This window comes from Caballeronia sp. GAWG2-1, assembly GCF_023631405.1.
Classification (GTDB): Bacteria; Pseudomonadota; Gammaproteobacteria; order Burkholderiales; family Burkholderiaceae; genus Caballeronia.
In genome coordinates this window covers 1-56,256 of sequence record NZ_JALQDD010000022.1, presented here as the reverse complement: position 1 = coordinate 56,256, position 56,256 = coordinate 1, and the positions used below count along the sequence as shown (strand labels likewise).

Sequence of the window (56,256 nt, the reverse complement as noted above, 5' to 3'; positions counted from 1 at the left end):
AAGAAGCGCTGGGCGACATCGTGTTCGTCGAACTGCCCGCGGCGGGCAAGGCAGTCGCGGCGGGCGACGCCATCGCGGTGATCGAATCCGTGAAAGCGGCATCCGATATTTACGCGCCGGTGTCGGGCGAAGTCGTCGCCGCGAACGACGCGTTGACTTCGTCGCCGGATTCGGTGAATGGCGCACCGTACGAAAGCTGGCTCTTCAAGATCAAGCCGGCCGCCGACGCCAGTCTCGACAAGCTGCTCGACGCCGAAGGCTACGGCAAGTCGATCGGCGAATAACTCATCTCAATGACGAAAGCGGTTGCGTTTCCAACCGGCCGCTTTGCAGGAATTCACATGAAGCTCGAACATCCGGATCACCTGATGAACCGCACCTCCCTGTCCCTCGCCGCGCTCGAATGCCATGACGCATTCGCGGCACGGCACATCGGTCCCGGCGATGCCGACCAGCGCGCCATGCTCGAAGCGCTCGGGTTCGCATCGCGCGCGGCGTTCATCGACGCGGTGATTCCGGAATCGATCCGCCGTCAGGAAACGCTGCCGCTCGGCGCGTTCACGCAGCCGAAAAGCGAAGCGGAAGCGCTCGCGTCGCTGCGCAAGCTGGCGAACGAGAATCTCGTGTTTCGCACGTATATCGGCCAGGGTTATTACGGCACGCACACGCCGGGCGTGATCCTGCGCAACGTGCTGGAAAATCCGGCGTGGTACACGGCTTATACGCCGTATCAGCCCGAGATTTCGCAAGGGCGTTTGGAAGCGCTTCTGAACTTTCAGCAGATGGTGATGGATCTCACGGGCCTTGCCATCTCGAACGCGTCGCTGCTCGACGAAGCCACTGCCGCCGCCGAAGCCATGACGCTTCTGCAACGCGTCGGCAAGCCGAAATCGAACCTGTTCTATGTGGCCGACGACGTGCTGCCGCAGACCATCGAAGTGGTAAAGACGCGCGCTAAGCCGGCGGGCATCGACGTGCAGGTGGGACCGGCCGCGGATGCCGCGAGCGCGAACGCATTCGGCGTGCTGCTGCAATATCCCGGCGCGAATGGCGACGTTCGCGACTACCGCGCGCTCGCCGAAGCGGTGCATGCGGCGGGCGGTTACGTGATCGCCGCAGCCGACTTGCTGGCGCTCACGCTCATCACGCCGCCGGGCGAATGGGGCGCGGACGTGGCTATCGGCAATACGCAGCGTTTCGGCGTGCCGGTCGGCTTCGGCGGTCCGCACGCGGCGTACATGGCCGTGCGCGACGAATTCAAGCGTCAGATGCCGGGCCGTCTCGTCGGCGTGACTATCGACGCGCAAGGCAATTCCGCGCTGCGTCTCGCGCTGCAAACGCGCGAACAGCATATCCGTCGCGAGAAGGCGACGTCGAATGTCTGCACGGCGCAGGCGCTGCTCGCGATCATGGCGAGCATGTACGCGGTCTATCACGGCCCGCAGGGCCTCAAGACCATTGCGCTGCGCGTGAATCGCGTCGCGTCGGTGTTCGCGGCGGGCGTGCGAAAGCTCGGCTACGCGCTCACCAACGACACGTTCTTCGATACCGTGACCATCGAAAGCGGCGCGAGCACCAACGCGCTGCATCAGGCCGCTTACGCCGCGCATGTGAATCTGCGTCATGTGAGCGCGAATCGCGTCGGTGTGTCGCTCGATGAAACCACGACGCGCGACGATCTCACGAAGCTCTTCGCGCTGTTCGCCGAAGTCGCGGGCAAGAACGAGACGTTCGATATCGACGCGCTCGATGCATCGCTTGCCGATCCATTGCCCGCACATCTCAAGCGCACGAGCGAATACCTCACGCATCCGGTTTTCAATCGCCATCATTCCGAGCACGAAATGCTGCGCTATCTGCGCAGTCTCGCGGACAAGGACCTCGCGCTCGACCGCACGATGATCCCGCTCGGCTCCTGCACGATGAAGCTCAATGCGACCTCCGAAATGCTGCCGGTGACGTGGCCCGAGTTCGCGCAGATTCATCCATTCGCGCCTGCGGAACAGACGGTCGGCTATCGCACTATGATCGATCAGCTCGAACAGATGCTCGTCGCGTGCACCGGCTATGCGGCGGTGTCGTTGCAGCCGAACGCCGGTTCGCAGGGCGAATACGCCGGCTTGCTCATCATTCACGCGTATCACGAGTCGCGCGGCGAAGGGCATCGCAACGTGTGTCTGATTCCGGCGTCCGCGCACGGCACGAATCCGGCTTCGGCGCAGATGGCGGGCATGCAGGTCGTCGTCGTTGCATGCGATACGAACGGCAATGTCGATATCGAAGACCTGAAGGCGAAGGCCGAAAAGCATTCGGCGAATCTCGCGGCGATCATGATCACGTATCCGTCGACGCATGGCGTGTTCGAGCGCAACGTCCGCGAAATCTGCGAGATCGTGCACGCGCACGGCGGCCAGGTGTATGTCGACGGCGCGAACATGAATGCGATGGTCGGCCTCACCGCGCCCGGCCAGTTCGGCGGCGATGTCTCGCATCTGAACTTGCACAAGACGTTCTGCATTCCGCACGGCGGCGGCGGACCGGGCGTGGGTCCGGTAGCGGTTGGCGCGCATCTGGCCAAGTTTCTGCCGAATCAGGCTTCGACCGGTTACAAGCGCGATGACGCGGGCATCGGCGCGGTATCGTCGGCGCCCTACGGCTCGGCCGCGATCTTGCCGATCTCGTGGATGTATATCGCGATGATGGGCGCGGAAGGTCTCACCGCCGCGACGGCAAGCGCGATTCTCGCGGCCAACTACGTCGCGAAGCGCCTCGCGCCGCATTATCCGGTGCTGTATAGCGGGCCGGGCGGGCTCGTCGCGCACGAATGCATTCTCGATGTCCGGCCGATCAAGGAATCGAGCGGCATCTCGGTGGAAGACGTGGCCAAGCGTCTGATCGACTACGGCTTCCACGCGCCGACGATGAGCTTTCCGGTGCCCGGCACGCTGATGGTGGAACCGACCGAATCGGAGTCGAAGGAAGAGCTGGATCGCTTCATCGACGCGATGATCGCCATTCGCAACGAGATTCGCGCGGTGGAAGAAGGCAGCGCGGATCGCGAAGACAACGTGCTGAAGAACGCGCCGCACACGGCGGCGGTCGTTACCTCGGATACGTGGGACCACAAGTACACGCGTGAAGCGGCGGCGTATCCGCTGAAGTCGCTCGTGACGCGCAAGTATTGGTCGCCGGTTGGCCGCGCGGATAACGCGTATGGCGACCGCAATCTGATGTGCTCGTGCGTGCCGATCTCGGAGTACACGGACGAGTAATCGATCAAAACCGCGCAACCGCCCGGAAACGTCAAGCATTGTCTGGCGGTTTTGCAGCGCGAGTCAGAAGGGCTAACATCTCACCCCGGACCAAAAGCCAAAACAGGGAGTTCATATGGCGACAAGGGTGCGAGAGGTGAACGAGACGAAGCGCTTCCATGCCGCGCGATTCATGCTGTGGGCGTTGGCTTGCGCCGCGCCGTCCGCGCATGCGGCGATGAATTTCTGTGCCGCGCCCGCCATGCAGACGAGCGAGCGCACCAATGCCGATCCCGGCGTGAAGGCGCTCGTGCAGATGGTGCAATCGCACGTCAACGACCAGCCGAAGCCACTCGCGAAACTGCATACCGAAGGCACGCTGCCGCACGAAGGCATACGCGACGAGAGCATCGAAGCCGAAAAGGATCTCGGCTTGATGCGCGATGCCGCGCTCGCCTGGCGCGCGACCGGCGACGAGCGTTATCTGCGTCTCGTCGACCGCTTTCTGTTCGCGTGGACGACAACGTATCAGCCGAGTTTCAATCCGATCGACGAGACCAACTTCGAGTCGCTGATCCTCGCCTACGATCTGACCGCGAGCGCGTTGCCGGTGAAGACGCGCAACGCGGCGAACGCGTTCATCACGAAGATGGTGACGGGCTACGTCGCCGACATGGACAAGCAGAAGCGCCCGCTCACGGGCACGTATCGGAACAACTGGCAGAGTCATCGCGTGAAGCTGGTGGCGATGGGCGCATTCACCATCGACGACCGCAAGCTCATCAACGCGGCGCAGCGGCTGTTCGTCGAGCATATCGGCGACAACATCGCGCCGGATGGGTCGACCGTCGATTTCGCCGAACGCGATGCCTTGCGCTACGTCACCTACGATCTTCAGCCGCTCGTGACGGCGGCGCTGGCCGCGCGACGGCATAACCGCAACTGGCTGCCGGAGCGCGCGCAGTCGGGCGCAACGCTCGCGCAAGCGCTCAACTGGCTTACCCCGTATGCGCTCGGCACCCGCACGCATGACGAATTCGTGCATTCGACCGTGTCTTTCGATGCCAAGCGTCGCGAAGCCGGATTGCCGGGATTCTCGGGTCAGTGGGACCCGAAAAACTCGGCGGAACTCTTTCATCTCGCGGCGCGTCTCGACGGCCGTTATGCGCCGGTGGCGTTGCGGCTCGCGCCGACGCCGCCTGCGTGGCTCGCGGTGTGTCTGCCGTTGCCGGCGCGATGATCCCGTCTCAAGCAGCTCAAGCAAGGAGCATTCATGGCAGTCAGCGTATTCGACCTCTTCAAGATCGGCATCGGACCTTCGAGCTCACATACCGTGGGCCCGATGCGCGCCGCGCTGATGTTCGCGCAAGGGCTCGAACGCGATGGGCTGCTGGACGCGGTGGCATCGGTGAAATGCGAGCTGTACGGATCGCTCGGTGCGACGGGTAAAGGCCACGGCACGGACCGCGGCGTCATGCTCGGCTTGATGGGCGATGCCCCCGACACGGTCGATGCGGGCACCATCGCGCCGCGCCTCGAAACCGTACGCACGTCCAGGACGCTCGCGCTGCTCGGCACGCACGAGATTCCGTTCACGCTGAAGGAGAACATTGCGTTCTATCGGCAGGCGTTGCCGGAGCATCCGAACGGCATGAAGCTGCACGCATTCGACGCGAGCGGCGAGCCGTTGCGCGAGGCGACGTATCTGTCAGTGGGCGGCGGCTTCGTGGTGACGGCGGGCGCGGCGAACACGGCGGTGCTTACGGCCATCGAACACTTGCCCTACGCCTTCAAGACGGGCGATGAGTTGATGAAGATGTGCGCCGATTCGGGCAAGTCCATCGCGCAACTGATGTGGGAAAACGAGCGCGTGTGGCGCAGCGAGGACGAGATTCGCGCGGGCTTGTTACGAATCTGGGACGTGATGCAGGATTGCGTCGCGCGCGGCTGCGGCATCGGCAATCCGGATGCGGATGGGCATCTGCCGGGTCCGTTCCAGGTGAAGCGGCGTGCGCCGGTGTTGTATCGGGCGCTCGCCGGCAAACCCGAGCAGGCGCTGCGCGATCCGCTATCGATGATGGACTGGATCAACCTCTACGCCATCGCCGTGAATGAAGAGAACGCGGTCGGCGGTCGCGTGGTGACAGCGCCGACGAACGGCGCGGCGGGCATCATTCCAGCGGTACTGCATTACTACGATCGGTTTTTGCCGGGATCGAATGCGCAGGGCGTGATCGATTTTCTGCTGACGGCGGCGGCCATTGGCATCCTCTACAAGATGAACGCGTCGATTTCTGGCGCGGAAGTGGGATGTCAGGGCGAAGTGGGCGTTGCGTGCTCGATGGCCGCCGGGGGACTTGCGGCGGTGATGGGCGGCACGCCCGCGCAGGTGGAGAACGCGGCGGAAATCGGCATGGAGCACAACCTTGGGCTCACGTGCGACCCGGTGGGCGGCATGGTGCAGATTCCGTGCATCGAACGTAACGCGATGGGATCGGTGAAGGCCGTCAACGCGGCGCGCATGGCGATGCGTGGCGATGGATCGCATTATGTATCGCTGGATTCGGTCATTAAAACCATGCGCGAGACAGGGGCGGATATGAAGACGAAGTATAAGGAGACTTCGCGGGGTGGGTTGGCGGTGAATATCGTGGAGTGTTGAGGCTCCAAGCAGAAATTGTCAGGGCGATTCAAAAATTCGGTGGACGAAGCAGTTTCCATCACGCTAGGCGGTTAGCATCAATAGAACTAAAACGAATCTATCGACTGCTCCTTCGGTGCGACGCGGTCGGTTCAAATACTTGAGAGACCGCCTTGCTTCCACAGGATCTTGCTGCTCATAAGCAAGTGCGCAAAACGCTGACCGGCTCGCCAAAGTTCAAGCAGATGGTCAAGAACAAGTGGCCGAAGCCATTTAATCGGATGGCGAGGCCGCGCGTTCACGCCACCGAACTCATTCGCGTGTCGGACGACCACTTCGTATTGTTCGTTTGGCGCGACGGAGAACAACTCGAAGACCGCGCGTTCTACGCGCATCTGCTTTGCTCGCTGCCGAAGGGCGATCTCTATCCCTTGCTCGAGTTTCACTACCATCCAAGCCATAAGGGTTTGCACTGCAAGGTGCCGTGTCGGACGACAAGCGATTATCGGAACCGCTTGCTGCCGGGCGCGCCGGAGCTTAACCTTAAGTCGTCGAAACGTTTCGATCCACGTGCGGAAAATGATCGTGGCGCTTTGATCGTGTTGTTCTGCAAGGCGACGGGCATCACGATCTCAAACGAGCAAGACGGCCAGGGCGACTTATTGTGCTAGCAGACACACTTAAACAAACAATCTGCGCGCTATTCGAAGTTCACGCTGACTCGAACGGCGTGTATCGCGTCATTACGCCGCTCGAATATCCGGGAACAGGCGATCGCGTGGTGGTGCGTATTCGTTCTCGCGACGACGGTTTTGTTATCGATGAAAACGGAGAAGCCTGCTTTCAGGCAAGTATGGCGGGTGGCGATGTCGAGTCGGGCGCCGTCGAGCGCTGGTCGGAAGCGTTTGCTCAAGATAGTCCGGCGCGCCTCTGCGATGACGAAGTAATCCGAGCTACGACGATCGACGAACGTCTTCTTGCGCCCTATGTGTTCCGCGTCGCTGAGGCAGCGCAACAGCTTTATGGCGTAGCTACGTCTCGCGCCGAACGCCAGGGAAGCAATGAGTTCACGGTCCGCTTGAAATGCGCGATTGACGAGATTGCAAGCGATTTGGGCCTCGCGCATGTGTCGGACGTTGAGTTGCCGATATCCGGTGGCTTGATCGCCGACCATGTCATCGATACGCCCACGCCTTCCATCGTGATTGCCGCGACAAGCGCGAAGCGTCTTCTAGAAGGGGAGATCATTCATTTGCAGTACCGCGCCCAAAAGATGCCGGGCGCGGTCTTGGCAATTGCGGAGTCGCAACAAGCGGTCGGCAAGATTCAGTTCGAACGCGCGAATTACTACACGTGGAAAACCGTTGTGTTCGATGCGCGCAATCTTCGAAGTCTGATCAGCGCAACGCTTAATTGATTATCGAATCAAGGCCCGCACCTCAAGCCCCAATCAAATTAACCACTTTCACATTCCGCGTATCCGGCACTTCCGCATAAGAAAGCACCTTCAACTGCGGCAGACTCCGGCGCAGGAACCGCGCAAGCATCGCGCGTAGCGAATGCTGCACGAGCAGCACCGGCGGCAAGCCCAAGTTCTGCTGACGCAGCATCGCGTTCTGCGTCGAGTTCATCAGCGTCTGCGCAAGCCCCGGCTCCAGTCCAGGGTTCGCGCCCGTCGAAAGCGCCTGCGACAACACACGCTCCAGCATTGGATCGAGGCCCATCACCTGAAGGTCGTCGGTGCCCGGGAACCACTGCTGCGAAATCGCGCGGCCGAGCGCAAGGCGCACCGCGGCCGTAAGCTCGTACGGATCGGCGAGTCGCGGCGCGTGCTCCTGCACCGCGTCGAGAATGGTGCGCATGTCGCGAATCGGCACGCTTTCGTCGAGCAAATTCTGCAGCACCTTCTGCAACAGCGTGAGCGAAATGGTCTTCGGCACGAGATCCTCGGTGAGCGACGGCGTGTCCTTGCCAATACGATCCAGCAACGCCTGCACTTCCTGACGCCCAAGCAATTCCGCCGCGTGCGTCACGACGAGATGATTCAAATGCGTCGCGACCACCGTGCTGGCATCGACGACCGTGTAGCCATAAACCTGCGCCTGTTCGCGCATATTCGTGTCGATCCACACTGCCGGCAAGCCGAACGCCGGGTCCTGCGTCTGCGGGCCCGGCAAAGTCACCGACACCTGCCCCGGATTGATCGCGAGCCATTGTCCCGGAAACACTTCGCCAACGCCCACTTCCACGCCCTTCAGCGCAATGCGATACCCATTCGGCCGCAATTCCAGGTTGTCGCGAATATGAATGACAGGCGGCAAAAACCCGATTTCCTGCGCGAACTTCTTGCGAATGCCCTTGATACGCTTGAGCAATTCTCCATCCGTATTGCGATCGACGAGCGGAATCAGCCGGTAGCCCACTTCAAGGCCGAGCGGATCGATCAGCGCGACATCGTCCCAGCTCGCTTCGGCATTCTCCACCGGCGCGGCCGCGACCGGCGTGATGTCCGTAACGTTGCCGGCTTTCTTCTTCGCTTCGGCGCGCTTGTTCATCGAACGCGCGGCGTAGATCAAGCCGCCACCGAGCAGCATGAACGCAAAGTGCGGCATGCCCGGAATCAACCCCATCACGCCGATGATCACGCCCGTGATCATCAACACGCGCGGGTTCTGGAACAACTGGCCGGTCAACTGCGTACCGATGTCTTCCTCGGTCGCGACGCGCGACACGATCACGCCCGCCGCCGTCGAAATGATGAGCGAAGGAATCTGCGCGACGAGGCCATCGCCGATGGTCAGGAGCGTGTAGTTCGTCGCCGCGTGGCCGAAGTCCATGTCGTGCTGAAGCATGCCGACGATCAGCCCGCCCACGATGTTGATCACCATGATCAGCAAGCCCGCGATCGCGTCGCCGCGCACGAACTTGCTCGCACCGTCCATCGAACCGTAGAACTCGGCTTCTTGCGCCACCGCCGTGCGGCGCTTCTTCGCGGTTTCTTCGTTGATGAGACCGGCGTTCAGGTCGGCGTCGATGGCCATTTGCTTGCCGGGCATCGCGTCGAGTGTGAAGCGCGCGCCGACTTCCGCGATACGTCCCGCGCCCTTCGTGATCACCATGAAGTTGATGATCATCAGAATCACGAAGACGACGATACCCACGGCGAAATTGCCGCCAACGAGAAAGTGGCCGAACGATTCGATCACCTGACCGGCAGCGTCCGGGCCGGTATGACCTTCGAGCAGCACGATCCGCGTGGACGCCACGTTCAGCGACAGGCGCAGCAGCGTCGAGAACAGCAGCACGGCGGGGAAGGCCGCGAAGTCGAGCGGCTTCTGTGTGTACATGCTGACGAGCAGCACCATCACCGAAAGCGCGATGTTGAAGGTGAACAGCAGATCCAGCAGGAACGCCGGCAACGGCAAGATCATCATGCCGAGGATCATGCAGATCAGGATCGGACCGGCGAGCGCGCGCAAATTCTGCGTGCCGAGCGCGTCGGGCCGTTTGGCGAAAAATCCAGCGCGCGCGTTCATGCTGCGGCTCCATTCGAGGTGTCATCGGCGCCGAGTACGTCGGCGGCTTCTTGTTCGGCATCGGCGTCGGAGACGCTGCCCTTGTCGAGTTCTTTCGGTACTTCGAGATCGGACGGATCGTCCGGCTTGGCGCCGCCGTCTTCGCGATACCGGCGCAGCTGATAAACCCACGCCAGCACCTGCGCGACAGCGCCGTACAGCGCCCCCGGAATCTCGCGGTTGATTTCCACGTTGTGATAGAGCGCACGCGCAAGCGGCGGCGCTTCGAGCAGCGGCACGTTATGCTCGCGGCCCAATTCGCGGATACGCGCGGCCACCAGATCCACACCCTTGGCGACGACCTTCGGCGCGCGCATTTCGCCATCGGCGTATTTGAGCGCGACGGCGAAGTGCGTCGGGTTGGTGACGATGACATCGGCGGTCGGAATTGCCTGCATCATGCGGCGCCGGGCGGCGGCGCGTTGTTGCGCACGGATGCGGCCCTTCACGTGCGGGTCGCCTTCGCTTTCCTTGTGTTCGCGCTTCACTTCTTCCTTGCTCATGCGCAGCTTCTTCGCGTGCGAATAAAGCTGATACGGCACATCGACGGCGGCGACGAGAAAGAGGCCGCCGATGGCCATGCCGCAGCACACGAACAGCAGATGCATGGCGTCGGCGAGCGCGAGGTCGAGCGGCTTGGTCAAAAGACCGAGCACTTCGGCCTTGCGGCTCCACATGGCCGAGCCCGCCATGCCGCCGACGACCACGGTTTTCAGCATCGACATGCCGAGCTGGATCGGACCGTTCGACGAGAACATCTTGCCGAGGCCGCTGATCGGATTGAGCCGGCCGAAGTTCGGGGCAAGCGGCTTCGTGGTGATGAGCCAGCCGCCGAGCGCCATGGGTGCGGCGAGCGCGGCGGCGGCGGTGAGCGCGAGCACCGGCAGCATGGCGAGCATGCCTTCCTTGCTGGCGTTGGCAGCGCCGATCATCATCTGGTGGGTATCGAGCACGTTCTCGTGATTGAAGGTGAACGCGCCGCGCAGAATGCCTTGCAGATGACCGTAGATCGGACCCGACAAACCCCATACCCCGAAAAATCCCGCCGCGAGGAGCGCGAACGATGCGAGTTCCCGCGAGCGCGCAACCTGACCTTCCTCCCGCGCCTTTTCGAGGCGCCTGGGAGTGGCTGATTCGGTTTTTTCGAGATCGCTTTCTTCTGCCACCGCGCTTCGACTCCGGTTCGACTGCGTTAATCGCCATGCACGCGGCGCGAAGCCGCTTCTTGATGAAAGCGATTATTGCGGAGGACGTCGAGCCACCATCGGCGGATAAGGCCGGGGAAAGGGGGTTTATTCGGGTGATGAGAGGCGTTGGAACGGACGCGCCGCGCGGCGGAAGCGTTGATCCGGCGATGTGCCGCGCCGACTGCATGTAAGCGTTGGCATTCGCCGAAAGTCGGACGCCAGCGGACTGAAGCAAGCTCCGACGCTACAAGAAGTGCGAGGCTTATCGGTGAAAGGAAGCGTCGACGCTTGCCGCTGCGACCATCGGCACACTCGGCGGAATCACGTGCCGACGGTTCGAAAGGCGCGGATCGTTCACCGCGCCCGCCCGGCTAGAGGCTGCGCGGAGCTTCGAACGACTGCAAAACAGCGGGCTTTCGCAAGAGCCAGAGGCGTCAGCAAGCCGGCGATCGAATCAGGCGCGACCGCGTCGAAAAACCAACCCGCCGACAGATAACCAGCCTCGGCCGCCAACCAGGAGCGCCAAGCGACGTGCGCCCCGATCGAGACAAGAAGCCCGGGAAAGCGTTGAAAAGAACGGCTGTCGTTTACCGAGTGCCAGCGGAGCAAGCCGCGCCGGCCCGAAAGCGCACCCGTCAAATGCAACCCTCCAACAAATCCTCAAGCTCCCGGCAACCGCCCATCCGGCCCATAAAAGCCCGCCTTCGACGGCGCAACCTGCAACGCGGCGAGCGCCTTGCGGTTGTATTCCATGCGCGTGCGGATCAGCACGCCGTTGTTGTTGTTGCCTTGACGCGCACGGCGAGCGGCCGCGCACAACAATGCCCATTGCTCGGCGATGCGCGCATCGCCCTGAGCGGCGACTTCCATGCCGGCGAAACCGCCCGGCAGGTCGAGCGCGTGCAAATGCGCGTCGCGATCTTTCTCGAGCGCGGCGATACGCTCGGTCAACTCGGTCTTGTTCTCGATGATTCCAGGCAGCGCTTCGAGCGGCTGCGCGGCGATCAGCGCTTTTTCCTCGTGGGCGAGGAGGGCTTCGAACGCCAGAACGGCGGCGACTTCTTCGGTAACGGTGGACAGCAGGGCGTCTCTCATTGCAGCTCGCTAAAAAAACGCGGGTTTCACAATGCGCCTGCCGCCGTCGAATTCCGGTTCCGTTGCGCGTCTGCTTTCGAAGCGAAAGCGGGCGCGGCGGAGAAAGAACTCAGGCGCCAGCGGGCGCGGTTCTGGTTTGCAGCATGTCGCGCGCGGAACTCAGCATGCCGTCTGCGATCTTGCCGGCGTCAATCTTGTAGCTGCCGTCGCGCAGTGCAGCCTTGATCGAATCGACTTTCGCCGTATCGACGTCGGCGCTGTTCGACGCGCGCAGACCCGACGACAGCGATGACAGACTCACTTTCGAGTTCTGCGCGGCGGTCGTGCCGGCTTGCGCCACGCTAGAAGCGCTCTTGGCGTCGTTTTGCGATGCACGTTGCGTAGCGTCTTGAATTCCAGCCAGTGCGATGTTGCTATTCGATTCGATTTTCACGATGTCTATTCCCGTACTTGTTGAGTCCTTTATCGGCGGGGGTGTTTGGAAACTTTACCCAACCGGGGGACCCATACGGGGCATCGACTCGCTCGTCGCCCGCAAAGCCTTACGGGGCGGGCGTCAGAGCAATTGCAACAAAGTGAAACAAACTGTTATCTGGCCCACATAAGGGCTCTAGCGGCTCTTTCAGACTGATTCGTCCGAACGCGGCAGAGCCGAAAAGAGCCACCTTCGGATACGCATCTCGACGGTCTTACTGTCTTTCACGACCTGACTCGCAGATATCTGCCTCAAGCCGTCTCACATCCGTATCTCGACGGTCTGACTGTCCTTCACGATGCCGGTAATGATCTGTCCGTTGGCCGTCTTCACGCGGACTTGCTGGCCGGGCGCGGCGTTGTTCATCACGCTGCCTTCGGCGGAAATCGAGAATCCGGAGCCATCCGTGACGACGTGCACCGTCTGGCCGACCGCAACCGAGCTGGCCGCGCGCAGCATGTCGGTGCGCAGCGGCAACCCCGCCGGCACGCGCGACAGCGCGATGGCGCCCACGGCTTGCGCTGGATCGGTGACCGTGGCCTGCGGCATCGCGGTGATATCGCCTTCGTGGGCGACCACATCGCCCTGACCGAGCATCTCGCCGGGAGCGATCGCGCGCGCCGCCGTGTAGTAAGTCGCGTTGATCGCCACGCGCGCTTGCAGATAGAGCGTCCACGGGCGCTCGCCGACGCAGCGCACGCCCACTGTCATACGGCCCCAGAGCCGTGCGCCGGTCGGCATGAACGGATCGATCGACGAACACGGCGCGAGACCTCGCGGGAACGCAGGCGTCACGGTGATCTCGACCTTGCCCGGCAGTCCGGCGGTTTGTTGCTGAAGAAAAGCCACGGCAGCCGCGCGAATGCTCTCGCCGTCCTGGACGGTGGCGCCGGTGGCGTTCGCCTGTGGCAGCGTCGTCGCGGCGGGCGCTGCGGCGGCTCCCGCCGTGGCGGACGGATTGAAACTGACGCGCTTCATCGGCGATGCCGCGCTGGAAACGGGCGCCGTCGTGCCTGCCGCGATCGGACGCACGGCGCCGTTGCGGGCGGGAATGGCGTCGTCGCGGGTGACGACCACGGGAATCACATCGCGCGATGGCGTAACGGAGGCGACTCTGCGCGGATTCGCGTTCGCGGCGATATCGGGTTGCGCTGCGGTTTGAGCTGCGGTTTGAGCGGCGCCCGGAGCATCGGCAACCTTGGAAACGGGCGCGCTCATCGCGCCGCTTACTGCATTCTGATTAGCAGAGGCCGCCGCGCGCGCCGTTCCAACGCCCGTTTGCGCCTTCGCTTCGCCAGGACCGGGAATGACGATCATGCCGCTTGCGTCGTCCATGGCGTCGTCGGCGGCTTCGGCGCGTGCTTCGAGCGCGAGCGCGGCGTGGCGCATGGCGGCATCGGCGGCTTTGCTGGCATCGCCGTAGCCGCTCGGGCGCGACATCATCGCGGAAGAAATTGCTGCCTGAGAAACGGCGGCCACTGGTGCGGGCGCAGTCGCGGGCGCGGCTTTCGCGGTCTTGAGACCCTTCGCCATTTCCGCCGCGGCTGCCGGATTCGTCTCCGCGTTGCCCGGAATGACGATGGGACCATCGTCCTGCTGCGCGTAAGCGCTCGCGGTAAAGCCAAAACCAGCGGCCCCGACGAACAGGAGGGCCACGCCAGCCGCCGAGCGTCGCGCAAGCGACGACGCCTTCTGCACGCGGCGCTCCATCGCGGCGACGCGGGCAAGAGCCTTCGACGAATGACTGGCGGACCTGCTCATTACTTTTCTCCCTCGCGCGCCGCGAATGCCGCGTCGGCGTTCTGATTCGATTGAGCCGTCCTGCCCTTTGCGGGGGCGCGGACAGGACGGCGACTACAAACCGCTAACGACACGCCGCGATTTTCACGGCGGCACTCCCATTCGACTGACTCGTCTTGCCCAGGCCGGGGCGCGGACAAGACGGCAACTACACATCGCCGGACAAACGCCGCCGCAATGCCACGGCGGCCGAGCCCATCCACCCGAAGTCCCACGAACATCACGGCCGCTTCGACTCCCAAACCATTCCTTTCGACCACGAACCAGATTCTAGATAGACCGCGCGGCGATCAAGCGTCGAATAGAGGCCCCGTTTCCCGGTTATTCGTCGGATTAGTTGTTGCGCGCCGCTCCTAATATTCGTGTCATGCAAAAAGGTCTTGGCGATGCCGGACCCGGACCAAACATCTGTAGAGGACGGTGATGCTAGACAAACTCGACAAGGAATTCGCCTTCGGCCGCGAAGCGCTCGATGTCCGCGCGTATCGGCAGGAACTGCTTTCGTCGAATATCGCCAACGCGGACACGCCGGGCTACAAGGCGCGCGACGTCGATTTCTCGTCCGCCCTTGCCGGCGCGCTGAAGAAAGGCGGCGCCACTGGCACGGCGAGCAGCGCGGGCACGAGCAGCACCGGCACGCTGGCAATGGCGCAGCCGGTCAGCGTGAGCGCCGGCGCGGCAATGGCGGTCACGGCGCGCGGCCACATGTCGGGCACTTCGACGCTCACCGCATCCGGCGGTTCGAGCGACGACTACGGCCGCCTCGCCTATCGCGTGCCGAACCAGCCGTCGCTCGACGGCAATACGGTCGATCTCGACGCCGAGCGCGTGCAATTCGCGGACAACGCGCTGCACTTCGAAGCCGGCATGACGGTGTTGAGTTCGCAGATCAAGTCGATGCTTTCGGCGATCACGTCGAACAGTTAAGGAGCCAGCAAACCATGCCTTCTTTGATGAACATTTTCAGCGTGGCCGGTTCGGCGATGTCGGCTCAGGCGCAACGCCTGAACGTCACCGCGTCGAATCTGGCCAACGCGGACAGCACCACCGGCCCCGACGGCCAGGCGTACAAGGCGAAGCAGGTCGTGTTCGCGGTCGATCCGCTCGGCGGCGCGAAGAGCGGCTCCGGCCAGCAAGTCGGCGGCGTGCAGGTCACCGGCGTGATCGACGACCCGAGCCCGATGAAAACCAGTTACGACCCGAGCAACCCGGCGGCGAACGCGGACGGCTACGTGACGCTGCCGAACGTCGATCCGGTGCAGGAAATGGTCAACATGATGTCCGCGTCGCGTTCCTATCAGGCGAACGTCGAAACGCTCAATACCGCGAAGCAATTGATGCTCAAGACCCTCACCATCGGAACCTGAAGGAACATAACGTGACAACCAGCACAACCATCGGCAGCAACGGCACCACGGTGTCGCAGACGCTCCTCGACACCATGAACGGCGCGTCGTCGGCTTCCTCGACGTCGTCCAGCTCGAGCTCCAGTTCGACTTCGGGCACGTCCGCATCGGACCTGCAGAACACCTTTCTCACGCTGCTCGTGACGCAGTTGAAGAACCAGGACCCGACCAACCCCGCCGACAGCTCGCAGATGACTTCGCAGCTCGCGCAGATCAACACGGTGTCGGGTATCGGTCAGTTGAACACGTCGCTGTCCTCGCTCGCCACGCAGCTTTCCGCCGGCCAGTCGACGCAAGCGGCGATGCTCATCGGTTCGACCGTGCTCGCCTCGGGCAGCAACGTGTCGGTATCGAGCGGCGCGTCGTCGACTTTCGGCGTGCAGCTCGCCAACGACGTGAGCGACCTTCAGGTGGTCGTCAAGAACTCGTCCGGCCAGATCGTCAACACGCTCGACCTCGGCGCGCAGAGCGCAGGCGTCGTGCCGGTCTCGGGCTGGAAGCCGGTCGACTCGAAGGGCAACACGCTCGCCGACGGCACTTACACGATCACCGCGCAAGGCACGATCAACGGCCAGCAGGCAACGGCGACCACGCTCGCGGCCTCGCAAGTCCAGAGCGTCGTGCAGATGACGGGCGGCGCACCGGGTCTCAAGCTCGCGAACGGCTCCACGGTCGCACTGTCGAGCGTCGCCTCGATTCTTTAAACAAACAGACATTCCAGAGAGAAACACATGAGCTATCAACAAGCACTGAGCGGTCTGGGCGCTGCATCGAGCGACCTCGACGTGATCGGCAACAACATCGCGAACGCGAACACGGTCGGCTTCAAGCAAGGCCAGGCGCAATTCGCCGATATGTACGCAAGCTCGATGGCCACCGCCGTCAGCAACCAGATCGGTATCGGCACGCGCCTGTCCGAAGTGCAGCAGCAGTTCTCGCAAGGCACGATCACGACGACCAACCAGGCGCTCGACGTCGCCATCAACGGCAACGGTTTCTATCAGTTGTCGAACAACGGTTCGACCGTGTACTCGCGTAACGGCGTGTTCCATCTCGACAACACCGGCAAGATCGTCAACTCGGCCGGCCTGCAACTGATGGGCTACGCGGCGGATTCGAACGGTGTGGTCAACAGCGCAAGCACGGTGCCGCTCTCGGTGCCGACGGCCAATATCGCGCCGACCGCGACGAAGACCATCACCGCGTCGTTCAACCTGAATTCGCAGGACGCAGTGAAGGACAAGGCCGCGTTCGATCCGACCAACGGCAACACGTACAACGCCTCGACCTCGGTCGATGCCTACGATTCGCTCGGCGGCACGCAGAAGGTCTCGGTGTACTTCACGAAGTCCGCGACGGGCTCGTGGGAGGCGTTCGCGGGTTACGGCGATCCGGTCACGCAAAAGTCGGATCTCGGCGCGGTCACGTTCGATACGTCGGGCAACCTGACGAGCAGCCCGAAATACACCTTCACGATTCCCAACGGCGCGGACCCGAGCGGCACGACCACGCAGTCGCTCACGCTCGACCTCACCGGCACGACGCAATACGGCGCGACGAGCGGTCTCGCGAATCTGCATCAGGACGGCAACAGCACGGGCGAACTGACCGGCTTCACGGTCGGCACGGACGGCATGCTGACGGGCAACTACTCGAACGGCCAGACCAAGTCGCTCGGCCAGATCGCGATTGCCAACTTCAACAACCAGAACGGTCTGCAGAACCTGGGCGGCAACGTCTACGCACAGACGGCGGCTTCGGGCGCGGCGCAGGTCGCGGTTCCGGGCTCGACCAACCACGGCGTGCTGCAAGGCGGCGCGGTGGAAGACTCGAACGTCGATCTGACGAGCGAACTCGTGAGCCTGATCACCGCGCAGCGCAACTATCAGGCGAACGCGCAGACGATCAAGACGCAGCAGGCCGTCGACCAAGCGGTCATCAACCTGTAAGCGTCGCCAAGTCAGTCAAGGAAGGAAGCGATTCATGGACCGTCTGATCTACACCGCGATGACCGGCGCAAGCCAGGCGCTCGAACAACAGAGCGTCGTGGCGAACAACCTGGCGAACGCATCGACCACGGGCTTCAAGGCTCAACTCGCGGCGTTCCGTCAAGTGCCGATGTCGTTCGAGAACCAGTCCGCCGATGGCACGACGCGCACTTTCGTGCTCTCGTCCACGCCGAACGCGGACTACTCGGCAGGCCCGATCTCGCAAACGGGCAATCCGCTCGATGTCGCGATTCAGGGACCCGGCTGGCTCTCCGTGCAAACGGCCGACGGCAACGAGGCCTACACGCGCGCCGGCAATCTGCACGTGGATCAAAACGGTCAGCTCGTCACGGCGAACAACTTGCCGGTGCTCGGCACGAGCGGCCCGCTGTCCATTCCGCCGGGCGCGGAAGTGACGGTCGGCAAGGACGGCACGGTGTCCGCGTTGATTCCGGGCGATCCGCCCACGGCGATCGCGACGGTGGATCAGCTGAAGCTCGTGAATCCCGATCCGTCGACGCTGTCGCGCGGCGATGACGGCCTCTTCCATACCGCCGATGGCGACCCCGCCGAAGCGGACCCGAATGTGGTCGTGGCAGGCGGCTCGCTCGAAGGCAGCAACGTGAACCCGGTCTCCGCGATGGTCTCGATGATCTCCAACGCACGCCAGTTCCAGATGCAGACCAAGCTGATGGAATCCGCGGACCAGAACGAACAATCGGCGAACAAGCTGCTGAACTTCAGCTAAGCCGCACAGCCAAGACATTAGGAAACGAACGACATGAACCGCTCCCTCTATATCGCCGCGACCGGCATGAATGCCCAGCAGTCGCAGATGGACGTGATCTCGAACAACCTCGCCAACGTGAGCACCAACGGCTTCAAGGGCTCGCGCGCGGTGTTCGAGGATCTGCTTTATCAGACCGTGCGTCAGCCGGGCGCGAACTCCACGCAGCAAACCGAACTCGCGTCGGGCAGCCAGCTCGGCACCGGCGTGCAGCAAGTCGCGACAGAACGCCTTTACACGCAGGGCAACCTGCAACAGACCGGCAACTCGAAGGACGTCGCGATCAACGGTCAAGGCTTCTTCCAGGTGACGATGCCCGACGGCACGACCGCCTACACCCGCGACGGTTCGTTTCAGACCAACGCGCAAGGCCAGCTCGTCACGTCGAGCGGCTATCAATTGAATCCGGCGATCACGATTCCGCAAAACGCGACCGCGATCACCATCGGCTCGGACGGCACGGTCTCGGTCACGCAGCCGAGCAGCACGGCCAGCACGACGGTCGGCCAGATCACGCTCGCGTCGTTCATCAACCCGGCCGGTCTCGAAGCGAAGGGCGAAAACCTCTTCGCCGAAACGGGCAGCTCGGGCGCGCCGAACGTTTCGCAACCGGGCCTGAATGGCACGGGCTCGCTGCAACAAGGCTATGTGGAAGCGTCGAACGTGAACGTGGTGCAGGAACTGGTCAACATGATCCAGACGCAGCGCGCCTACGAGATCAACAGCAAGGCCGTGACCACGTCCGACCAGATGCTGCAGACGCTTTCCCAGATGCAGGTTTGACGCAGAAGCATTAAACGGATCATCAAGATGTCGCCACTCAACACTATCGTTAGCGCGTCACGCCTTGCATCGCTTCTCGCGCTCGGCGCGGCGCTTGCCGCTTGCGGCCTCGTGCCGAAGGAACCGATCATCCAGCAGCCGATGACCGCGCGTCCGCCGCAGCCGCCCATCGGCACGCGTTCGCCCGGCGCGATCTACAACGCGGGCTATGCGGGCCGGCCGCTGTTCGAAGATCAGCGTCCGCGCAACGTCGGCGACATCCTGACCATCGTGATCTCGGAAAACGTCAACGCGACGAAGTCGTCGGCGGCGAACACCAACCGCACCGGCACGGGCGCGTTCGCCGTGCCGACCGTGCCGGGCGTCTTCGGCGGCCTCTTCAACAACACGAACCTGTCGGCCACGGGCGCCAACAAGTTCACGGCGGGCGGCGGCGCAAGCGCGGCCAACACGTTCAGCGGCACGCTCACCGTCACCGTCACCGAAGTGATGTCGAACGGCAATCTGATGGTCAGCGGCGAAAAGCAGATGCTCATCAACCAGGGTAACGAATATGTGCGTTTCTCGGGCGTCGTCAATCCGACGACCATCTCGGGCAGCAACACGGTCTACTCCACGCAGATCGCCGATGCGAAGATCGAATATTCGGCGAAGGGTTATATCGACGAAGCGCAAAACATGGGCTGGCTCCAGCGCTTCTTCCTCAACGTCGCGCCGTTCTGACCGATCATGAATTCGCTCCTTCGCTTCCTCTCGTTCTCGCTCGCGGCTGCTGTCGTCGCCATCGGCTCCGTTCCGCATGCGCACGCCGAGCGCCTGAAAGACCTCGTCTCCTTTCAAGGCGTGCGTGACAATCCGCTGATCGGTTATGGCCTCGTCGTCGGTCTCGACGGCACGGGCGACCAGACCATGCAGACGCCGTTCACCACGCAGAGCTTGACCAACATGCTCGGCAACCTGGGCATCACGGTGAATTCAGCGACCACGTCGAACATGCAATTGAAGAACGTCGCCGCCGTGATGGTGACGGCCACGTTGCCGCCGTTCGCGCGTCCCGGCGAAGCGATCGACGTGACCGTATCCTCGCTCGGCAATGCCAAGAGCTTGCGCGGGGGCACCCTGCTGATGTCGCCGCTAAAGGGCGCGGACGGTCAGGTCTACGCGATGGCGCAGGGCAACCTCGTCGTCGGCGGCGCGGGCGCGAGTGCGAACGGTAGCAAGGTGCAGGTCAATCAACTCGCGGTGGGCCGCATCTCCGGCGGCGCGCTGGTCGAGCGCGCAGTGCAGAGCACGGTGCTGCAACAAGGCGGCACCATGCAGATGGAACTGCGCGAGATGGATTTCGACACGACCCAGCGCATCGTCGCGGCCGTGAACAACCAGTTCGGCACGGGCACGGCGCTCGCGCTCGACGGCCGCACGATTCAGTTGCGCGCGCCGTCCGAAGCGAGCGAACAGGTCTCGTTCATGGCGCAATTGCAAAACATCGACGTGCGTCCGGCGCAAGCCGCGGCCAAGGTCATTCTGAATGCACGCACCGGCTCCATCGTGATGAATCAGATGGTCACGCTGCAGAATTGCGCGGTCGCTCACGGCAACCTGTCGGTCGTCATCAACACGAAGACGGCGGTGAGCCAGCCGAACGCGTTCTCGAACGGCCAGACGGTCGCCGCGAAGGAATCGTCGATTCAGTTGAAGCAGGATAGCGGCGCGCTCAAGATGCTTTCGGCGGGCGCGAATCTGGCGGACGTGGTGAAGGGCTTGAACGCACTCGGCGCGACACCGGCCGATCTGATCTCGATCCTTCAGTCGATGAAGGCGGCGGGCGCACTGCGCGCCGACCTCGAAATCATCTAAGGGACGACGGCACATGAACTCGACTTCGAGCGGTATCGCCAACACGGCATTGGCATCTACCGAGACGGGCGGACTGTCGAACCTGACCAACCGCTTCGCGCTCGATACGCAGGGCTTCGACGCGTTGCGCGCGCAGGCCAACGCATCGCCGCAACAGGGTTTGAAGGCGGCAGCCAAGCAGTTCGATGCGGTCTTCACGACGATGATGCTCAAGAGCATGCGCGATGCGACGCCCTCGGACAGCCCGTTCGAGTCGAACGATACGAAGTCGTTCACGGCGATGCTCGACCAGCAGTTGTCGCAGCAGATGTCGTCGAAGGGTATTGGCGTGGCGGACGCGATGTACAAGCAACTCATGCGCACGGCGGGCATCAAGGACACGTCGGCCACGGGCGGCGCGGCAAACGGCATGAACGCGATGAACGCGCTGTCGGGCGGCGGCGGCAGCAGCGACGCGAACGCGGGCAACATCGCCGCAATGAACGCAATGGCCAAGGCCTACGCCGCGGCGCAGGCCAACAAGAGCGGCGCATCGCTCAACAGCGGCAACGGCTACACGGGCGCCGACGCGCTCGATCCGGGCGTGCGCGGCAACGGTTCGGACAAGGTCAACGCGTTCGTCGAACGGCTGGCCACGCCCGCGCAAGCCGCGAGCGCGGCAACGGGCATTCCGGCGCGCTTCATCATCGGCCAGGCGGCGCTGGAATCGGGCTGGGGCAAGCGCGAGATCAAGTACGCGAACGGCGCGACGAGCCACAACATTTTCGGCATCAAGGCGACGTCGAGCTGGACCGGCAAGACAGTGGATTCGGTAACGACGGAATACGTCAACGGTCAGCCGAAGAAGGTCGTGGAGCGCTTTCGCGCCTACGATTCCTACGAAGCCGCGCTCACCGACTACGCGAGCGTCATCAAGAACAATCCGCGTTACGCGCCGGTCGTGGAGGCATCGCGCGATGTCGCGGGCTTCGCGCACGGCATGCAGAAGGCAGGCTACGCGACCGATCCCCAATACGCGAAAAAGTTGATCTCGATCATGCGTCAGATCGCCTGACGAAGCGTTTTCGAATTCGACCGAAAGGCAGGCGTTTCGTCAACGGCGGAACGATCCTGCCTTTTTGCGCTCGGCGCTCAATACGTTGATTTAGAGCCATGCGCGCTCTTTGGCCTGCTTCGTGCATGTGCAAACGTTTTAGTCCTCGTAGGGACGGCGCGCCACATATTTTTCGGGGCTGCCTGTCTAAACTTTGCTGGCAGTTTGCCGCTATCCCTAAGAAGAAACTGCCGGTTCGAAGGTGAGCCGGTTCGACACGTGGCGTAGCGGAAATGGACGGTACGCGACCAATGAATACGGCCAGCACAATGAATATCAATCACATGCAGGACTTCGCCGACGACGACATTGCGCCGATCGTGGACTTTGGACGACGCAATCCGCTGGAGATCGGTGTGTCGTTGCGCAACCTTGCCCATCGCGGCGACTTTTTGACCGCACAATACGGCGACGGGCAGATTGTTACGCGCCTTTTGGACGTCGATGTTACGGGACATCGCTTTACGTTCGACTGGGGCGGCATGGCGGAACAGAATCGTCACGTGCTGGCTGCGCCCAAGCTGATTTTCAGTTCGGCGCCGGACGGCGTGCGACTCGAATTCACCACGGGCGCCGCGCGTGAGACCGTGTTCGACGGACGTCCCGCTTTCGAGGCCGAGTTTCCGCCGGTGCTTTACTACATGCAGCGTCGCGAATATTTCCGCGTCGAAGCGCCGGTGCTCGACCCCTACATTTGCAGCGGTTCGCTGCCGGATGGCGAGCGCTTTCGCTTCGAAGTGCATGATCTTTCGCTCGGCGGCGTCGCGTTGCGAACCACGGACGAACGCGTGGCCGACCTGGAGATGGGCATCGTGATTCAGGATGCCGAACTGCACTTCACGACCACCGGCAAGGTGACCGTGGATATCAAGCTGGTGTCGCACAGGGAATCGACGACGGCCAAGGGCGATCGCCGCTTCACGCTCGGCTTCAAATTCATCTCGATGCCGGGATCGGCGGAAAACACGCTGCAGCGGCTCATTACGCAACTGGAAATGAAGCGGCGCGCGCTGGCGAAGTAAGGCGGCCGTTCATATTGGTTTCATCCCTCGCGGCGGCGCTGCTCTGAGCGCCGCCCGTTCTGCTGCAAGGTTTCCCGGCTTTTTGCATTCCCTCGCGTCGCGATACAGCTAAAAGCGCCCGCCGAAATCCAATCCGAATAAGCCCCAAAACCCCCTTCAAATCGCCAAATTGCGCTTGCACGACGCGCCCGATAATGCTCAAGTCGAGCAAACCGTCCACGGTATCCGCGTTGAAGAACCGGTCCGCGAACGTTTGCCGAAACGCTCAACTTTCCCGGCGCTTCGCCGATAAACAAGGCAGCTATCCGGCGGCGTTGCATGACGCCATCGCCGCCAAGACAAGGATCAACGCATGTCCAACAACATCTTCAATATCGGCCTGTCGGGACTGAATGCGGCTCAATGGGGCCTGACAGTCACCGGGCAGAACATCAGCAATGCGGCGACGCCCGGTTATACGCTCGAAAAGGCTTCGTTTCAGGAGTCGTCGGGACAGTACACGGGTTCCGGCTATCTCGGCAGCGGCGTGCAGACGACTACCGTCACGCGTCAATACAGCCAGTATTTGACCACGCAGGTCAACAACACGACCGCGTCGAGCAGCGCCGCCAACACCTATTACTCGTTGATCTCGCAGCTGAACAACCTGGTTGGCGATCCCACCACCGGTATCGCAACCGGCATCAGCAACTATTTTTCGGGCATGCAGTCGGTGGCGAATTCGGCGAGCAGCACGTCGTCGCGCCAGTCGCTCATGAGCAACGCGCAGACGCTCGCGAATCAGCTCAATTCGGCAGGCGAGCAATACGACCAGTTGCGTTCGAGCGTCAACACGCAACTGACGAGCGCGGTCTCGTCGATCAACAGCTACACGCAACAGATCGCTGATCTCAACAAGCAGATCAACGTCGCCAGCGCGCAAGGTCAGCAGCCCAATCAGTTGATGGATCAGCGGGATCAGGCCGTCGCGAGTCTCAGCTCGATGGTCGGCGTGCAGGTCGTGCAAACGGATGGCAACTACAACATCTTCGTCGGCAACGGACAGCCGCTCGTCGTCGGCGGCACGGCTTCGGCATTGCAGACGGTGACATCGCCGACTGACCCGAGCGAATTGACGGTCGCGTTCAAGAGCAAGGACGGCACGACGCCGACCGCCGCGCAGACGCAATACCTCGATACAAGCGCGTTGTCGGGCGGCGTGGTTGGCGGCCTGATGGACTTCCGCTCGCAAACGCTCGATCCGGCGCAAGCGCAACTCGGCGCGATTGCGACGAGCTTTGCCGCGCAACTGAACGGACAGAACTCGCTCGGCCTCGATCTGAACGGCCAGGCTGGCGGCGCGCTCTTCTCGGCGGGTTCGCCCACCGTCTACGCCGACGCGCGCAACAAGGGCACCGGCACGGTCACGGCCGAGTTCTCCGATGCCACGCAGCCCACGTCCAGCGATCTCACGGTCACCTATAACGGCACCGGCTTCGACGTGACCGATACCCAGAGCGGCAAGGCGCTCGGCAGCTTCACGCCGCCCAACGCGTTCGACGGTCTGAAGATCACGCCGTCGGGCACGATGCAAGCGGGCGACTCGTTCTCCATTCAGCCGACGCGCGCCTCGCTCGACAACTTCCAGCTCGCGACGACCAACGGCTCCGCGATCGCGGCCGCTTCGCCCGCGGTGACATCGGCGGCGACCGCGAACACCGGTACGGCCACGATTTCCTCGGCGACGGTCGCGGCGGGTTACAGCACGCCTTCGGCTATCGCACTCACGTACAACTCGACGGCGGGCGGCTTCACGTCGAATGTCGTGGTGACCGTGGGCACCACGAATTACCCGGCCAACACGACCATTCCCTACGATTCGTCGAAGGGGCTCACTGTCACGTCGAACGGCATCAGCGCGACGATCAGCGGCAAGCCGGCCAATACGGACGTGTTCAACATCAATCCGAACACGGGCGGCACGAGCGACGGCAGCAACGCGCTCACCATGTCGAACCTGGTGTCGACCAAATCGATGAACGGCACCGACACGCTCACGAATTCCTATGCGAACTACGTGAACCAGATCGGCAACCAGACGAACCAGCTGAAGAGCACGAGCTCGTCCCAAACGGCGCTGCTCAGTCAGGCGACATCGGCGCAACAGTCCGTGCAGGGCGTGAACCTGAACGAGGAAGCGGCGAACCTCATGCAGTATCAGCAGCTTTATCAGGCGAACAGCAAAGTGATTCAGACGGCTTCGACGCTGTTTCAGACGCTGCTTGGCATCTTTAACTGAGGCATTTAGCGATGCGTATATCCAGTTCGCAGTATTTCAACATGAACGTCGCTTCGATGAGCGACCAGCAGAGCTCGCTTGCCTCGATGTATCAGCAGATCTCGTCGGGCAAGCGCATTCTGACCGCTTCCGACGACCCGCTCGGTGCCGCGCAGGCCGTGCAGCTCACGATGAAGACCGCCACGCTCACGCAATACAGCGCGAATCAGACCACGGCGCTTTCGTCGTTGCAGCAGGAAGATTCGACCTTGAGCGACGTGAGCGGCGTGCTGCAAAGCATTCAGACGCAAGTCGTGCGCGCGGGCGATGGCTCCCTCACGAACGCGGATCGCAAATCGATTGCGGATACGCTGCAGGGTTATCGCGACCAGTTGATGAGCGTCGCGAACACGACCGACAGCGAAGGCAATTACATTTTCTCGGGTTTAAAGGGCGGCACCGCGCCGTTTTCGAACAATGCTTCCGGCGTAGGCACGACGTATTCGGGCGATGCCGGCCAGCGCACGGTGCAGATCAGCTCGGGCCGCTCGATTCCCGTGGGCGACACCGGCTCGTCGATTTTCATGGGCGTGTCGCCCACGGATAGCGACGCGGTACCGTCGGCATCGGCGACCAATACGGGCACGGCCACGATCAGCAAGGTGAGCACGACGGATCCGGGCAACGCGAACAATGCGAGCACGTATTCGATCGCGTTTTCGGTATCGTCGACGGATGGTTCGACGAGCTACCTCGTGACCGCGACGCCGCCTGACTCGTCGTTGTCGACGACACCGACCGCATACACGGCCGGCACGGCGATTTCGTTCGGCGGTCAGAAGGTGACGGTCAGCGGCGCGCCCGCGAACGGCGACAGCTTCACGGTGCAGCCGGCGGCATCGGGCAACAACGATGTGTTCGCGACGCTCGACAATTTGATCAGCGCGCTCAAGCAGCCGACGGGCACGCCAGCCTCGGAAGCGACGTTGACCAACGCGTTGTCGACGGCTTCGACCAAGCTCGACAACACCTACACGAACGTGTTGTCTGCGCAGACGGTGGTGGGTGGCCGCGAGCAGGAAGTGAAGGCCACGCAGACGTCGATGGCGACTTCGCAGACGCAGACCGCCAGCGATCTTGCGAATCTGACGAGCATCGATCTGGTTTCGGCGATCAGTTCTTATGAGCTCACGCAGAACTCCTTGACGGCGGCACAGCAGGCGTTTTCGCAGATTCAGAAGTTGTCGTTGTTCAACTACCTCAGCTAATAAGGAGTCTTTGCCTCTCGTTTTTTAAGGGAACTTCGAGAAGGGCATCGTGCGGTTTGGCGATGCTCTTTTTTTCGTTTTTTCAGTGGAAGAAGCCGGGAACGATTGCCTATGATTGACGCACCGGACTTAAGTGCAACGTCGAAGATTCGTGCGCCATGAGATACCGACTGCTTGGTGAGACGGGTGACGGAAATGAGGATTGATCGCGCGCTCGTTGTGCTCTGTGCAATGACATGTCCGATCATGTTTGTCGCGTGTGGAAGCGGCTCGGATTCGCCGCCTGCCCGCAAGAACACGGCACAACTCGACGCCGGGCGGGCACAGTGGGCCGCGACGCTGCCGGAGCCGGACGCTGACTACGGTGAATATCCGTCGAATTATCAGGACATCATCAAGGCGGCCATGGCGAAGACGCTCAAAGACCCCGAGTCGGCGCGCTATGGCGATTTCTCCACGCCAAGAAGGATCAGGCTATCGAGAACATGACGGAGCACCGTGCCGTTTATGGTTATCTCGTGTGCACGGACATCAACGCGAAGAACAGCTATGGCGGTTACACGGGAGCCAAGCGCCGCTGGTTCCTTATTCGTAACGGCGCTGTCGTTCGGTATGGTGAACGGCCCATGTATGTCGGGCACGTTGCGCCGTGCATGCGCGCACCGTGAGCCACGATGCGGGCAATGACGCGTCAAGAACCCATCGAGCCCGCGATCCTTCCCACCTGTCCCAGCCCCGCCTCGAAGATCCGCTGAAAAAACGGCATCAAATTAGGCACCATCAACTGAAGCAGCAACAAGCCGACGAGCATGGTGACCGGAAAACCCACCTGGAAGATGCCGATCTGCGGCGCCGCGCGATTCAGAATGCCGAGCGCGAGATTGGCGATAAGAAGCGCCGCCACGACCGGCAACGACAGCAACAACCCGGTGGAAAAAACCGAAGCGCCATAACCCACCATCACCCGCCAACCTTGCGCATGCGAAGCGGACGCCACGACATTGACATCGACGGGCACGCTCTGGAAGGTCGTGATCAGCGCGGCGATCAGTTGCAGATGCCCGTCGAAGACGAGAAACGCCAGCATTGCCAGCGTGTTGAGATAGCGCGATACCACCACGGCATTGCCACCCGCGCGCGGATCGTAAAGCATCGCGAAACCGAGGCCCATTTGCTGTCCGATGAACTCGCCAGCCGCATCGACGGCGGCAAAGGCTATTTGCATCGTCATGCCAATGGCCGCGCCAATCAGGAACTGATTGACGATGATCCACACGCCCGCCGCTGAGAACACCGTGGCGTCGGGCATGGCGGGTAAGGTGGGCGCGACGATCAGCGTGATGAAGGCCGCCAGCGCGATCTTCACGCGCGTGGGCAACGCCATATGGTTCAGCACCGGCGCGGTGGCCATCAAGGCGAGGATGCGCACGAACGGCCACAGAAACGCCGTGAGCCAGCCGTTCAGTTGCGCATAAGTAACCGAGAACATCGAACGAATCAGCCCGTGATCGCAGGCGTGATGGTGAACACGTGCCGCATGTAATCGAGGATGGTCGTGAGCATCCACGGTCCTGCGATCACGAGCGTCACCGCCACGGCGATCAGCTTCGGAATGAAGGAGAGCGTCGATTCGTTGATCTGCGTGGCCGCCTGAAAGAGACTAACCACCAGACCCACGACGAGCGCGACCAGCAAGAGCGGGGCAGCCAGCAGCAACGCGACATACATCGCCTGATGCGCTATGGTCATGACCGATTCGGGTGTCATTCCAGCAACCTCAATAGAAACGATAACGTTACGAAACGAAGCTCTGCGCAAGCGAGCCGATCAGCAACTGCCAGCCATCGACGAGCACGAACAGCATGAGCTTGAAGGGCAGCGCGATGGTCGTGGGCGAGACCATCATCATGCCCATCGACATCAAGACGCTCGCCACCACCACGTCGATGATGAGGAACGGAATAAAGATGGTGAAGCCGATCTGAAACCCCGTCTTCAGTTCGCTCGTCACGAACGAAGGCACCAGCAGCGACAGCGGCACGTCTTCCGGACCGTTCATCGGCGCGGCCTTCGAGATGCGGGCGAACAGCGCGAGATCCGCTTCGCGCGTCTGCTTCAGCATGAACTGCTTGAAGGGCGCGACGCCGCGCTGCATGGCCTGATCCATCGCGATGGTGCCGTCGGAGAAGGGCTTGTATGCGTCGGTGTAGGCTTTGTCGAGCACCGGCGACATCACGAAAAACGAGAGAAACAACGCGAGGCCCACGAGCACTTGATTAGGCGGCGTGCTCGTCGTGCCGAGCGCCTGGCGCAAGAGCGACAGCACGATGATGATGCGCGTGAAGCTCGTCATCATCAGGACCATGGCCGGGAGGAACGAGAGCATCGTCAGCAGCAACATCGTCTGCACGCTGAGCGAGTACGTCGTGCCGCCGTTCGGGCCGGGGCTGGTATTGAAGGCGGGAAGACCCGCCGTGCTTTGCGCGAGCGCCGCGACCGGCAACAAGGCGATCACGACCGGCAGCGCCAGTTTCACGCCGCGCACGATGTTACGACTGACCTGCATTACTTGCTCCCGCCCACGAACTTCTGAAGACGCTTGTTCGCTTCACCGGCGAGGGCATCGCGAAACCGCTGACCAAAACTGCCTTGCAACGTTTGCGCGGCCGACGGTGCTGGTTCGCCGCTTACGTCCGCATCCGCCGATCCGGCGGGCATGGTATGCAGCAAGCGCACGTTGCCGGGCCCCGCGCCGAGCACGAGCCAGGTATCGCCTATTTCGACGACCGCCACGCGCTCCTTGTTGCCGAGCGACGCGCCGCCCACTACTTTCACGAGGCCGCCTTTCCGGCCGCCTTGCAAGCCGAACTTGCGAGCGAGCCACGCGCAACCGAACACGAAGCCGATCACGATGACGAGACCGAACAGCGTCTGCAACACCGCGCCGAAACCGAGCGACGGCACGGCGCTTCCCGCGCCGACGCTCGAAGCGATCTGCGCGGCGTGGTTCACGGCGTTCATATCGGCTGCGCGGGACAGCGCAGGCACGAAGGCAATCAGGACGGCGGCAAAGCGTTTCATCGATTCAACTTCCGGATACGTTCGGACGGCGTGATGATGTCGGTCAGGCGAATACCGAACTTGTCGTTCACGACGACCACTTCGCCTTGCGCGATAAGACAACCGTTCACGAGCACGTCCATTGGCTCGCCCGCCATGCCGTCGAGTTCCACGACCGAACCCTGCGCGAGCTGCAGCAGGTTGCGAATCGCGATCTTCGTGCGGCCGAGTTCCACCGTCATCTGCACGGGGATGTCGAGAATCATGTCGATGTCGTTGCGCGTCGAAGGCGCCGCGGCTTTCGACAAGGGCTGGAACACGCCCGCGCTGGCCACGGCAGGCGTTTCGTTGCCGTTCTGCTCGGCGAGCGCGCTCGCCCAGTCGTCCATCGACAACTCTTCCGCCTTCATGTCGCCCACGCCGGTCGAGCCGGGCAGTGTGCCTTCCTGCAAGAGATCACTCATATCCACCTTCCTTCATGTTGTCCGACGCGCTGACCATTTTCTGCACGCGCAGCGCGTATTGACCATTGAAAATTCCGTAGCCGCATTCCATCACCGGCACGCCGTCCACCTTGGCGACGACATGCTCGGGCACGTCGATCGGCAGCACGTCGCCCTTGCGCATGTTGAGCAGCCTTTCAAACGACGAACGGATCTCGGCGAGTTCCACCGTCAGTTCCACTTCCGCCGATTGCACTTGCTGCGAGAGCACGCGCACCCAGCGGCGATCCACTTCGAGCGCTTCGCCCTGAATCGGCGAGGAGAGCTGATCGCGAATCGGCTCGATCATCGAGTAGGGCATGCAGATATGCAGCGTGCCGCCCGTCGAACCGAATTCGATGGTGAACTGCGTCACGATGACGATTTCATTCGGCGTCGCCACGTTCGCGAACTGCGTGTGCATTTCCGAGCGCATGAATTCGAACTGCAGCGGACGCACGCTCTTCCACGAAGCGGAGTAGTGCTCGAATACCAGCGTGAGCAGCTTGTGAATGATGCGTTGCTCGGTCTGCGTGAACTCGCGGCCTTCGACGCGCGTATGGAAACGCCCGTCGCCGCCGAAGAGGTTGTCGACCACGAAGAACACGAGGTTCGGATCGAACACGAACAGCGACGTGCCGCGCAGAGGCTTCACATGGACCAGGTTGAGGTTGGTCGGGATCGGCAGATTGCGCGTGAATTCGCTGTACTTCTGCACCTTCACCGGGCCGACGGAGATTTCCGCCGAACGCCGCATGAAGTTGAAGATGCCCACGCGCAACAGGCGCGCGAAGCGGTCGTTGATGATTTCGAGGCCGGGCATCCGGCCGCGGACAATGCGTTCCTGCGTCGCGATGTTGTAAGGACGAACGCCGGCGGGCTTGCTGTCGTCTGAAACCTGATCGACTTCGCCGGTGACGCCCTTGAGGAGGGCATCGACCTCCTCCTGCGACATGAACTCTTCGTGGCCCATGACTCTTTTCCGTTTCCTTGAATCTGGTGCGCGGGCTTACTGCACGACGAATTCGGTGAACAACACTTCTTCGACGTGGGCGGGATGATCCGGCGCGCTGGCGGCCTTCTCGACGGCTTCGCGCAGTTCGTCGGCGAGCTTGCGCTTGCCTTCGACGGTCGCCATCTCTTCGGGGTGCTTGCCGGAGATGAGCATCAGCACGCGACTGCGGATCTCAGGCATGCGTTCGGTGATCTGCACCTGAGCCTTTTCGTCCGCGAGCTTGAGCGACAGACCGACGCGCAGGTAGTGCATGATGCCGTCGTCGGCTTGCAGGTTGACGGTCAGCGAATCGAGCGGGAAGAACACGGGCGGCGGCACCGGTGCGGGCTTGGCGGGGCCGTGAGGCTGCTTGCCGAGCATGAAGTAAGCGCCGCCGGCGCCAGCACCCAGCAGAACGACCGCGCCAATGGCGATGATCAGAGTCTTCTTGAGCTTGCCGCTCTTCGCGGGAACGATGTCTTTCGGATTTGCAGTGGTGGTAGCCATGAATTCTTGCCCTCTTTCGATAGGTTGAATTGTTGGCTATAACGCCGTTGAGCGATGGGGCGAAAAGAGGGGGGATTTGGGGCTAACTCGTGGGTTAGGGCAGCTTGCTGGCGGATGCAGAGCCTTGCTATTCCGGTCTCGACGGCCCGTGAGCGAACGCTGAAAATGGGCGCGCGAACGCATTGCCGCGAGAAAGTTGCCCATGCACAGCATTTGGCACTATTTTTCAGCAAGGGCCCTTCGGTCATGTGAAACTGCGGTACGGGCGATACGCCAAGCGTTTCAGGCCGCTTTCTGGAAGGTTAGATGCGGCTATAACGCCTTCGCCTGAACGACGTTTCTTGCATTTAACGCGCATATCTACAAATCGACGTTAGACACAAACGTGTTGTCATCGCCGACGTACAAGAAAGGCAATAGCGAAATGACCGTCTATTACGCCGCCGTGGATGGCGACCCGCTCACCAGCGAAGAGGGGAGCTACGTAATCGCGCAAGGGCGAACTCGGCGCATTGCGGACGAAAGCGGTCGACTGCGCGGCGGGGCAGTGATCGGCGACTTCGCCTTCTGCACAGCTTGCGAGAGCACAGGCGAAATTACCTATGGTGTCCATCTAACACCGGGCCGTAGACCTAAAGATCGGGGACGCGATTGGGCGCTTGGCGGCGACCGGGTTCTTTGCCAGTGCTCGACGTCTCCGATCATCTATCCGGCTCACGGAAGACGATGCCGGATATTCGATCACGCGCCCATCACGCGCTTCTCGTCGAGCAATGCTTCGGCAGAGCCGCCGGTACCTCCTGATGCAGACCACTGGATCAGCTTCACTCTGCGCGAGCCGGAAAGCTACGAGGGCATGTCATGCGTCGCACGCTTCGCGGACGGGTCCAGCGAGCGAGGCAGTATCGGCGGCGGCAACAACATCCGGTTCGCTAGATCGAACACCAGCGCATGCACACATATCGAGATCGCGGTAAGCGTTTCTCCCAGTGAGGAAGCGACCGTATCTCAAGCACTTTTATCGATTATTCGAGCTTAATGCCAGACACAAGAGCGCCAGTAAGCGGCAGTACCATCAGAGGTTCTTTCGCGGCGAACAAAGATCACCAGATTGATTCCCGGATTCTGGCCGATGCGCGCGCCGCTCTCGAAGGCGCTGGAGCGTATTTCTCCCAAAGCGTTATCAGCGACGCGAGCGTGCGAGCGCGTTATGCCGCTGGCATCGAGCGAATGAGCGAGAACGTTCAAACCGAAGTCAACGCTGGACGCATGACCGCTGCAGAGGGTGCGGCCTTCTGCCAGGACATGCGCAATCGCATCATGGAAGAGGCGAGGACGGCCACTTCGCCCACGAGTTTGGCAAAAGCACAGGCATATAAGGCAGAAGGGCTTGGTCTTGAAAAGCTTCTCGACAAGTACTCGGTTAAAAACTTTTCCAAGCCGTTTCATGCATTGACCGAGTCTGAAAAAGACCGCGCTTACTTCTCGATAATCGAATCGGCGGGAAGGAGTAACGCCAAGGTCAACGCAAAAACGGCCCGAATGAGATTGATGGGCAAGGTCGGCCTCTTGATAACAGGAGTGCTCGCCGGATATGAGATTTTGAACGCCAGAGACAAGATAAGCGAAGCTGAACGCCAAATTGCGTCCATTGAAGGCGGGTTGATCGGCGGTGCGCTTGCGGGTCTTGCCGTAGGATCAATCTGCGGACCGGGAGCCCCAATATGTGCTCTCGGTGTGGTCTTGATCGGTTCAACTCTCGGTTCTGTCGTAACTCAAACCGCTCAGGACGCTTATCTCGACGAATTGGAGGAATTCCGCACGTGGGGCATCAGATAGACCAGCAGGCAAGGGAGCGCATTTGGACGACGATGGCAGAATTCTTCGTCGATAACAGAATCGACTACGACTACCAAGCATCGAAAATATGTGTCTATCCATTGAAAGAACTCAAAAAGATTTTCTTTCGGGAGGTTGCTCCAGTGTGCGGTCCGAACGCCTTAACTGCAGCGCCGCCGATCTGGCTTTCATTCGATGATCAAACGGTGATCGATGAAGTCAGGAGACTCCTCTTGAAACGCGACGCGTCTGCTTTCTTCCGTTTGCGACACGAACTCAGCGTTCTGTATCTTCGGGTGACACTCAACGGAATTTGGCAGGAAGTCGAGAGAGCGATCACGCGTCAGCGAGGACGCGCAACCTGTGCTTGATCAATGTGATTGCAATCGGCTCGTCTCAAGAAGCCGAATCGATTGCACCACGGCCATCAAGCAAACGTATCCACCAACCCGACCGTGCGCCGCACCGGCATCGTCACCGTGCTTGCCACGCCCGAATCGCTACCGCCGACGCCGCCAACACCGCCCACGCCGCGTCCGTTGCCCGACGACGAGCGGCCCTCGCCGCGGTCCTGTTGCGACGACTGGCGCGCGAATCCATCCGAAACGCTGGTGGAGCCTAGGCTGATACCGTTGGCTTCCATCGCCTCGCGCAGCTTCGGCATCGCGGCTTCGACCGCTTCGCGCACCTGCGCATGCTGCGACACGAAGAGCGCGTGCGCGTGATTCTCGGAAACCTGCAGAGTGACCTGCAACGGGCCGAGATCCTTCGGATTGAGCGTCAACTCCGCACTCTGTTGCTGCGAATTCGAGAGGAAAACGACTTTCTGGCTGAACGCATCGTCCCAGCCGCCAGCGCCCACGTGAGGCGCAATCGCCGCGCTGGTCGCCGCCGTCATCTCGCCCTGCGCACTCGATACCGCCGATCCCGCCGATGCCGATTGCATCGCCACCGCGCGCGCCGCTGCATCGGCTTGCTGCGAGATGGCTTTGTACGCCGCGCTGCCCGCATCGGCTTGCGGGGTCAGCGCGGCCTGAACCGCTGCCGCATCGCTTGCCAGTGCCGCGGTCGTGGCCGGCGCCGCGTTGTCCCCGGCATCGCCGGCGAGCGCGTTGAGCAGGCCGCCCGAGCGATTACCCTTCGATCCTTCGCCGACCATGCCACCCGACGCCTCGTCGCTTTTTCCAGCGCCCGTGGCCACGCCCGCGCCCGCATGCGCCGATGCCGCCGCGTTCATCGGCACGGCATTCGCCGGCACGTTGTTCATCGCGGCGAGCGCGGCCTGCAGCGCATCTTGCGCGGACTTGGCGTCGCCGCTCTTGTGCGTGTCGCCGGTCGCGGTCTTGTCGTCATCCGTCGATGCAACCGCCGTCGCGGCCGCATCGGTTACGTCGGACACGGTGGTATTCGCAGCTTCGGCGGCGTCCGCGCGCTCGGCCGCATCGGCGGCATCCGTCGCTTTCGCGGGCTTTGCCGGGGCGGCACGCTTGGACGCATCCGCCGTTTCGGTCTTGCCCGAAGGCTTCGATGCCTCCTTCGTCGAATCCGTCTTGCCGCTCTTGTCGGCCGACGACGACGCCTGCGTGTCTGGCGCGCTATCGCTCTTCTTCACGTCGCTCGCGTCGTCCGACTTGCTGGCGCTCGCGGTGTCGTCGGACTTCGGCACGTCATGCACGCTCGACTTGGCCGCAGTGGACGAAGACAAGGACGACGCCGCCAGCGCCTTGGCTGCCTGTGCGTCGGCATTGGCCTTGTCGGTCATGCTCTGCAGCGTCAGGCCGAACGACGCGCCTGCGTCCGCTGCACGCTTTTTGGCAGCTGAAGATGACGAAACGCCCGACTGCGCGCCGATGGAAGAAACGGAGGACATGCGTTACCTCGAAAAAGTCCGGTAGTTGAATTCAGGCGCGTTCGGCGCGCATGCGCAGCACCTTGGCCGCGTGCTCGTCCGATTCGCGCTGTTCCACGCGCGCCGCCTTCTTGGCGAGCAACGCCTCGCCGCGCGCCGCGAGCACCTCGTAGCTGCCGACCTTCTGCTTCTTGAGACGCCATTCCGGCTTCGCCGCCTCGATGCGCTGGTCGGCCATCACGAGCAACGTGCGCTGTTGCGCAATCGCCGAGTCCAGCGTGTCGACGAACGCCTGGAAGTTACGCAGCGTCTGCGCCGTCGTGCCTTGCTGCGCCGACGCCGTGAAACGCGCGTGATATTCGTCGCGATACGTCACGAGCGAATTGAGTTGCCCCTCGATTTCGTTGCGCTCCTGCTGAAGCTTGCCCAGCTTCTTGGTCGCGGCGTCGAGTTCTTCCTGAGCGAGTTCGATCAGGGTGTTGATCGGCAGATTCTTTGACATGGACGAGTTGGTCTCTGTGGTCGCGCGGTTTTTTAATAACTTATGACAAATATAGGTGCGGCTGCAAATACTAGTTGAAAAGTTGATGCAATAAATCAAGACTCGGTTCGAAATTCGCCTGCTCGCGAAAGCCTTGCTGTAAAAACGACTCCATTCGCGGATAAAGCGCGATGGCCCGGTCGAGCAGGGCATCGCGGCCGCTGGAATACGCGCCCACGTTGATCAGATCGCGATTGCGCTGATAACGCGAAAGCATCTGCTTGAAAAGGCGCACGTGTTCGAGATGCTTGTCGTCGATGAGCGCGGTCATCGCGCGGCTGATCGACTGTTCGATATCGATAGCCGGATAATGCCCCGCCTCGGCGAGCGAGCGGTTCAGCACGATATGGCCGTCGAGAATGGCGCGGGCCGAATCGGCGATCGGATCTTGCTGGTCGTCGCCTTCGGTGAGCACGGTGTAGAACGCGGTGATCGAACCGCCGCCTTCCGGGCCATTGCCGGTACGCTCGACGAGCGCGGGCAGCTTGGCGAACACCGACGGCGGATAACCCTTGGTCGCGGGCGGCTCGCCAATCGCAAGTGCGATCTCGCGCTGCGCCATCGCGTAACGCGTCAGCGAATCCATGAGCAGCAACACATGCTTGCCCTGATCGCGGAAATATTCGGCCAGCGAAGTCGCGTAAGTCGCGCCCTGCATGCGCAGCACCGGCGAAACGTCGGCCGGCGCGGCCACGACGACCGAACGCGCGAGACCGTCTTCGCCCAGAATCTGTTCGATGAATTCCTTCACTTCGCGGCCGCGTTCGCCGATCAGTCCGATCACGATCACTTCCGCGCTCGTGTAGCGCGCCATCGTGCCGAGCAGCACCGATTTACCGACGCCCGAACCCGCGAACAGGCCCATGCGCTGGCCGCGTCCAACCGTCAGCAGCGAATTGATTGCGCGCACGCCGACGTCCAGCACTTTGTGAATCGGCTCGCGATTCAGCGGGTTGATGACCGGCGATGACAACGGCGCATCGACTTTTGCGCCGAGCGGGCCGAGTCCGTCGAGCGGACGGCCGGATGCATCGACCACGCGGCCGAGCATCTCCCAGCCGACTGGCAGACGTTTTGCGCCTGCCATCGGATCGTTGATCGGCGCGCTTTCCAGCGGATACACGCGCGCGCCGGGCAAGAGGCCGGCCATTTCCGTGGTCGGCATCAAGAAGAGTCTGTCGCCCGCGAAGCCGACGACTTCGGCTTCGGCGGTCGGAATGGCGCTGCCCGGCGGCAGTTCGATCATGCATTCGGAACCGACGCCCATCTTCAGGCCGACCGCTTCGAGCACGAGGCCGGCGGCGCGCGTGAGACGTCCGCACGGACGCAGCGGCTTGGCGATCGCGGTACGCGCCTTGAGGGCGTCGAGCTTGTCGCGCCAGGCGTCGATATGCGGATTGCCCGCCATGTTCGCGAGTTCCGCGATGGTCCGCGCAGCGAGTTCCTCCGGCGATTCTTCCTCGACGACAGCCTCCGGCCCGAACGACGCGCGCGCGATTTCCTGCTCCAGCTCGCTCAGTCCGTCCTGCGTGATGCGATGCGTCATTGCGCTATTTACCACGGCTTGTTCCTCCCCAATGCCGCCGCGACACGCTCCCAGCGCGACGCATTGGTCGAATCGATTTCGCCGCTCGCCGCGTGCGCGCGGCAGCCGCCGCGTTCCACGAGCGGGTCGGGCCGCACCATCCAGCCAGCCGCGCCGAGTTCTTCCTGCAAGTACGCATCGACGATAGGCAAATCGGCGGGATTCACGATCAGCGTCGGCGATCCCGTGAGTTCCGGCTCGGCCGCGATCACTTCGCGCGCCACGGTGACGAGCGCCGTCGGGTCGTGCGCCAGATGCTGCCGCACCACTTGCTGCGCGATATCGACCGCGAGCGTGGCGAGCGTTTCCGCGATGGCGGCATCGGCGGCTTGCAGCGCGATCCTGAACGCATCGGCGATTTCCGCGAGACGCGCCGCTTCGGCGAGCGCTTCCTTGCGGCCGTCCTCGAAACCCTTGGCGTGACCTTGTTCGAAACCGGCCTGATACCCGATCGCCTGTCCAGCCACATGACCCGTGGCGAGACCTTGCGCATGCGCGTCTTCCTCGACGCGGCGCAAATGCGCTTCGAGCGCTGCCTGATCCGCCGCGCTGTGGTCCACGGTGACGGGATCGAACGAAGCCATCTCCCAGCGCTGATACGCGGAGAGCGGCGCCTTCGGGTTCTGGGCCGGATTAGACATATGCATCCTCTGCCTTGCCGCCTAATTGAATCTGGCCGTTTTCCGCCAGATTACGCACCACCTGAAGCACCTTGCGTTGCTGCTGCTCGACTTCCGACACACGCACCGGACCGCGCGAATCGAGGTCTTCCGCAAGCAATTCGGCCGCGCGTTGCGACATGTTCGACAGGAACTTCTGACGCAACGCGGGCTGCGCGCCCTTGAGCGAGACGATCAGCGTTTCGGATTCCACTTCCTTCAGCAGCAACTGGATCGCGCGGTCTTCCAGGTCGAGCAGGTTCTCGAACACGAACATCTGGTCGATGATCTTCTGCGCGAGTTCCACGTCGTATTCCTTGACGTTGTTGATCACGCCCTCTTCATGGTTGCTCGACATGAAGTTGAGAATCTCGGCCGCCGTGCGGATACCGCCCATCGGCGCGCGCTTCAGGTTGTCGCTGCCGGAGAGAAGCGTGGTCAGTACATCGTCGAGTTCGCGCAGCGCGGCGGGCTGAATACCGTCGAGCGTGGCGATACGCAGCAGCACGTCGTTACGCAGACGGTCGTTGAGCAGCGAGACGATTTCCGAAGCCTGATCGCGGTCCAGGTGCACGAGGATCGTCGCGATGATCTGCGGATGCTCGTTCTTGATGAGTTCCGCGACCGCGCCCGAGTCCATCCACTTCAGACCTTCGATACCGCTCGTATCGCTGCCTTGCAGAATCCGGTCGATGAGCGCGCCAGCCTTGGTTTCGCCGAGCGCCTTCGTGAGCACCGAGCGGATGTACTCGCTCGAATCGAGCGACAACGCGGTGTGCTGCTCCGCTTCGCTGACGAATTCGGTCAGCACGTTGTCGAGCTGCTCGCGCGTCACGTTCTTGAGCGCCGCCATGGTCGCGCCGATCTTCTGCACCTCGCGCGGAGCGAGATACTTGAAAACTTCGGCGGCTTCTTCCTCGCCGATCGACATCAGGAGGAGCGCGGCTTTATTGAGACCTTCAGCGTTCATCGGACACCCAGTTCTTCACGACCGTCGCCACGATTCTCGCGTCCTGACGCGCCACCATGCGCGCGTAGTCGAGATTGCGATCGAACTTGGCCTTGTTGCTTTCATGACCGAGGAGACTTACCTCGGCATCCTTGTCATCATCGTCATTCTTGGCGCCGCCTTCGAGCGTCGGGCCGTCGAGCAGCGAGAGTTCGTCTGGCGCGTTGAGCGAGGGCGCCGCCGGTTCCGGCACGGGGAAGGCGCGGCGCATTGCCGGCTTCACCATGCTGAAGTACAGGAACAGTGCGACGATGCCGATGCCCACGTACTTCGCCAACTGAATACCGCGCATGATCATGTCCGGCGTGCGCCACCACGGCACATCGGGCGTCACGTTCTGGTCGGAGTTGAACGCGCTGTTCACCACGTTGACCGAGTCGCCGCGCTTCTCGTCGTAGCCCATCGCGTCCTTCACGAGTTGCTGGACTTGCGCGAGCTTGTCGGCGGCGAGCGGCGTCATCGTGACGTTGCCCTTCGCATCGACCTGACGCTGATAGTTCACGACCACCGCCACCGAAAGACGCTTGATGCCGCCTGTCGCCTGTTCGTAGTGGCGCACCGTGCGGTCCACTTCGTAATTGGTCGTCGTGTCCTTGCGCAGGTTCTGCGGCGTGGACTTCGCGGCGGCAGCGCCGGTTGCGTCCGATGCTCCGCCCGTGACCGGCGCGGATGCCGGCTGCGGCGGCTGGTTCGACAGCGCGCCCGGCACGCCCGACGGGCCGCTGCCCGAGGTTTCGCTGGATTCGCTCGATTGCTGGCTGCGGATCGACGTGTTCTGCGGGTTGGCGTTCGGGCCGTAGCTTTCGGCGGTCTGTTCGAGCTTGGAGAAGTCGATGTCCGCGCTCACTTGCGAATGCGCGTTGCCGCCGCCGAAGAGCGGGGAAAGAATGGCGTCGATGCGCTTTTGCGTGTTGTGCTCGATCTGCTGCACGTACTTCAGTTGCGATGCGTCGAGACCGTTCGCGGCGCTCTGGTTCGTGAGCAGGTTGCCGTCCTGATCGACGATATTCACGTTCTTGACCGGCATGTCCGCCACGCCCGACGACACCATGTGCGCGATCGCCGAAACCTGTCCTTCGTCGAGCACGCGGCCGGGAAAGAGGTTGACCATGACGGACGCGGTCGGCAGTTCCTTGTCGCGCACGAACACGCTCGGCTTCGGAATGGCCAGATGCACGCGTGCCGACTTCACGGAGGAAATTGCGCCGATGGTGCGTTCCAGTTCGCCTTCGAGCGCGCGCTGATAGTTGATCTGCTCCGCGAACTGGCTAATGCCGAACTTCTGGTTGTCCATCAGTTCGAAGCCGACCGAGCCGCTTTTCGGCAAACCCTGGCTTGCGAGGCGCAGACGCGTTTCGTGCACCGACTCGGCCGGAACGAGGATCGCGCCGCCGCCGTCGGAGAGCTTGTAGGGAATGTTGCCCTGCTGGAGCGCGGCGACGATCGCACCGCCGTCGCGGTCGGAGAGATTCGAGAACAGCACGCGGTAGTCGGGCTGGCGCGTCCACATGACGAGCCCCGCCACGACCATCGCCAAGATCGCCACGGCGATGATGAGCGGCACGCGCGGGTTCGAGCGGAATTGCGAGAGCATCGGCATGCGCTGAGCGAAGCCGCCGAAGTCGGCGCCGCCAGCGCCGCCGGTGAGGCTGGGGCTCGCGGCGCTCGCCGAGGCGCCAGGCTGCGCGCCTGCCAGGCCCATTCTGGCGTCTGGCGTGATCAGTGAGTTGTTGGGCGTATCCATTTAGCGTCGAAGCTCCGAATCTTTTGCGTTCCCCTCTGGCCGGTCGTACTGCCCGTGATGCGGCGCCGGAGGACTTTTGACGAGATGGATTATCCGCAGAAGATTGCAAGTCGATTCGGCGAATAGAGCCGGGTTTCCCCCGTTCTTCCGGCGCTTTGGAAAATGCCGCGCTGCTAATCTTTCTCGTACTCGGTAAAAGCGTTCGGACGACCGTTCGCACGCCGCCCCGAACCCGGCGACGAGCGACTTTCGCACTTGGGCGCTGAACCGGCTCTTTACTTGTCAATCGGAGACACCATGAACTTCCCGATCAATCCGCTCACCTCCGCGCTGAGCACAATGCAGTCGATGGCGACGCAGGCCGCCGGCAGCCCCACGGTCGCCACGGGCGCCGTATCCGGACAGGACGCGGGAATCGGCCAGTCGGGCGCGGTGAGCGCGGGCACGTTCGCGGACGCGCTGCAGTCGTCGATCAGCAAGATCAGCGACAACCAGACGAAGGCGCTGTCCGAAGCGCACGCGTTCGAAATCGGCGCGCCGAACGTTTCGCTCAACGACGTGATGGTCGATATGCAAAAGGCCAACGTCGGCATGCAGTTCGGCTTGCAAGTACGCAACAAGCTCGTGTCGGCCTACAACGACATCATGCAAATTTCGGTGTAACGCGCTGTGGCTGGCGCGTGCGTTTCGAATCCGTCCCCATCATGCCGATACGGCCCCAGAGCCTTGCGCCCTAAAGCTTTGCCGCGATTCTCCGATAACCTCGATAACAGCACGGCGAACGATGGTTCGATCGCCAGCACCGATTCTTACCGGTCGGACGAAGCGGCCTTTGCGCCGTCGTCCGAGCACCGCGCGCCACGTGCCGCGGGCGTTATTCGGTATCGCATAAGGAGAACCACGGATGTATTCCCCAGGACAGGCGGGAGCCAACGCATATGCACGCGTCGGCGTTCAGACAGGGGTGATGGGAGCGAGCCCGCACCGGCTGATCGTGATGCTCTATCAGGGCGCGCGGCAGTCGATTGCACAGGCGCGGATGCACTTGCAGCAGAAGAACGTGGGCGCGCGCGGAACGGCGATCAGCAAGGCGATCAACATCATCGAGACCGGGTTGCAGCAGGCGCTCAACAAGGAAGCGGGCGGCGAAGTCGCGCTGCGTCTGGACGCGCTGTACTCGTACATGGCACGCCGGCTCCTGGAAGCGAATCTGAACCAGGACGAGTCGATGCTCGTGGAAGTGGACAATCTGCTGGCTACGCTCGAAGAGGCGTGGGTCGGCATTGGACCGGAAGTGGCGAGAACGACCGCGGCAGCCGTCTGAGCGGCAGCCATGGCGACTGCCTGACAAGAATGAATACCACAGACGAATATTTCGCGCACTACGAGGCGATTGCTGCGCTGTCCGGCCAGATGCTGGCTGCGGCGCGCAGTGGCGAGTGGAGCGAATTGAAGACGATGCAGGGCAGGTATCGCGAGTTGATCGAACGGTTGAAGGACGTGGATACCGGCTCGGAACTCGACGACACCGCCCGTGCGCGCAAGCTGGACCTCGTGAAGAAGATCCTCGCCGACGACGCCGCGATTCGCGACCTCAGTTCGCCGAGCCTCGCGCGTCTTTCCGCGCTCTTCACGACCAACAGCCCGGCGCGCGTACTTAAAAAGATGATCGGACTGCGCTAGACAACGCGGCTTGCGACGGAGAACTCTTCCGGCGTCTGGCCCGGCCCTCGCGCGCGGTCTTTCCAGGATGCCGGCATGTCAGGACTCGATTCCGCGATCGCCACGATTATCGCCAGCCGGACCGAGCTCCTTCTGTCCGCGCTGCGCGCCAACGCCGGTTCGACCGGCCAGACGACCACGCAGACGGGCGTTTCCTTGTCCGTCGCGACGCCCGCCGGAACCGCGGCGGGCGCATCCGCGCAGACGCTCGCTCCGGTGGCGTCCGCGCAAACCGAACTGTCGAGCGTGGCCCGCACGCTCGATGTCATTTCCCGCCTGGGCGGCGCCGCGCCCGCGATTCTCGGCGATGCCCCGCTCTGGCCGACACCGCCGCGTCCCGCGAGCGCGTTCGCCGCGCTGACCACGGGGCTTTTCGATACCGCTTTCTCCTCCAATGCCGCCGCTGTCGCGGCCGCGCGCGCGGCGAGCCAGAATCTGCCGCCGTTGCCGGCGTCCGCGCTGGCATCGGAGCTTGCGAAAACGGTGGCGCAAAGCGGCCTCTTCTACGAGTCGCATCTCGTGCAATGGATGGCCGGGCAGCGCAGCACGGCGTCGCTCGCGAGCGAACCGCAGGCGCGCATCGATCCGCGCGCGCTGACCTTGCCGCTCGATTTGCCGGGCGACGAAAGCATCGCGCGCGATACCGCCTTCGACGACACGCGCCCACCGGCGTTTGCCTCGACACAAACCGATCTGTCCGATCTGCACGCCGAAACGCATAACGTCGCGATGCCGCAAACGCCGCAGCAGGCGGCGGCGCTCGCGGCATCGGTACGGGATGCGCCCGCGCTGGCGCTGTCGAATTCGCAAAGCGCGCCGTCCGCGCCCGCTTCGCCGCCCGCCGCGCCGCAGCCGAGCCAGCATGAATCGGCGCTGCAGGCATCGCTCGATGCGGGTATTCATCCGGCAACGCTCACGGTCGTGCGTCAGCAACTCGACATACTCGCCAACGAGCAATTCCGCTGGCAGGGCGAAGCGTGGCCGGGGACGCGTTTCGACTGGGAAGTGGCGCGAGAGCCGCGTCCCGCCGTGGATACCAGCGAGGAACGCGCGTGGCGCACGCGCGTCACGTTGTCGTTGCCCGCGCTCGGCATGGTGGACGCCGAACTCGTGCTGACCGGCGACAAGCTGGTCGCGCGTCTGAGGGCGAGCGATACGGGCGCATCGCGTTTTTCCGCCGATGCCGCCGCGTTCCAGCGTCAGCTCGAAGCGGCGGGCATCGCGCTGGCGTCGTTCAGCGTGCGTTCGATGGATGGCTCGGGCGCCGCCACGGGCGACATCGACCTGGATGCGCCGAAACCGGTGCGTTCGCCGCTCGAGCATTTATTCCGCGCGCCGCCGGCTGGAGAAGTGACGTGAGCAATCCACTGTATTCGCGCAAGCAGGCCACCGCGCTCACTTACGATGCGGGCAGCCGCGAAACGACGCCGCGCGTCGTGGCGAAGGGCTACGGCGTGGTCGCGGAAATGATCGTGCAGCGCGCTAAGGAAGCGGGCGTGTATGTCCATGACTCGCCGGAAATGGTGTCGCTCTTGATGCAGGTCGATCTCGATTCGCATATCCCCCCCGCGCTTTATCAGGCGGTGGCGGAACTGCTGGCCTGGGTTTATCGGCTGGAGAACGAGGAGCCGGTGAGGGAGGCGGGACGCCGCTAAAACTCGAAAGCCCGCCTCACGATCGCCGCATGATCGAAGCGCGCGGGCAACGTGCCATACACGCGGCCGGTCTCGCCGCGCGCATCGCCCAGGCGGCTTTCGATGAACGCCTGTGCCACCTCGTCCGGCGCATGTCTCGCCAGCAATACGCCTTGTGCACATAAGGTCAATTGCTGCGCGATGCGCCGCGCCGATGCCTCGCGCGACGCCGGATCGCTCGTCAAACTAGTCAAGAGTGTCTGCAAAGCCGCACCGAGCGCCGGATGCGCGCTTGCCGTATCGCGCCAGTCGTCGAATAGTGCGTGCGCCGCGTCCTGCTCGCGCTCGAACGCACGCAGCACGTCTAGACACATGACGTTGCCCGAACCTTCCCAGATCGAATTGACCGGCGCCTCGCGATAAAACCTCGCCATCGGCCCGGTTTCGACGTAACCGTTGCCGCCCCAGACTTCCATCGCCTCGCCGGTGAATTCGAGCGCGCGCTTGCAAACCCAGAACTTCGCCGCAGGCGTGACGATGCGCCGCCACGCGCGTTCGCGCAACGCCGCTCCCGCCGATGCGCTCTGCTCGAACGCCCCGGCCAGCCGCATGAACAGCACCGTCGCGGCTTCCGATTCCAGCGCGAGGTCGGCGAGCACGTTGCGCATCAAGGGCTGATCGGCGAGATGCGCGCCAAACGCGCTGCGATGCCGCGCATGATGGATCGCTTCGACCAGCGCCGCGCGCATCAACGCCGCGCTGCCGATCACGCAATCGAGCCGCGTGTAGTTCGCCATTTCGATGATGGTCGGCACGCCGCGTCCTTCATCGCCGATCATCACGCCGTAGGCATCGAGAAACTCGACTTCGCTGCTTGCGTTCGAGCGATTACCGAGCTTGTCCTTCAGACGCTGCACGTGCACGGCGTTCTTGCGGCCGTCGGGCACAAAGCGCGGCACGTAGAAGCAGGAGAGTCCGCCTTCGTCCGCCGTGCGCGCGAGCACGAGATGCGCGTCGCACTGCGGCGCCGAGAAAAACCACTTGTGTCCGATTAACCGATAGTCCCCGCCGCGCCCGGGTGTGCCGAGCGCATGCGCGCGCGTGCGATTGCCGCGCACGTCGGAGCCGCCCTGCTTTTCGGTCATGCCCATGCCGATCAACATCGATCGCTTGCCGGCTTCGAGGGCGATGTCGCGCGAATCGTGCTCGCGCGACAAGAGCGGTGCGGCGAGCCGTTCATAAAGCGCGGGTTCATTGCGCAAAACGGGGATGCTCGCGAAGGTCATCGTGACTGGACACAGCGATCCGGATTCGAGTTGTCCGTGCAGAAAATAACCGGCGGCGCGCGCGGCCATCGACCCGGCGCGCGCCGAAGGTTCGAACGGCAGCGCGTGCAGACCTTCTTGCCGCAGACGTCGCAGCAGTTCATGCCAGGCCGGATGAAACTCGATTGCGTCGATACGCTCGCCACGCGCGCTATGCGTGCTCAGTTCCGGCGTATGCCGGTTGGCGAGATCGGCGAGCGCGAGCACGTCCGGTTGTGTAAGCGCGCGGCCGTCGCGGTGGAGCGCCTCGGCATGCCAGTGCGCGCCTTCGCGCTCGAGCGCGGCAACGAGCGCGCGGTCCGCGGCGAAGGCGTCGTAGTCGACAAGCGGCGGCGACTGATTCGTGACTTCGTGTGTCTCGAACAAGGGTGCGTGGTTCATCGTGTGTCTCCCGTGCGAGCTTGCGTCGGCTAATCGCAACACGCGTGGTCAAAAATGATCCTCTATCTCTATTTAACGATGATAGGCCGCACGCCCGACTAGCGTGTAGCGCTGCCGCTCGCTTCAATCTGGCCGGGCGCTCGCGTTTGGTCTTAAACCATTCCTATATTTTTCTGATGCGAACTCTTAAAGACCAACCGGATGAGAGAAATCCGATTGTTTGGCTACCACGGCTGACGGACAGGAGGCCGAACCTATAATCGCCGAGACCCTTATGGCCTGAGGTTTACAGGCCTCTTCTGGAAGTCTTCTCAATGAGCATCAACCTCAATCAACTCGTTCAAGGCGCCTTGACCGAGAGCGTATTGCAACACCTGGCTGCACGCGTTGGCTGCACGCAGGAGTCCGCGAGGCGCGTCGTCGGACTATGCGCGCCAGCACTCATCGGCTCGATGATGAACAAGGCGGCGTCGCTGGATGGCGCACGCAGTCTGTTTGCATCCGTCATGTCGCCGGGCGTGAACACGCATATCGCCGAGGAACTGCCGCACTTCGTTCTCAACGACGAAGGCATGCAAACGCTCCTCGCCACCCATTCGACGGTGGATGGCGTCATTGCCTCGCACGACAATCTCAATGCGCTCGCCGAGCGTATTTCCGAATACACGGGCGTGGCGGCGAGCGCATCGCGCACGTTGTCGGGCGTCGTGGGCGCGACCATTCTCGGTATCCTCAAGCGCTATTTCACGCAGCACAACGGCCATATCGGCCAGTTGCCCACGCTGCTCGGGCATCAACTGCCGGTCGTGCGGGCCAACATGACGGATTCGTTCGCGAATGCGCTGGGGCTCGGCTCGGTCGGCGCGTTCCTCGCGGGCGTGGCCTCACGGCTGAAGGCGGTGTCCTCGCATCTCGGTCATCCGGCTACCCAAGAAGCAGCGTCGTTCCCCATTCATGGCGAACAAGAACCGGCCGTGGAAACCGCGCAAACAAACGACAAGGGTCCGCGCCGCAAATGGCTGTGGGTTGCCAACGCCGCTGCCCTCGCGTTGCTGGCCGCGCTCGTTGCGCGCGGCTGTTCGACCGAAAACAAGTCGAAAGACATGACGGCCGAAACGCGCACGGACGCCTCGGCGGCATCCGACGCCGCATCTGCATCCAGCGCCAGCGACGATCAGGCATCGCAAGCCACGGCTGTGGCGCCCGATCAGGCATCGTTGCCGACCATTTTGCCGGGCAAGGACGCAAGCCTGTCCATGACGGTCGACGCCTCCGGCATTCCCACGCTGAAAGCCACGGTGAATAGCGAGCAGGAACGTCAACGCCTGATCGACATGCTGTCGGCCAAGCTCGGCGCGGACAAGTTCCACGCTAACGTGACCGTCGATCCCGACACGAAGCCCGCCGCTTGGCTCGACAAGCTCGAAGGCCTGCTGCCGTTGATGACGCTGCCGGGCGCCGATCTGCAGATTACTGGCGACACGATCACCTTGAGCGGCGGCGCAAGCGAGCCGAAGCTCGGCTGGGTCGACAAGCTAAAGGCGCTGTTCGGCGCCGGCTGGACGGTCGGCACGCAATCGGCTCCGGTTGCGGCTCCGGCATCGGAAGCGCAAGCCAATCAAGACGCGGATGCCTGCTCGGCTCCGGCTATCGTCAAGACGCTGAACCTGAAGCCGGTCAACTTCGGCACGGGTTCGAACACGCCGCCGCCGGTTGCCATGGCGGCGCTCGCTGCATCGGCGAAGGCGCTGAAGGCCTGCGACACGCAAGCAAAGCCAATTCAGCTTCAGATCGCAGGCTATTCGGACAACACGGGCGGCGCGGCGCTGAATCTTCAGTTGTCGAAGAAGCGTGCGGAAGCGGTGCGTTCGTACCTCGTTCAGCACGGCATTCCTTCTGATTCGCTGACGGTTCAAGGCTTTGGCGACGCCAATCCGGTCGCCGACAACTCGACCGCCGCTGGCCGCATGGCTAATCGACGTATCGAGTTCAAGCAAGCCGAATAAGCTTCACGCGCCATCTCGGCGCGATGCGTCGAAAAAGCGCCGGACCGCTCTGAAGCGGTTCGGCGCTTTTTTTACTGCGCGCCAGGCGCATCAGGCAAGGGAACTCCCGTTCAACGCATTACAGCGCCTCGCCACGCTTCAGCCGCGGAAAGCCATCGGCCATGAAATCCTGATCGACATTTGCGGGCAGTATTTCGCGCGCGACTTCGATCCACGCTCGCGCCGCATGCGACAGATATCCGTTGCGCCGCCAGCCGACGGCCATATCCCAACGAATCTCGGGCGCGACGACCGGCCGGCAGGTGAACGCCTCGGCATCCAGGCGGCCACAATAAGGCGCGGGCAACAGCGCGATGCCGATGCCAGCCTGCACCAACGCCGCCATGAAATCCCAATGCCCGCTGCGACCGACGATCGTCGGCGCGAACCCCGCAGCGCGGCACGCGTTCAGCACGACGTCGTTGAGCGCGAGACTTTCGCCGTAGAACACAAAGGGTTCGGCTGCCAGATCGGCGAGCGCTACCTCGTTCAGACCGTCCCAGCGCGAACCTTTTTGCGCCACGAGCCACAAGAATTGCCGGCTGACGGGCAGCACATCGAACGTTTCGGCATCGACTGGCTGCAGCACGCCGCCGAGTTCGAGTTCGCCTTCGATCAACGCAGCCTCGATCGCCTTCGAGCCTTGCTCGAACAGCTTCAGCTCGATTTTCGGATACCGCTCCCTGAAAGCAGCAATGACGGGCGTGAAGAGCGCGCCGCCCATCGGCGGAATGCCGATCGTCAGCGTGCCACGCCCGAACGTGCCCAGATCGTTCAGTTCCGCTTCGAGCCGCGCATGGGCCGCGAGCACATCGACGCCACGTTGATAGACGATTTGCCCGGCATCGGTCAGGACCATCTGACGGCCTTCCCGCAATAAAAGCGGCGAGCCGACCTCGTCTTCCAGTGACTTGACCATTTTGCTGATGGTCGGCTGAGTGACGAACATATGCTCGGCGGCAGCAGTGAAGCTCTTTTGCTTGACCACCTCGACGAAATACCTCAACGCGCGCAATTCCATGTGAGATTCCAGATTGGAATGATTTGGATAATGCTAAGTCATTTTTTTTATGTAAATGGTGCACTTATACTCCGCCTACAGGTTAACCCTAGTCATTCGCCCCGAGCCCGCCATGTCCACCGTTCTTTCCGCCCCTTCCGCCTTCGCCAACGCCCGCATGGCGTTTGCTCGCGTGACGCGCATCGCGATTCAATCGGCGGCGCTCGCGGCGATCTGGTTCGTCGCGGACCTGGCCGCGCGCAAGCTGGCGCTGCCGGTGCCAGGTGGCGTCGTCGGACTAGTCGCGTTGTTGGCGCTTCTGTTCTGCGGCGGCGTGGCGCCGCGCTGGGTCAAGGCGGGCGCCGACTGGCTGCTGTCGGACATGCTGCTGTTCTTCATCCCGGCGGCCGTGGCGGCGGTCCAATACGGCGGGCTTTTCATGGAAGAAGGCTGGCGTTTGGCGCTGGTTGTCGTCGCGGGAACGCTCATGGTGATGGTGGCGGTGGCGTTCGCCGTGGATCGGGCGGCGCGCCTGGAGCGTCACCTCGCGCTGCGCCGGGCGCTCAACGCGCGGCAAGCGGCGCGCGCCTGAGCCATGAGCCACTTCTACGCTTCGCTGCTCCAAGACGACGCTGCACGCCTGATCGCTGCCGGATGCTTCGTGATGACCGTCGTCCTGTACTTCGTGTCGAAGCGGCTTTACGCGCGCTTCAAAAGTCCGTGGCTGACGCCGCTTCTGGCTGTCCCGGCGGTGCTTGCGGCGATTGTCGTGACGGCGCGCATTCCATACCCCGTTTATTTCGCCGATACGCGCTGGCTCATGTGGCTGCTCGGGCCAGCCACCGTCGCGTTCGCGGTGCCGATCTACGAGTACCGGTCGCTCCTGAAGCGGCACTGGATTTCGTTGAGCGTCGGAGTGACGGTTGGCATTCTGGTGGCGGTCGGCGGGTCGATTGCGCTTGCGAAGTTGCTGCATCTGTCGCCGGAACTGCAGCGCAGTCTCGCGACGCGTTCGATATCGACGCCATTTGCGCTCGCGGTATCCGACAAGATTCACGCGCCGCGCGATCTGACCGCGCTTTTCGTCATCGCGACGGGCGTGTGCGGCATGCTCTTCGGCGAGATCGTGCTGGCGCTGGTGCCGCTGCGCACGCGGCTTGCGCGCGGCGCGTTGTTCGGCGCGGCGGCGCATGGCGTCGGCACCGCGAAGGCGCGCGAACTCGGGAACGAAGAGGGCGTCGTCGCCAGCTTGACGATGATGATCGCGGGCGTGGTGATGGTGCTGCTCGCGCCGGTTTTGAGCATGTTGCCGATATAGGCAATTACGCGCATGCGCCGCTGTTTAGGAGTTTTCGCTGGCGATTCGCGTGGCATCTCTTGCGACAATCCGGGCTCAATCTTTCCGTTCGAGCCAAATGTCACTAGTCTCCCAGCACCCTGGCGTCTCAGTCATCATCCCTTGTTTCAACTCGGCAAAAACGCTGGCACGCGCGCTCGAAAGTTGTCTTTCGCAAACCGATGCAGCGCAGATCATCGTGGTAGACGATGGCTCGCAGGACGCATCGGCGGCGGTTGCGAAGTTTTATTCCCTGAAAGACCGACGCGTCGAACTGGTTCAGATGCCGGAAAACGGCGGCCCCGCTCGCGCGCGCAATCATGGTGTGAAGGTCGCGGGACACCCCATTCTGGCTTTCCTCGACGCCGACGACGAGTACCAGCCAGGCGCACTGGCGACTGCCGCGCTCTATCTGCGCAACACGCCTCGGCAACCCGCAGTCCGTTTCAGCGCCGATTTCAGCGACTTTCCCGCCGATCTGCGTGCTTTCCCCGACTTCGAACGCCACGCCGACATCATGAGCGACACGGTGGCGAGCACGCTCGTGATTCAGCGTGCGACCTTCCTCGCGCTCGGCGGCTTCCCTACAGATGAAGTCTTCCGGCGTTATGGCGGCGAGGATTCGGCGCTTTCAAATGCAATCATCGACATTTACGGTTGTTATCGCCTGGAAGCCAGGAAAGGCGTTCGCGTTCACTATCATCCGGGGAGCCACGTGGCGTTGTATTTCAGCCGCGCAGGAGGCGCCGAAACGCCGTTCGACGAGCATTGGGCGACCACCGAGGCCATCCAACAGTTCGTCGCACGCGCCCGCACGGCGATGTCCGGCACTGCTGAATCAACGATCGATCAAGCCTGAACGCCCCCTACGCTTAGTCACCCCCATCAATCAGACTGCGCTTAATCCCGCATTCGCATTCCGCCGACTTTTGCTACAATCTTCGCTCGCCCCCGAGGAGCGTTGCGACGGGTTTCACCCGCCAGGCTCGGAGGCTTCAATCGGACGGTTCGAAGGCACATAAACAAGCCCGCTGAGCCACCGCATCGAACGGCGCTCACGTCAAAATTTCTAGTCTTTTTTAGAAAGGAGGGCGTGATGAACGCCGCAGTTCTCGATTCCAAGAATTCCCAGGATTACGTTGTTGCCGACATGTCGCTCGCCGCATGGGGCCGCAAAGAACTCGACATCGCCGAAACGGAGATGCCCGGTCTCATCCAGACGCGCGAGGAATACAAGGCGCAACAGCCGCTGAAAGGCGCGCGCGTCGCAGGCTCGCTGCACATGACCATCCAGACCGGCGTGCTGATCGAAACGCTGACCGCACTCGGCGCCGACGTGCGCTGGGCATCGTGCAACATCTTCTCCACGCAGGATCACGCTGCCGCCGCCATTGCCGCGGGCGGCACGCCGGTGTTCGCGTTCAAGGGCGAATCGCTCGACGAATACTGGGAGTTCTCGCACCGCATCTTCGAATGGCCGAACGGCGAATTCGCCAACATGATTCTGGACGACGGCGGCGACGCCACGCTCTTGCTCATCCTCGGTTCGAAGGCCGAAAAAGACCGCTCGGTCATCGGCAAGCCGACGAATGAAGAAGAAGTCGCGCTGTACAAGTCGATCACTTCGCACCTCGATGCCGACCCGACGTGGTACTCCACGCGCCTCGCGCACATCCAGGGCGTGACGGAAGAAACGACCACGGGCGTGCATCGTCTGTATCAGATGGAGAAGGAAGGGCGTCTGCCGTTCCCGGCCATCAACGTGAACGATTCGGTCACGAAGTCGAAGTTCGACAATCTGTATGGCTGCCGCGAATCGCTCGTGGATGGCATCAAGCGCGCCACCGACGTGATGATCGCCGGCAAGATCGCGGTCGTGGCGGGCTACGGCGACGTGGGCAAGGGCTGCGCGCAGTCGCTGCGCGGTCTGGGCGCCACCGTCTGGGTCACGGAGATCGACCCGATCTGCGCGCTGCAAGCGGCAATGGAAGGCTACCGCGTCGTGACGATGGAATATGCCGCCGACAAGGCCGATATCTTCGTGACGGCAACGGGCAACTACCACGTCATCAACCACGACCACATGAAGGCGATGCGCAACAACGCCATCGTCTGCAACATCGGTCACTTCGACTCCGAAATCGATGTCGCTTCCACGCGCCAATACACGTGGGACAACATCAAGCCGCAAGTCGATCACATCATCTTCCCGGACGGCAAGCGCATCATTCTGCTGGCTGAAGGACGTCTCGTGAATCTCGGCTGCGCAACCGGCCATCCGTCGTTCGTGATGTCGAACTCGTTCACGAACCAGACGCTCGCGCAGATCGAACTGTTCACGCAAGGCGACAAGTACGAGAACAAGGTGTATGTGCTGCCGAAGCATCTCGACGAGAAGGTCGCGCGTCTGCATCTGGGACGTATCGGCGCGGAACTGACGGTGCTTTCGACGGAGCAGGCCGGTTATATCGGCGTCGACAAGAACGGTCCGTTCAAGCCGAACCACTACCGCTATTAATCCGCTACTGACAAGGCACGCGGCGGCGTGGCCGCGCACGGATCGGGAGGTTCGAGCGCGGTACAAAGACACATTGCATCAACCGGAGAACACTCGATGACCGTGCTGCTGACATGGCTGATCAACGCGCTCGCGCTTCTGATCATCACCTATCTCGTGCCGTCGATCCACATCCGCAGTTTCGGCACGGCGCTCATCGTGGCCGTGGTGCTCGGGCTCATCAACGCAGTGCTGCGCCCGGTGCTCATCATTCTCACGTTGCCCGTGACCATCCTGACGCTCGGCCTCTTCATCCTCGTGGTGAATGCGCTGTGTTTCTGGCTGTGCTCGTCGCTCTTGAAAGGCTTCGAGGTGACGGGTTTCTGGTCCGCGTTCTTCGGCTCGATTCTCTATAGCATCGTGTCGTGGCTTCTGTCGGCGCTCATCTTCGGACAGCGCAACTTCGGCTGACGCCGCGCACACCACGCCTCGCCGCGCGTACACACACCATCATGAAACCGATCGAACTTTCATTCGAGTTTTTCCCGCCGAAGACGCAGGAAGGTGTGGACAAACTGCGCGCCTCGCGCGCGCAACTGAAAACGCTCGCGCCGAAGTTCGTCTCCGTGACGTTCGGCGCGGGCGGCTCCACGCAGCAAGGCACGCTCGACACCGTGCTCGAAATGGCCGCGGAAGGCTTCGAAGCGGCGCCGCATCTGTCTTGCATCGGCTCGTCGAAAGACAGCCTGCGCGCGATTCTTTCGCAGTATCGGGAGCACGGCATTCGCCATATCGTCGCGTTGCGCGGCGACTTGCCTTCGGGCATGGGTGAAGTCGGCGAGTTGCGCTATGCGTCCGAACTCGTGGCGTTCGTTCGCCAGGAGCACGGCGACTGGTTCAACATCGAAGTGGCGGCGTATCCGGAGTTTCATCCGCAATCGCGTTCGCCGCGCGCCGATCTCGAAAACTTCGCGCGCAAGGTGAAGGCGGGCGCGAACTCCGCGATCACGCAGTACTTCTTCAACGCGGACGCCTACTTCGAATTCGTCGATGAAGCGAAAAAGCTCGGCGTCGATGTGCCTATCGTGCCGGGCATCATGCCGATCACCAACTTCACGCAGTTGATGCGCTTTTCCGAGATGTGCGGCGCGGAAGTGCCGAAGTGGATCGCGCGCCGGCTCGAAAGTTACGGCGACGACCGCGAGTCGATCCGCGAATTCGGCGTCGACGTGGTGACGGGTCTATGCCAGCGTCTGATCGACGGCGGCGCGCCCGGCTTGCATTTCTACACGCTCAACGGCGCGTGGGCGTCGAAGACGGTTTGCGAGCGGCTCGGCGTCAAGAGCGTCTGAGTTTGTTGTACCCGCGCGGCGTTCGTCCGCGCGGTCCTTACTTTCCTCCTCGTTTAGCACTTTTTTCGGGCGTTTTAGTACCCGACGGCGCACTTTGCGCACGCTGCCGACACCTTGCGCGGATATTTCGCCATCCGAGCTATCACGCTTAGACATAGGCGATAACCTAACCGCATCGAACCAACCGGCAGCCGTAAATCCAGTGGGGAAAACGACCACACACGTAATATTTGTTCATGCTAGGGTAGCGCCCGAATTTGCTTGCGCCGTTTCATCCGGCAGATTCGCACGGCTGGCAGCACCGCCGATGCGATCAAGTAATATCGCGCTACGTCAGTTGAAAGCTGGCATCGACCTGGAGGAAACATGAAGAAGAATGGCCTGTTGCGAGTCGCCCGCGTGTCGGCGCTCATGGGCGCCGTCGCCACGGCAACGCTATTCGCGGCGAACGTCGCGAATGCCGCCATCCCCAACAAGACGCTGGTGTACTGCTCGGAAGGCAGTCCCGCCGGTTTCGATCCCGCGCAATACACCACCGGCACCGACTTCACCGCGAACACGTTCACGGTCTATAACCGCCTCGTCGAATTCGAGCGCGGCGGCACGAAGGTCGAGCCGGGTCTCGCCGAAAAGTGGGACGTGTCGGCGGACGGTTTGACCTACACCTTCCATTTGCGTCACGGCGTGAAGTTCCAGACGACGTCGTACTTCAAGCCGACGCGCGAATTCAACGCGGATGACGTCCTCGTCACGTTCAACCGCATGCTCGACCCGAACCAGCCGTTCCGCAAGGCGTATCCGGTTGCGTTCCCGTACTTCACGGACATGGGCCTCGACAAGCTCATCGCGAAGGTGGAGAAGGTCGATCCCTACACCGTGAAGTTCACGCTCAAGGAAGTGAACGCGCCATTCATCCAGAACATGGCGATGGAATACGCGTCCATTCTCTCGGCCGAATACACGGACAAGCTGGTGAAGGACGGCAAGGCCGCCGACATCAATCAGTATCCGGTTGGCACGGGACCGTTCATCTTCCGTAGCTATACAAAGGATGCGACCATTCGCTTCGACGGCAATCCGGATTACTGGAAGCCGAACGCGGTGCAGGTGTCGAAGCTGATCTTCTCGATCACGCCCGATGCCGCTGTGCGCGTGCAGAAGCTGAAAAGCAACGAATGCCAGGTGATGAGCTATCCGCGGCCAGGCGACATCGAGTCGCTCAAGTCCGCATCGAATCTGGATACGCCGTCGCAGGCCGGTTTCAACGAAGGTTACGTGGCCTATAACGTGACCAAGAAGGGTCTGGACAACACCGACGTGCGCCGCGCGCTCGACATGGCGATCAACAAGAAGGCGATCATCGATTCCGTGTATCAGGGCGCGGGCCAGGCGGCCACCGCTCCGATGGCGCCAACTCAATGGTCCTACGACAAGAACCTCAAGACGAGCCCGTACGATACGGCCAAGGCCAAGGATCTGCTCGCGAAGGCCGGCTTTCCGAACGGCATGGATATCGACCTTTGGGCCATGCCCGTGCAACGCGCGTACAACCCGAACGCACGTCTGATGGCCGAGATGATCCAGGCCGACTGGGCGAAGATCGGCGTGAAGGCAAAGATCGTGTCGTACGAATGGGGCGAGTATCTCAAGCGCGCGCACGCGGGCGAGCATCAGGCGCTCTTGATCGGCTGGACCGGCGACAACGGCGACCCCGACAACTGGCTCGGCACGCTGCTCGGTTGCGACGCGGTGAAGGGCAGCAACTTCTCGAAGTGGTGCTATAAGCCGTTCGACGATCTGGTCGTGAAGGGCCGTTCGACGAGCGACGTGGCGGCGCGCACGAAGGCTTATATGGACGCGCAGCAGATCTTCGCGCAACAGCTGCCGTTCTCGCCGATCGCGCATTCGACGGTGTATCAGCCGGCCAGCAAGAAGGTGACGGGCCTGAAGATCGAACCGCTCGGCTATGTGCGTTTCGACGGCGTGGGCATGCAGTGAAGCGAGAGCATCCGCAAAACGCAGCTTGCAAGCGGAACGCTTTTTGCACTAAACCATAATTAGTCGAACAGGGCCGGGGGGGGGGGGGGGGGGCGCCCCCCCCCCCCCCCCCCCCCCCCAAAAAACCAAAAAAAAACAAAAAAACGAGTTAATTTATATTTTTATTTTTTTTCGATATATTTTTTTTTTTGTAAATAAAATGGGTTTTATAT

Annotated in this window: 57 protein-coding genes and 1 riboswitch (1 of these 58 only partly in view); of the genes, 35 read left to right on the top strand and 22 right to left on the bottom strand. The window is 62.4% G+C overall.

Annotated features, from left to right (window positions below; genetic code table 11):
- The 4 genes from gcvH to NCR98_RS13250 all read left to right on the top strand — a co-directional run.
- Positions 1–284: the 3' portion of a glycine cleavage system protein GcvH gene (gene gcvH / locus NCR98_RS13265; protein WP_250466057.1), read on the top strand. It extends 97 nt beyond the left edge of the window; the window shows 284 of its 381 coding nt (coding positions 98–381); its start codon lies off the left edge, out of view; its stop codon occupies positions 282–284.
- 57 nt (positions 285–341) lie between these two features.
- On the top strand, positions 342–3,272 hold the full coding sequence (gcvP, locus tag NCR98_RS13260) for an aminomethyl-transferring glycine dehydrogenase (RefSeq protein ID WP_250526388.1): 2,931 nt from the start codon (positions 342–344) through the stop codon (positions 3,270–3,272).
- A 172-nt stretch (positions 3,273–3,444) separates the two neighbouring features.
- Positions 3,445–4,491, top strand: a complete 1,047-nt coding sequence (locus NCR98_RS13255) for an alginate lyase family protein (protein ID WP_250509721.1) — start codon at positions 3,445–3,447, stop codon at positions 4,489–4,491.
- Between the two features lie 33 nt (positions 4,492–4,524).
- On the top strand, positions 4,525–5,913 hold the full coding sequence (locus tag NCR98_RS13250) for an L-serine ammonia-lyase (protein WP_250526387.1): 1,389 nt from the start codon (positions 4,525–4,527) through the stop codon (positions 5,911–5,913).
- A 131-nt stretch (positions 5,914–6,044) separates the two neighbouring features.
- Here NCR98_RS13250 and NCR98_RS13245 read toward each other — a convergent pair whose 3' ends face one another.
- Positions 6,045–6,338: a hypothetical protein gene (locus NCR98_RS13245; protein WP_250526386.1), complete on the bottom strand. Its 294-nt coding sequence runs from the start codon at positions 6,336–6,338 to the stop codon at positions 6,045–6,047.
- 254 nt (positions 6,339–6,592) lie between these two features.
- On the bottom strand, positions 6,593–7,066 hold the full coding sequence (locus NCR98_RS13240; protein WP_250526385.1) for a hypothetical protein: 474 nt from the start codon (positions 7,064–7,066) through the stop codon (positions 6,593–6,595).
- Here NCR98_RS13240 and NCR98_RS13235 point away from each other — a divergent pair.
- Entirely contained in the window at positions 7,052–7,309 is a 258-nt protein-coding gene (locus tag NCR98_RS13235) for a hypothetical protein (RefSeq protein WP_250526384.1), read from the top strand. The genes NCR98_RS13240 and NCR98_RS13235 overlap by 15 nt on opposite strands.
- Positions 7,310–7,331: 22 nt before the next feature.
- Here the strand turns inward: NCR98_RS13235 and flhA are convergent, their stop codons facing one another.
- The 5 genes from flhA to flgA all read right to left on the bottom strand — a co-directional run bounded on the left by flhA (position 7,332) and on the right by flgA (position 13,985).
- Complete coding sequence (gene flhA / locus NCR98_RS13230) at positions 7,332–9,428, bottom strand: flagellar biosynthesis protein FlhA (RefSeq protein ID WP_244826565.1); 2,097 nt, start codon at positions 9,426–9,428, stop codon at positions 7,332–7,334.
- Positions 9,425–10,633, bottom strand: a complete 1,209-nt coding sequence (flhB, locus tag NCR98_RS13225) for a flagellar biosynthesis protein FlhB (protein ID WP_244826564.1) — start codon at positions 10,631–10,633, stop codon at positions 9,425–9,427. The genes flhA and flhB overlap by 4 nt, the downstream gene beginning before the upstream one ends.
- 681 nt (positions 10,634–11,314) lie before the next feature.
- A complete protein-coding gene (locus NCR98_RS13220; RefSeq protein ID WP_250466048.1) occupies positions 11,315–11,749 on the bottom strand; it encodes a flagella synthesis protein FlgN in 435 nt (144 codons plus the stop codon).
- A 109-nt stretch (positions 11,750–11,858) separates the two neighbouring features.
- The gene (gene flgM / locus NCR98_RS13215) at positions 11,859–12,182 is read right to left on the bottom strand and encodes a flagellar biosynthesis anti-sigma factor FlgM (RefSeq protein ID WP_244826562.1); all 324 of its coding nucleotides are present in this window, start codon (positions 12,180–12,182) and stop codon (positions 11,859–11,861) included.
- Positions 12,183–12,485: 303 nt separating this feature from the next.
- A complete protein-coding gene (gene flgA, locus NCR98_RS13210; protein ID WP_250526383.1) occupies positions 12,486–13,985 on the bottom strand; it encodes a flagellar basal body P-ring formation chaperone FlgA in 1,500 nt (499 codons plus the stop codon).
- 462 nt (positions 13,986–14,447) lie between these two features.
- Between flgA and flgB the strand changes: the two genes are divergently transcribed.
- From flgB to NCR98_RS13140, 14 genes are all read left to right on the top strand, one after another.
- A complete protein-coding gene (gene flgB, locus NCR98_RS13205) occupies positions 14,448–14,951 on the top strand; it encodes a flagellar basal body rod protein FlgB (RefSeq protein WP_244826560.1) in 504 nt (167 codons plus the stop codon).
- Positions 14,952–14,965: 14 nt separating this feature from the next.
- Positions 14,966–15,391 carry a flagellar basal body rod protein FlgC gene (flgC, locus tag NCR98_RS13200; RefSeq protein ID WP_244826559.1) on the top strand — a complete coding sequence of 142 codons (426 nt, stop codon included), beginning with the start codon at positions 14,966–14,968 and terminating at the stop codon, positions 15,389–15,391.
- Between the two features lie 11 nt (positions 15,392–15,402).
- Positions 15,403–16,134, top strand: a complete 732-nt coding sequence (locus NCR98_RS13195; RefSeq protein ID WP_250466045.1) for a flagellar hook assembly protein FlgD — start codon at positions 15,403–15,405, stop codon at positions 16,132–16,134.
- A gap of 27 nt (positions 16,135–16,161) precedes the next feature.
- A complete protein-coding gene (gene flgE, locus NCR98_RS13190; protein WP_244826557.1) occupies positions 16,162–17,379 on the top strand; it encodes a flagellar hook protein FlgE in 1,218 nt (405 codons plus the stop codon).
- A 34-nt stretch (positions 17,380–17,413) separates the two neighbouring features.
- Complete coding sequence (gene flgF / locus NCR98_RS13185; RefSeq protein WP_244826556.1) at positions 17,414–18,166, top strand: flagellar basal-body rod protein FlgF; 753 nt, start codon at positions 17,414–17,416, stop codon at positions 18,164–18,166.
- 33 nt (positions 18,167–18,199) lie between these two features.
- Positions 18,200–18,988, top strand: coding sequence for a flagellar basal-body rod protein FlgG (flgG, locus tag NCR98_RS13180; RefSeq protein WP_244826555.1), 789 nt, complete (start codon positions 18,200–18,202; stop codon positions 18,986–18,988).
- Positions 18,989–19,015: 27 nt separating this feature from the next.
- Positions 19,016–19,711, top strand: coding sequence for a flagellar basal body L-ring protein FlgH (locus NCR98_RS13175; RefSeq protein WP_250526382.1), 696 nt, complete (start codon positions 19,016–19,018; stop codon positions 19,709–19,711).
- A gap of 6 nt (positions 19,712–19,717) precedes the next feature.
- Positions 19,718–20,845, top strand: a complete 1,128-nt coding sequence (locus NCR98_RS13170) for a flagellar basal body P-ring protein FlgI (RefSeq protein ID WP_244826553.1) — start codon at positions 19,718–19,720, stop codon at positions 20,843–20,845.
- Positions 20,846–20,858: 13 nt separating this feature from the next.
- Positions 20,859–21,899 (top strand): flagellar assembly peptidoglycan hydrolase FlgJ, encoded by a 1,041-nt coding sequence (gene flgJ, locus NCR98_RS13165; RefSeq protein ID WP_244826552.1) that lies wholly within the window; start codon positions 20,859–20,861, stop codon positions 21,897–21,899.
- Positions 21,900–22,207: 308 nt separating this feature from the next.
- Entirely contained in the window at positions 22,208–22,960 is a 753-nt protein-coding gene (locus tag NCR98_RS13160) for a flagellar brake protein (RefSeq protein ID WP_244826551.1), read from the top strand.
- Between the two features lie 352 nt (positions 22,961–23,312).
- The gene (gene flgK / locus NCR98_RS13155) at positions 23,313–25,238 is read left to right on the top strand and encodes a flagellar hook-associated protein FlgK (protein ID WP_250526381.1); all 1,926 of its coding nucleotides are present in this window, start codon (positions 23,313–23,315) and stop codon (positions 25,236–25,238) included.
- 11 nt (positions 25,239–25,249) lie between these two features.
- Entirely contained in the window at positions 25,250–26,485 is a 1,236-nt protein-coding gene (gene flgL / locus NCR98_RS13150; RefSeq protein ID WP_244826549.1) for a flagellar hook-associated protein FlgL, read from the top strand.
- Between the two features lie 246 nt (positions 26,486–26,731).
- Positions 26,732–26,974, top strand: coding sequence for a hypothetical protein (locus tag NCR98_RS13145; protein WP_250526380.1), 243 nt, complete (start codon positions 26,732–26,734; stop codon positions 26,972–26,974).
- Positions 26,971–27,153: a hypothetical protein gene (locus tag NCR98_RS13140; RefSeq protein WP_250526379.1), complete on the top strand. Its 183-nt coding sequence runs from the start codon at positions 26,971–26,973 to the stop codon at positions 27,151–27,153. Before NCR98_RS13145 ends, NCR98_RS13140 begins: the two co-directional genes overlap by 4 nt.
- Before the next feature lie 23 nt (positions 27,154–27,176).
- Here the strand turns inward: NCR98_RS13140 and fliR are convergent, their stop codons facing one another.
- The 7 genes from fliR to fliL are packed head-to-tail and all read right to left on the bottom strand — an operon-like array spanning position 27,177 to position 31,528.
- Positions 27,177–27,974: a flagellar biosynthetic protein FliR gene (fliR, locus tag NCR98_RS13135; protein ID WP_250526378.1), complete on the bottom strand. Its 798-nt coding sequence runs from the start codon at positions 27,972–27,974 to the stop codon at positions 27,177–27,179.
- A gap of 8 nt (positions 27,975–27,982) precedes the next feature.
- Positions 27,983–28,252 (bottom strand): flagellar biosynthesis protein FliQ, encoded by a 270-nt coding sequence (gene fliQ / locus NCR98_RS13130; RefSeq protein WP_244826546.1) that lies wholly within the window; start codon positions 28,250–28,252, stop codon positions 27,983–27,985.
- Positions 28,253–28,280: 28 nt separating this feature from the next.
- Positions 28,281–29,051 (bottom strand): flagellar type III secretion system pore protein FliP, encoded by a 771-nt coding sequence (fliP, locus tag NCR98_RS13125; RefSeq protein ID WP_244826545.1) that lies wholly within the window; start codon positions 29,049–29,051, stop codon positions 28,281–28,283.
- Positions 29,051–29,566 carry a flagellar biosynthetic protein FliO gene (gene fliO / locus NCR98_RS13120; RefSeq protein WP_250526377.1) on the bottom strand — a complete coding sequence of 172 codons (516 nt, stop codon included), beginning with the start codon at positions 29,564–29,566 and terminating at the stop codon, positions 29,051–29,053. Before fliO ends, fliP begins: the two co-directional genes overlap by 1 nt.
- Complete coding sequence (gene fliN, locus NCR98_RS13115) at positions 29,563–29,955, bottom strand: flagellar motor switch protein FliN (protein WP_244828135.1); 393 nt, start codon at positions 29,953–29,955, stop codon at positions 29,563–29,565. The genes fliO and fliN overlap by 4 nt, the downstream gene beginning before the upstream one ends.
- Positions 29,956–30,001: 46 nt before the next feature.
- Positions 30,002–31,000 (bottom strand): flagellar motor switch protein FliM, encoded by a 999-nt coding sequence (fliM, locus tag NCR98_RS13110; protein WP_244826543.1) that lies wholly within the window; start codon positions 30,998–31,000, stop codon positions 30,002–30,004.
- 36 nt (positions 31,001–31,036) lie between these two features.
- Positions 31,037–31,528 carry a flagellar basal body-associated protein FliL gene (gene fliL, locus NCR98_RS13105; RefSeq protein WP_244826542.1) on the bottom strand — a complete coding sequence of 164 codons (492 nt, stop codon included), beginning with the start codon at positions 31,526–31,528 and terminating at the stop codon, positions 31,037–31,039.
- A gap of 424 nt (positions 31,529–31,952) precedes the next feature.
- Between fliL and NCR98_RS13100 the strand changes: the two genes are divergently transcribed.
- From NCR98_RS13100 to NCR98_RS13090, 3 genes are read left to right on the top strand one after another with little or no spacing between them, the layout of a single operon-like run.
- Positions 31,953–32,567: a PAAR domain-containing protein gene (locus NCR98_RS13100; protein ID WP_250526376.1), complete on the top strand. Its 615-nt coding sequence runs from the start codon at positions 31,953–31,955 to the stop codon at positions 32,565–32,567.
- Positions 32,567–33,367 carry a hypothetical protein gene (locus NCR98_RS13095; protein WP_250526375.1) on the top strand — a complete coding sequence of 267 codons (801 nt, stop codon included), beginning with the start codon at positions 32,567–32,569 and terminating at the stop codon, positions 33,365–33,367. Before NCR98_RS13100 ends, NCR98_RS13095 begins: the two co-directional genes overlap by 1 nt.
- Complete coding sequence (locus NCR98_RS13090) at positions 33,352–33,738, top strand: DUF7079 family protein (protein ID WP_250526374.1); 387 nt, start codon at positions 33,352–33,354, stop codon at positions 33,736–33,738. Before NCR98_RS13095 ends, NCR98_RS13090 begins: the two co-directional genes overlap by 16 nt.
- A 56-nt stretch (positions 33,739–33,794) precedes the next feature.
- Here NCR98_RS13090 and NCR98_RS13085 read toward each other — a convergent pair whose 3' ends face one another.
- The 6 genes from NCR98_RS13085 to fliF form a co-directional block, all read right to left on the bottom strand.
- Positions 33,795–35,237, bottom strand: a complete 1,443-nt coding sequence (locus tag NCR98_RS13085) for a flagellar hook-length control protein FliK (RefSeq protein ID WP_250526373.1) — start codon at positions 35,235–35,237, stop codon at positions 33,795–33,797.
- Between the two features lie 31 nt (positions 35,238–35,268).
- Positions 35,269–35,718: a flagellar export protein FliJ gene (gene fliJ, locus NCR98_RS13080; protein ID WP_244826537.1), complete on the bottom strand. Its 450-nt coding sequence runs from the start codon at positions 35,716–35,718 to the stop codon at positions 35,269–35,271.
- A gap of 70 nt (positions 35,719–35,788) precedes the next feature.
- Entirely contained in the window at positions 35,789–37,303 is a 1,515-nt protein-coding gene (gene fliI / locus NCR98_RS13075) for a flagellar protein export ATPase FliI (RefSeq protein ID WP_250526444.1), read from the bottom strand.
- Positions 37,304–37,311: 8 nt separating this feature from the next.
- Positions 37,312–37,983: a flagellar assembly protein FliH gene (gene fliH, locus NCR98_RS13070; protein ID WP_250466034.1), complete on the bottom strand. Its 672-nt coding sequence runs from the start codon at positions 37,981–37,983 to the stop codon at positions 37,312–37,314.
- Complete coding sequence (gene fliG, locus NCR98_RS13065) at positions 37,976–38,971, bottom strand: flagellar motor switch protein FliG (RefSeq protein ID WP_244826535.1); 996 nt, start codon at positions 38,969–38,971, stop codon at positions 37,976–37,978. Before fliG ends, fliH begins: the two co-directional genes overlap by 8 nt.
- On the bottom strand, positions 38,961–40,754 hold the full coding sequence (gene fliF / locus NCR98_RS13060) for a flagellar basal-body MS-ring/collar protein FliF (RefSeq protein ID WP_244826534.1): 1,794 nt from the start codon (positions 40,752–40,754) through the stop codon (positions 38,961–38,963). The genes fliG and fliF overlap by 11 nt, the downstream gene beginning before the upstream one ends.
- A 297-nt stretch (positions 40,755–41,051) precedes the next feature.
- Between fliF and fliE the strand changes: the two genes are divergently transcribed.
- The 5 genes from fliE (at position 41,052) to NCR98_RS13035 (ending at position 44,131) form a co-directional block, all read left to right on the top strand.
- Positions 41,052–41,417, top strand: coding sequence for a flagellar hook-basal body complex protein FliE (fliE, locus tag NCR98_RS13055; RefSeq protein ID WP_244826533.1), 366 nt, complete (start codon positions 41,052–41,054; stop codon positions 41,415–41,417).
- A 241-nt stretch (positions 41,418–41,658) separates the two neighbouring features.
- Entirely contained in the window at positions 41,659–42,078 is a 420-nt protein-coding gene (fliS, locus tag NCR98_RS13050; protein WP_244826532.1) for a flagellar export chaperone FliS, read from the top strand.
- Positions 42,079–42,107: 29 nt separating this feature from the next.
- Positions 42,108–42,437 (top strand): flagellar protein FliT, encoded by a 330-nt coding sequence (locus NCR98_RS13045; RefSeq protein ID WP_244826531.1) that lies wholly within the window; start codon positions 42,108–42,110, stop codon positions 42,435–42,437.
- A 75-nt stretch (positions 42,438–42,512) separates the two neighbouring features.
- Entirely contained in the window at positions 42,513–43,835 is a 1,323-nt protein-coding gene (gene fliK, locus NCR98_RS13040; protein ID WP_250526372.1) for a flagellar hook-length control protein FliK, read from the top strand.
- Positions 43,832–44,131, top strand: a complete 300-nt coding sequence (locus NCR98_RS13035) for an EscU/YscU/HrcU family type III secretion system export apparatus switch protein (protein ID WP_244826529.1) — start codon at positions 43,832–43,834, stop codon at positions 44,129–44,131. The genes fliK and NCR98_RS13035 overlap by 4 nt, the downstream gene beginning before the upstream one ends.
- Here NCR98_RS13035 and NCR98_RS13030 read toward each other — a convergent pair.
- Positions 44,128–45,816 carry an isovaleryl-CoA dehydrogenase gene (locus NCR98_RS13030; RefSeq protein ID WP_250526371.1) on the bottom strand — a complete coding sequence of 563 codons (1,689 nt, stop codon included), beginning with the start codon at positions 45,814–45,816 and terminating at the stop codon, positions 44,128–44,130. The genes NCR98_RS13035 and NCR98_RS13030 overlap by 4 nt on opposite strands.
- 314 nt (positions 45,817–46,130) lie before the next feature.
- Between NCR98_RS13030 and NCR98_RS13025 the strand changes: the two genes are divergently transcribed.
- On the top strand, positions 46,131–47,822 hold the full coding sequence (locus tag NCR98_RS13025) for an OmpA family protein (protein WP_250526370.1): 1,692 nt from the start codon (positions 46,131–46,133) through the stop codon (positions 47,820–47,822).
- A gap of 118 nt (positions 47,823–47,940) precedes the next feature.
- On the opposite strand, the gene NCR98_RS13020 is transcribed toward NCR98_RS13025, so the two are convergent.
- A complete protein-coding gene (locus NCR98_RS13020) occupies positions 47,941–48,882 on the bottom strand; it encodes a LysR family transcriptional regulator (protein ID WP_250526369.1) in 942 nt (313 codons plus the stop codon).
- 112 nt (positions 48,883–48,994) lie between these two features.
- Here NCR98_RS13020 and NCR98_RS13015 point away from each other — a divergent pair, with 112 nt between their 5' ends.
- The 7 genes from NCR98_RS13015 (at position 48,995) to NCR98_RS12985 (ending at position 56,044) form a co-directional block, all read left to right on the top strand.
- Positions 48,995–49,453, top strand: a complete 459-nt coding sequence (locus NCR98_RS13015) for a CidA/LrgA family protein (protein ID WP_244826525.1) — start codon at positions 48,995–48,997, stop codon at positions 49,451–49,453.
- A gap of 3 nt (positions 49,454–49,456) precedes the next feature.
- Positions 49,457–50,179, top strand: a complete 723-nt coding sequence (locus tag NCR98_RS13010) for an LrgB family protein (protein WP_250466023.1) — start codon at positions 49,457–49,459, stop codon at positions 50,177–50,179.
- A 97-nt stretch (positions 50,180–50,276) separates the two neighbouring features.
- Positions 50,277–51,056, top strand: a complete 780-nt coding sequence (locus NCR98_RS13005) for a glycosyltransferase family 2 protein (RefSeq protein WP_250526368.1) — start codon at positions 50,277–50,279, stop codon at positions 51,054–51,056.
- A gap of 88 nt (positions 51,057–51,144) precedes the next feature.
- Positions 51,145–51,261: riboswitch (S-adenosyl-L-homocysteine riboswitch) on the top strand.
- Positions 51,262–51,293: 32 nt separating this feature from the next.
- Positions 51,294–52,715, top strand: a complete 1,422-nt coding sequence (gene ahcY, locus NCR98_RS13000) for an adenosylhomocysteinase (RefSeq protein WP_250526367.1) — start codon at positions 51,294–51,296, stop codon at positions 52,713–52,715.
- A 96-nt stretch (positions 52,716–52,811) separates the two neighbouring features.
- Positions 52,812–53,165 (top strand): phage holin family protein, encoded by a 354-nt coding sequence (locus NCR98_RS12995; RefSeq protein WP_244826521.1) that lies wholly within the window; start codon positions 52,812–52,814, stop codon positions 53,163–53,165.
- 41 nt (positions 53,166–53,206) lie between these two features.
- The gene (gene metF / locus NCR98_RS12990; protein ID WP_250526366.1) at positions 53,207–54,046 is read left to right on the top strand and encodes a methylenetetrahydrofolate reductase [NAD(P)H]; all 840 of its coding nucleotides are present in this window, start codon (positions 53,207–53,209) and stop codon (positions 54,044–54,046) included.
- A 366-nt stretch (positions 54,047–54,412) separates the two neighbouring features.
- Positions 54,413–56,044: an ABC transporter substrate-binding protein gene (locus NCR98_RS12985; protein WP_244826519.1), complete on the top strand. Its 1,632-nt coding sequence runs from the start codon at positions 54,413–54,415 to the stop codon at positions 56,042–56,044.
- The last annotated feature ends 212 nt before the right edge of the window (positions 56,045–56,256 follow it).

What these genes read in the sequence shown, in the direction of transcription:
- fliO (WP_250526377.1), bottom strand. Translation starts at nt 29,566, where the DNA reads ATGAAACGCTTTGCCGCCGTCCTGATTGCCTTCGTGCCTGCGCTGTCC.
- flhA (WP_244826565.1), bottom strand. Translation starts at nt 9,428, where the DNA reads ATGAACGCGCGCGCTGGATTTTTCGCCAAACGGCCCGACGCGCTCGGC.
- NCR98_RS13220 (WP_250466048.1), bottom strand. Translation starts at nt 11,749, where the DNA reads ATGAGAGACGCCCTGCTGTCCACCGTTACCGAAGAAGTCGCCGCCGTT.
- flgG (WP_244826555.1), top strand. Translation starts at nt 18,200, where the DNA reads ATGAACCGCTCCCTCTATATCGCCGCGACCGGCATGAATGCCCAGCAG.
- fliG (WP_244826535.1), bottom strand. Translation starts at nt 38,971, where the DNA reads ATGAACGCTGAAGGTCTCAATAAAGCCGCGCTCCTCCTGATGTCGATC.
- fliL (WP_244826542.1), bottom strand. Translation starts at nt 31,528, where the DNA reads ATGGCTACCACCACTGCAAATCCGAAAGACATCGTTCCCGCGAAGAGC.
- flgF (WP_244826556.1), top strand. Translation starts at nt 17,414, where the DNA reads ATGGACCGTCTGATCTACACCGCGATGACCGGCGCAAGCCAGGCGCTC.
- flgK (WP_250526381.1), top strand. Translation starts at nt 23,313, where the DNA reads ATGTCCAACAACATCTTCAATATCGGCCTGTCGGGACTGAATGCGGCT.
- NCR98_RS13255 (WP_250509721.1), top strand. Translation starts at nt 3,445, where the DNA reads ATGCTGTGGGCGTTGGCTTGCGCCGCGCCGTCCGCGCATGCGGCGATG.
- ahcY (WP_250526367.1), top strand. Translation starts at nt 51,294, where the DNA reads ATGAACGCCGCAGTTCTCGATTCCAAGAATTCCCAGGATTACGTTGTT.
- NCR98_RS13025 (WP_250526370.1), top strand. Translation starts at nt 46,131, where the DNA reads ATGAGCATCAACCTCAATCAACTCGTTCAAGGCGCCTTGACCGAGAGC.
- fliP (WP_244826545.1), bottom strand. Translation starts at nt 29,051, where the DNA reads ATGCAGGTCAGTCGTAACATCGTGCGCGGCGTGAAACTGGCGCTGCCG.
- NCR98_RS13045 (WP_244826531.1), top strand. Translation starts at nt 42,108, where the DNA reads ATGAATACCACAGACGAATATTTCGCGCACTACGAGGCGATTGCTGCG.
- gcvP (WP_250526388.1), top strand. Translation starts at nt 342, where the DNA reads ATGAAGCTCGAACATCCGGATCACCTGATGAACCGCACCTCCCTGTCC.
- NCR98_RS13140 (WP_250526379.1), top strand. Translation starts at nt 26,971, where the DNA reads ATGACGGAGCACCGTGCCGTTTATGGTTATCTCGTGTGCACGGACATC.
- fliR (WP_250526378.1), bottom strand. Translation starts at nt 27,974, where the DNA reads ATGTTCTCGGTTACTTATGCGCAACTGAACGGCTGGCTCACGGCGTTT.
- NCR98_RS13100 (WP_250526376.1), top strand. Translation starts at nt 31,953, where the DNA reads ATGACCGTCTATTACGCCGCCGTGGATGGCGACCCGCTCACCAGCGAA.
- NCR98_RS13010 (WP_250466023.1), top strand. Translation starts at nt 49,457, where the DNA reads ATGAGCCACTTCTACGCTTCGCTGCTCCAAGACGACGCTGCACGCCTG.
- metF (WP_250526366.1), top strand. Translation starts at nt 53,207, where the DNA reads ATGAAACCGATCGAACTTTCATTCGAGTTTTTCCCGCCGAAGACGCAG.
- NCR98_RS13095 (WP_250526375.1), top strand. Translation starts at nt 32,567, where the DNA reads ATGCCAGACACAAGAGCGCCAGTAAGCGGCAGTACCATCAGAGGTTCT.
- NCR98_RS13030 (WP_250526371.1), bottom strand. Translation starts at nt 45,816, where the DNA reads ATGAACCACGCACCCTTGTTCGAGACACACGAAGTCACGAATCAGTCG.
- NCR98_RS12995 (WP_244826521.1), top strand. Translation starts at nt 52,812, where the DNA reads ATGACCGTGCTGCTGACATGGCTGATCAACGCGCTCGCGCTTCTGATC.
- fliN (WP_244828135.1), bottom strand. Translation starts at nt 29,955, where the DNA reads ATGAAGGCGGAAGAGTTGTCGATGGACGACTGGGCGAGCGCGCTCGCC.
- fliM (WP_244826543.1), bottom strand. Translation starts at nt 31,000, where the DNA reads ATGGGCCACGAAGAGTTCATGTCGCAGGAGGAGGTCGATGCCCTCCTC.
- fliS (WP_244826532.1), top strand. Translation starts at nt 41,659, where the DNA reads ATGTATTCCCCAGGACAGGCGGGAGCCAACGCATATGCACGCGTCGGC.
- NCR98_RS13240 (WP_250526385.1), bottom strand. Translation starts at nt 7,066, where the DNA reads ATGGTCGGCGATCAAGCCACCGGATATCGGCAACTCAACGTCCGACAC.
- NCR98_RS13005 (WP_250526368.1), top strand. Translation starts at nt 50,277, where the DNA reads ATGTCACTAGTCTCCCAGCACCCTGGCGTCTCAGTCATCATCCCTTGT.
- NCR98_RS13145 (WP_250526380.1), top strand. Translation starts at nt 26,732, where the DNA reads ATGTTTGTCGCGTGTGGAAGCGGCTCGGATTCGCCGCCTGCCCGCAAG.
- fliE (WP_244826533.1), top strand. Translation starts at nt 41,052, where the DNA reads ATGAACTTCCCGATCAATCCGCTCACCTCCGCGCTGAGCACAATGCAG.
- NCR98_RS13160 (WP_244826551.1), top strand. Translation starts at nt 22,208, where the DNA reads ATGAATATCAATCACATGCAGGACTTCGCCGACGACGACATTGCGCCG.
- NCR98_RS13020 (WP_250526369.1), bottom strand. Translation starts at nt 48,882, where the DNA reads ATGGAATTGCGCGCGTTGAGGTATTTCGTCGAGGTGGTCAAGCAAAAG.
- fliF (WP_244826534.1), bottom strand. Translation starts at nt 40,754, where the DNA reads ATGGATACGCCCAACAACTCACTGATCACGCCAGACGCCAGAATGGGC.
- fliQ (WP_244826546.1), bottom strand. Translation starts at nt 28,252, where the DNA reads ATGACACCCGAATCGGTCATGACCATAGCGCATCAGGCGATGTATGTC.
- flgE (WP_244826557.1), top strand. Translation starts at nt 16,162, where the DNA reads ATGAGCTATCAACAAGCACTGAGCGGTCTGGGCGCTGCATCGAGCGAC.
- NCR98_RS12985 (WP_244826519.1), top strand. Translation starts at nt 54,413, where the DNA reads ATGAAGAAGAATGGCCTGTTGCGAGTCGCCCGCGTGTCGGCGCTCATG.
- fliI (WP_250526444.1), bottom strand. Translation starts at nt 37,303, where the DNA reads ATGACGCATCGCATCACGCAGGACGGACTGAGCGAGCTGGAGCAGGAA.
- fliJ (WP_244826537.1), bottom strand. Translation starts at nt 35,718, where the DNA reads ATGTCAAAGAATCTGCCGATCAACACCCTGATCGAACTCGCTCAGGAA.
- fliK (WP_250526372.1), top strand. Translation starts at nt 42,513, where the DNA reads ATGTCAGGACTCGATTCCGCGATCGCCACGATTATCGCCAGCCGGACC.
- NCR98_RS13250 (WP_250526387.1), top strand. Translation starts at nt 4,525, where the DNA reads ATGGCAGTCAGCGTATTCGACCTCTTCAAGATCGGCATCGGACCTTCG.
- flgC (WP_244826559.1), top strand. Translation starts at nt 14,966, where the DNA reads ATGCCTTCTTTGATGAACATTTTCAGCGTGGCCGGTTCGGCGATGTCG.
- flgL (WP_244826549.1), top strand. Translation starts at nt 25,250, where the DNA reads ATGCGTATATCCAGTTCGCAGTATTTCAACATGAACGTCGCTTCGATG.
- NCR98_RS13085 (WP_250526373.1), bottom strand. Translation starts at nt 35,237, where the DNA reads ATGTCCTCCGTTTCTTCCATCGGCGCGCAGTCGGGCGTTTCGTCATCT.
- flgA (WP_250526383.1), bottom strand. Translation starts at nt 13,985, where the DNA reads ATGAGCAGGTCCGCCAGTCATTCGTCGAAGGCTCTTGCCCGCGTCGCC.
- flgJ (WP_244826552.1), top strand. Translation starts at nt 20,859, where the DNA reads ATGAACTCGACTTCGAGCGGTATCGCCAACACGGCATTGGCATCTACC.
- flgB (WP_244826560.1), top strand. Translation starts at nt 14,448, where the DNA reads ATGCTAGACAAACTCGACAAGGAATTCGCCTTCGGCCGCGAAGCGCTC.
- fliH (WP_250466034.1), bottom strand. Translation starts at nt 37,983, where the DNA reads ATGTCTAATCCGGCCCAGAACCCGAAGGCGCCGCTCTCCGCGTATCAG.
- NCR98_RS13170 (WP_244826553.1), top strand. Translation starts at nt 19,718, where the DNA reads ATGAATTCGCTCCTTCGCTTCCTCTCGTTCTCGCTCGCGGCTGCTGTC.
- NCR98_RS13015 (WP_244826525.1), top strand. Translation starts at nt 48,995, where the DNA reads ATGTCCACCGTTCTTTCCGCCCCTTCCGCCTTCGCCAACGCCCGCATG.
- NCR98_RS13175 (WP_250526382.1), top strand. Translation starts at nt 19,016, where the DNA reads ATGTCGCCACTCAACACTATCGTTAGCGCGTCACGCCTTGCATCGCTT.